This window comes from Allobosea rubneri, from assembly GCF_032464875.1.
In the GTDB taxonomy this organism is placed as follows: domain Bacteria; phylum Pseudomonadota; class Alphaproteobacteria; order Rhizobiales; family Beijerinckiaceae; genus Allobosea; species Allobosea rubneri.
Genome location: NZ_JAWDID010000013.1, coordinates 54638 through 112308, shown reverse-complemented (window position 1 = coordinate 112308; position 57671 = coordinate 54638). Strand labels below are relative to the sequence as shown.

Below are 57671 nucleotides of genomic sequence, written 5' to 3'. Positions count from 1 at the left end.
TTGGCGTTGTGGGCGATGTCGTCGAGGAACTGGTGCGAGGTGCGGACAGGGCCGAGACCGCCATTGATGCTGGCGAGCACGACCGGGTTGCCCGGCGAGGCGCTGACGGTCAGGTCGTCGGCCGTGTTCGGGATCAGATCCGGACCGATATTGTAGACGACCTGCGGGAACCCGTCCGGCCCGCGGATGAACTCGCCATAGGGGTCGGTGCGCAGCAGCGGCACGCCGAGGACGTCGATGTCGCTCAGCACGATGCCGAGCTTCTCCAGCGCCTGCGTTTTGACGTCCCCCCAGGTGGCAAGGCCGCCATTGGCGCCGTCGAGCAGATGGCCTGTCGCCACGGGCTTGCCGTCGACCATTTGATACTCGCGCAGGAACACCTGGTGCGAGGGATGCGAGGTGTAGGTCTGGTTCTGGTCGACGAAGGGCGTGGTCTTGTTCCGCGCCTCCTGGGTGATGACGTCGTCGGGCGTGCCGAGAATGCCGTCGGCGCCCGGCTCCTTCACCGGGGTGAGGCGCGTGATCGCCATGAAGGCGCGGCTCGCCGGCACCTCGTCGCCGCTGCCCGCGATCCCATCGGGCCCATGGGTCCTGAGCGGGTCGTCAGCGGCGAGCGGCACCCAGACGGTGCCGTTGTCGCCCTTGTGGATGAGGTCGAGCCCGTGGTCGAAGAACTGGCCGAAGAAGGTCATCCAACCGTTGAACGGCGCCGACAAGCCTTCATCGGGCGCGACGTTTGGTACGACCAGGTTGTCGCCGTCCATCTCGATGCCGTAGTCGGCGAGCAGCGTGTTGTGCAGCGTGGTCTTGAGCGGCTCGATGGCGCCGGCCACCGCCGCCTTCTTTTCCGCAGCCGTCGCATTCGCGGGAAGCCCTCCGAGCGCGGTTGCGGTGGCAGTTGCGGCGTCGGTCAGATAGGTCTGGTAGAGGGCCTTAATCACGGTTAGGGCGCCCGGCACCGTTGGCGTGTCGAGCAGCGCCCCGTCATATTCGGCGAAGCGAAGCGCCGCCACGATCGCTGCGGGGTTGTTCAGGGTCTGGTTGACGACGAGATTGCTGATGGTGCGGGGATCGCTGTCGACCACATGGCCGGGCGCCTCGTAGTCGGTGTTCGTAACGCTACCACCCGGAGCGGGCCCGTTGATGTCGATGCCGGTCTCGTCGTTCTCGTTCGACCAGCGCGGGTCGAACATCCTCGGCATGGGTTGATCTGAGGCGCCCCAGGTCTCGCGGCCCGGTATCAGGTTGTTGTAGGTGCCATCGACCGTCCGCAGTCCATAGGGCAGGTGCGGCTGGTCGATCAGTTGCGTCAACGGCGTCCCCGCAACATGGGCCTCAGCGATCTTGATCTGCTTGAGGATGAATTCCAGGTCATGCTGATTGAGTTTGACAGCCATTTTCCTCTCCCCAAGACTCCTGAGCGACCAGGGCGTCGCTCGGCACCGTTTCAGATCGACGTATTGTGCCGACCGCGTTGGGGCGTTGTCAGTGTGAGGAAGTCAGGCAATCTTCGTGACGTTGGTCGAATTCGATTTCGGGACTTTCGGCACCCTCGATAGCGGACCTAATGTCTTATGAGCTGGCGAGATCGGTATAGCCTATCGACGCAGTTTCTTGCCGCTGCGGCCGTTGTTCTTTGCGTTTCGATGGCTGTGCTGGGGACATGGGTCACCCATAGGATCACCCGCAGCGTGCTGGCGACGTCCGGCCAGGGCGGATCCGACTTGATGGTCAGCTTTCTCGAGGCGGAAGTGCAGAACCTTCTGCCCGACGGCACCATGCCCATCGAAACGCAGCAGCGTCTGGACCGCCTGTTTGGGGGCGAAACCGTCGCGAAGCGGATCGTCTCGGTGAAGATATGGCGACCGGACGCCACCGTGATCTACACAAACATGGCGAAGAATATCATCGGGCAGCACTTCGTCTCGACGGACGTCGCCAAGGCGGCGAGCGGCCAGATCGTCGCCGAGTTCAAGGACATGATCAGCGCAGAAAGCGCATACGAGCAGAGTCTCGGCAAGGCTCTGATCGAAATATACTCGCCGCTCTACAAGACAGGGACAAAATCTGTCATCGCGGTCGGCGAGATCTATGAAGATGCGAGCGACCTCGATGCTCAGCTGCGATCCAGCCGGAGAGAGACCTGGATCGTCGTTTGCTTGACGACCTTGCTGATGCTCGCATTCCTCTATCTGATCGTTCGACGCGGCAGCTTCACGATCGCGGTGCAGCGCGCCGAGTTGAGAGAGCGCATCGCCGATGCGCAGCATATGGCCTCCCAGAACGAGCGGCTCCGGCTCGAAGCGAACGAGGCCAACGAGGAACTGCTCGGGCGCATCGGCTCCGACATCCATGACGGGCCGATCCAGGCCCTGACGTTGACGCGTCTCCGGATCGACGAAATCGCGGAGATCTGGAGCGACAAGCGGGGGAGCATGGGCTCGGTCTCGCTATATCTCGATGAGGCCAGATCTGCGCTGGGCGATTCCATCGACGAGTTGCGGCATCTCTCGACCGGCCTCGTCTTGCCGGAGCTCGACGAGTTGTCGCCGCGTGAACTGGTCGAACTGGCGCGCGATAGGCACGAGGGCGCGACGGCGACTCGGGTCGAGCTCGATTTCGGAGAACTTCCCCAGACCTTGCCGTCAGCCATGAAGATCTGCGTCTATCGGATCATCCAGGAATCGCTGACGAACGCGTTTCGGCATGCCGGCGGCGTCGGCCAACAGGTATCAGCGACCGTGCGGGACAACGCCCTCGATCTGCGGATCAGCGATCAGGGCGCACAAGCGACCGTGCAGCCGGGAGGGCTGACGTCCCATACCAAGCTCGGCCATCGCGGCATTCGCAACCGTGTTCAGGCCTTCGGAGGAACACTGCGCATCGTCAGGACGGAGAAGGGGACCGAGGTGTGCGTGCTCCTCCCGCTCGACCAAGGCGGGGCGTGAGCCTGATGCGGCCACTCGAGATCCGTGACCACGCTGATGTTCGGCCGCGCAATTAGCATTTCGTCATCTCGCGGAGGCAGGGAAAGGTGGCGCTATGTCTCGTTTAGCATATCGAGAAGCAGACAGGAGCGGTTGAAGACATCGTTCGTCTTTGGCTGCTCTAGGGCGAGATCGTTAAGATTGCAGGCGCAATCCCCTGATTAACCAAGCATTTACGATGCTGTTTGTATTCGCCGGCAAATAGGTTAAGCTCACGCTCTAGGCTGGGGGTTGCGTGATGCTCAGCGTTTCGGTCGCCTTTGTCGACGATCACCCGACCTTGCTGGAAGGGATTCGGGCGATATTTTCGCGCCGTCCCGGGTACAAAGTCATTGCCACTGGTAGTTGTTGTGCCGAGGCGCTCGGGATTGCGCTCGAGCACAAGCCGAATGTACTGATGATCGACCTGAATATGCCCGGTAACGCCTTTGATTGCATAGCGCAAATCCGGATAGCTTCTCCGGAAACGAAGGTCATTGCCTTTACAGCCTCGTCCGGCATTAACCATGCCATCGATGCGCTGCAGGCCGGAGCTAGTGGTTACGTGCTGAAGGGTAGCCCGCTCGGAAGTTTGACGGAAGCAATTGATGCCGTCATGGCAGGAGATACTTACATATCAAAAGGTTTTTCTACGAAAGTCATCACAGCACTCGCTAACCCTAAGGCATCAGGGATAAAACTAAGCGTCCGCGAAGAGCAGATCGTTTCATTATTGCTAGAGAGCCGAACCAATCGCGAGATCGCAAAACATATGAATCTCAGCGAGAAGACGATCAAGAACTACATGACCCTGCTAATGCAGAAATTGCGGGTCCGCAACCGCGTCGGTTTGGTAGTGGCGGCAAGAAGCTTGCCACTCGCCGACGCCAGGGGACGCGATGTCGACCGGATCGGCCTTCTGAACTGAGGCGCCTTCCAACTGGTGTTGCGGCCAGCGCGGCGATGGGGCTGATCAACTCAGCTGGCTTCGGCCGACGTCTCCTCGCTGCCATCGCCGCAGTCGACAATATGTCAAAGCTTCGGCGACATTTGATTCTTCGCTAGAAGCTGCGTCTCTTCTGCGCCTATCGAATTTTGGCGTGGCGTTCTCCGCCTGACGCAAGGCAAAGGCGATCAGCTCACTCGTGCAATACGACACGGGATTTCCGAAAAGCGGCACGACAACTGTGCCGCTTTCCAAAGTTAGGACCACCAGGCCAGCGTCGCATACTCCACAACCTCGAAGGATCACCACGGCTCGTGACCTTTGGACTGCCCGGAAGCAGACGTTCCAGACGTCGGCTAGGGGCCAGGTGCGGACATAACCGAGTTGAGAAGCCGTCTCTTGCCGGCTTAGGGGAGGTTTGCGTCATGATGGCTTGATTGCCACATGCTTGATGCAAGCGGGGCGCTGCTCGCCCCTCTTGCCATTGTGCATCTGTTCTCAAAGGGGGACGGTGTGACGATCGCCCTTATGCTCGCCAGGCGCGGCGCGGCTGTGCTTGGCACCGCCGACGCTGGCTACGTTTACGGGGTGCGGGCGCGTTGGAGTCTCGCGGCGCCGTTCACGCTGAGCCCGCCATGCGCCCTAACCCGAATCACCTCAAACTGGCTGACTGGGTCATTCTGCTCGCGTTCCTAGTTCTTGCTAGCGATGTCCTGATCGAGTGGAGAAAGACTACGCCTCTCTTCGCGGACGGCATCAGCTTTCGGGACTTCGGCTACCTCACTGACTCTTTTGGCACCTGGGTACCCGGTGGGTACCTGGCTGCCGGTTGGCCTTGCCCGTAAGCTTTTCCCGACGCTTTTCAGCCGCAGGATCCTTGCCGTCGCGCAGCAGCCCTTTCGCTTCCTCTCGCCGGGCTCGCGCTACGCGAAGATCAATTGCAGGGTAGGCACCGATCGAAAGTTTCTTCTGCTTCCCGTCAAAGCGATAAGGGAGACACCATAGTTTTGCCCCGGCCGGCTTGATTCAGAGTTGGAGGCCTCCGCCATCGAGGAGCAGGAGCACTTACCCTTCTGCGGGCCGGGCTCCCCTTATTGCGACGTCGGTCAATGGCATGATGGCCCTAGCTTCTCAAGGTGATGGCCTTACGGCCTCATGAGGCCATCCGTTTCTCCGGCAGTCAATGAATGCGGGCGAATACCGGTGAACGCTATGTCGCTGATTTTCAGGCGGCTTCACAAGCATCTGAAGGCGCCGAAGGCCGACGAACGATGTTATGGTGCCCCTGGCCGGGATCGAACCAGCACTCCTTGCGGAACTCGATTTTGAGTCGAGCGCGTCTACCAATTCCGCCACAGGGGCCCCTTGCGGGCGGCGCGGACTATAGCTGTCGATCCCGTCCGGTCAATCTCGCGTGAGCGGCTTTTTCGCACAGGCATCCGGCATGGACGCGGCGCGCCGGGGCGGATAGCTAGGAGCGCGTCCATTCCGATGGATTTCCCGCCGCGCAGAACCCCCGCTATCGACGAAAAGGCTGGAGCATGGCTACCGCGAATACGCCTCCCGCTCCCGCCAGCCCGCTGGAAAGGCCGGGAACCTTCAAGCGCCTCTATCTCTGGACCCTGTCGCTCGCCGCGCGACCCGCCGCCCAGCTCTGGCTTGCGGTCGTCGCCTTCGTCGAGAGCTCCTTCTTCCTGATCCCGGCGGATGTGCTGTTCGTGCCGATGGCGCTGGCCAATCCGCGGAGGGCCTATCGTTACGCTCTCATCGCCACAGCCTTCTCGACGTTCGGCGGCATCGCCGGCTATGCGCTGGGCTATTTCGCCTTCGATGCGCTGGCCCGCCCCGTCCTCGCCTTCTATGGCAAACTTGCCGCCTTCGAGGCGCTGCGCGCCTGCGCCGGCCCCGATACCACCCTGCTGCTGCTGACCACCTCCGGCCTCGCCCATCTGCCGCCGATCAAGGTGGTGACCATACTCGCCGGCGCCGTCCATGTCGGCCTCGGTTTCTTCGTCATCTCCTGCATTCTCGCCCGCGGCGCCCGCTTCTTCGCCCTCGCCTTCCTGCTGCGCAGCTACGGCCCGGCGATCCGCCATTTCATCGAGCGGCGCCTCAAGTTGATCGCCTTCGGCGGCGCCTCGCTGGTGATCCTGCTCTATTTCGGCCTCAAGCTCCTGACAGGCTCCGGCCAACTCCTTTCCTGCTGAGCGACCCATGACCCCCACCCCTCTCGCAGACGCCTTCGCAAATCCGCGCCGTGTCCTCGCCCTGATCGGCCTCGCCAGCCTCGCGCTGATCGCCGGCGCCTGGTTTTTCGAACTCGTCGTGCTGCTGCGGCCCTGCAAGCTCTGCCTCGAGCAGCGGGTTCCGCACTACGCCGCGATCGGGCTTGCGGCCGTCGCGCTGCTGCTTGCCCACTCGCGCGGGGCCCAGTTGGTCGCCCTCGCCGCCCTCGCCCTGCTGATGGCCTGGAGCACCGGGCTCGGCATCTACCATTCCGGCGTCGAATGGGGCTGGTTCGCCGGCCCGAACGATTGCGGCGGCGCCCCCGCCCCGCTTGCTGCCGGCATGCAGGATTTCATGAAGCAGCTGCAGACGACCCGCGTCGTCTCCTGCACCGAAGCCGCTTGGCGCTTCCTCGGCCTCTCGCTCGCCGGCTGGAACGCGCTTGCGTCGGCAGGGCTGCTGATCGCAGCGCTGCTCGGGCTCAGAAGCGGCGTGAGGCGGTCCGAAAATTCGCTGGCGTGAGTCGGCTGGCGTGACTTTCGAGAACCCGAGCGCAGCGGACAGATGTCCGTGAGCACCGGAAGCGCAGAAAGTCGCGTCAGGCGGCCGCGCCAGTAGGATTTGCGGTCTGGCTCAGGGTTCGAGCTCGGAATCCCAGTAGAGATAGTCGAGCCAGCTCTCGTGCAGATAGTTCGGCGGGAAAAGCTTGCCGTTGCGGTGCAGGTCGTTGATCGACGGCGCGAAGGGCTTCTGCATCGGGATCATGCCGACGGCGGTCGGCATCTTGTCGCCCTTGCGCAGATTGCAGGGCGAGCAGGCGGCGACGACATTCTCCCAGGTCGTCAGCCCGCCCTTCGAGCGCGGAATGACGTGGTCGAAGGTCAGCTCCTCGCGCCCCAGGCAGTACTGGCAGGCGAAACGGTCGCGCAGGAAGACGTTGAAGCGGGTGAAGGCGGGCGTGCGGGAAGGCTTGATATAGGTCTTGAGCGAGACCACCGAGGGCAGCTTCATGTTGAAGCTCGGACTGCGCACCACGGTATCGTATTCGGAGACGATGTTGACCCGGTCCATGAAGACCGCCTTGATCGCGTCCTGCCAGCTCCACAACGACAGGGGGTAGTAGCTCAGCGGCCTGAAATCCGCGTTGAGCACCAAAGCCGGACAGCCATCCGGCGAAGCCATCGGATGCATTACATGCGCCGTCACCCGTATCGCGCCTCCGCTTAATCGAGCCGGACGAATCCCGTAGCCCGACAATGTAAGCGCGAGACGACAGGATTGTGAAGCGTCCGTTAAGAGGCAGGCGCCCAAGCGCCGTCATTCCCGCGGCGAGCCTGGCGCGCTGGCGGAAACGACGGCGTCAAATAGGTGATGTCGAGAGGTCCGCCCGGGGAATGCCCCCGGAGCAGCGCGCGAATCAGCGCGTCGGGACCGGCTTCTCGCCGCGGTAGTCGTAGAAACCGCGCTTGGTCTTGCGACCGAGCCAGCCGGCCTCGACATATTTCACCAGCAGCGGGCAGGGCCGGTACTTGGAATCCGCCAGCCCGTCATGGAGCACCTGCATCACCGAGAGGCAGGTGTCGAGACCGATGAAGTCGGCGAGCTGGAGCGGGCCCATCGGATGGTTCGCGCCGAGCCGCATCGCGGTGTCGATCGCCTCGACCGAGCCGACGCCCTCATAGAGCGTGTAGACGGCCTCGTTGATCATCGGCAGCAGGATGCGGTTGACGATGAAGGCCGGGAAATCCTCCGAGACCGAAGCGGTCTTGTGCAGCTTGGCGACGAAGTCCTTGGCGAGCTCGAAGGTGTGGTCGTCGGTCGCGATGCCGCGGATCAGCTCGACGAGCTGCATCAGCGGCACCGGGTTCATGAAGTGGATGCCGATGAAGCGCTCGGGACGATCGGTCGCCGCGGCAAGCCGGGTGATCGAGATCGAGGAGGTGTTCGAGGCGAGCAGCGCGTCGGGCCGCAGATAAGGGCAGACCGCGGTGAAGATCTTGCGCTTGACCTCCTCGCTCTCGGTCGCGGCTTCGATCACCAGATCGCAGGAGCCCAGGCCCTCGAGCGACGGCGCAGCCGCAATCCGCGACATGGCGTCGCGGCGGATCTCGTCGGCGATCGCGCCCTTCGAGACCTGCCTTGCCATGTTGCCGTCGATCGTCGCCAGAGCCGCCTTGATGCGGTCCTCGGCAATGTCGTGCAGCTTGACCTCGAATCCGGCGACCGACGCCACATGGGCGATGCCGTTGCCCATCTGCCCGGCACCGATGATGCCGATCGTCCTGATCTCTTGGTCCATGTTACGCTTCTGTTTCCCGGTGGCTGGAGCCAAATGCCCTTTCAGAGGAAGCGCGCCGCTTTCCGCCTCGAGGCCAGTTCCGTCTCCCAACATGAATTTAGGGCAGGATGCGAAAAACCGGCTCCCGCTTTTTCGCATCCTGCCCTGGCGCGGGCCGCAGCGCTGCGGCCCGCCTTGGTGAGCTTACTTGCCGATCTTGGCGAGCTCGGCCTCGAGCTCGGGCATGATCGTGAAGAGATCGCCGACCAGGCCGTAATCGGCGACCTGGAAGATCGGCGCCTCCTCGTCCTTGTTGATCGCGACGATGACCTTGGAGTCCTTCATGCCGGCGAGATGCTGGATCGCGCCGGAAATGCCGACCGCGACATAAAGATCCGGCGCCACGACCTTGCCGGTCTGTCCGACCTGCCAGTCGTTGGGGGCATAGCCGGCGTCGACCGCGGCGCGCGAGGCACCCATCGCAGCGCCGAGCCTGTCGGCGACCGGCTCGATCACCTTGCCGAAATTCTCAGCCGAGGCGAGCGCGCGCCCGCCGGAGACGATGATCTTGGCCGAGGCGAGCTCCGGACGATCGGACTTGGCGACCTCCTCGCCCTTGAAGCTCGAAATGCCGGTATCGGCCACGGCAGCGACGCTCTCGATCGGCGCGGTCGCAGAGCCGTCGCCGGCCGCCTGGAAGGAGGCGCCGCGCACGGTGATGACCTTCTTGGCATCGCCGCTCTGCACGGTCTGGATGGCGTTGCCGGCATAGATCGGGCGCTCGAAGGTGTCGGCCGAAACGACCTTGGTCACTTCCGAGATCTGCATCACGTCGAGCAGGGCGGCGACGCGCGGCATCACGTTCTTGCCGGTCGTGGTGCCCGGCGCGACCAGCGCGTCATAGGAACCGGCGAGCGAGACGATCAGCGCGGCGAGCGGCTCGGCGAGACGGTGCTCGTAGGATGCGTCCTCGGCATGCAGCACCTTCTCGACGCCGTCGAGCTTGGCGGCGGCTTCGGCGACGGCCTTGGCGTTGTGCCCGGCGACCAGGACATGCACCGGCGCACCGAGCGCCTTGGCGGCGGTCAGGGCCTTGCGGGTGGCTTCGTTGAGGGTCTTGTTGTCGTGCTTGGCGAGCAGCAGCGTCGTCATGGTTCAGAGCACTCCCGCTTCGTTCTTCAGCTTGGAGACAAGTTCGGCGGCGGAGGAGACCTTGACGCCGGCCGAGCGGCTCGGCGGCTCGGCGGTCTTCAGCACGGTCAGGCGCGGCGCGACATCGACGCCCAGCGCCTCCGCCGTGGTCTCGTCGAGCGGCTTCTTCTTCGCCTTCATGATGTTCGGCAGCGAGGCATAGCGCGGCTCGTTCAGGCGCAGATCGGTGGTCACGATCGCGGGCAGCTTCAGCCCGACGGTCTGCAGACCGCCATCGACCTCGCGGGTGACGTCGATCGAACCGTCGCCGACCACGACCTTCGAGGCGAAGGTGCCCTGCGGCCAGCCGAGCAGCGCCGCCAGCATCTGGCCGGTCTGGTTGGCGTCATCGTCGATCGCCTGCTTGCCGAGGATGACGAGTTCCGGCGTCTCCTGCTCGACGACCTTCTTCAGGATCTTGGCGACGGCGAGCGGCTCGACCGTGCCGTCGACCTTGACCAGGATGCCGCGATCGGCGCCCATGGCGAGCCCGGTGCGGATCGTCTCCGCCGCCTGCGCCGGGCCGATCGAGACCACGACGACCTCGGTCGCCTTGCCGGCTTCCTTCAGGCGCAGCGCCTCTTCGACCGCGATCTCGTCGAAGGGGTTCATCGACATCTTGACATTGGCCAGCTCGACACCCGAGCCGTCCGCCTTCACGCGGATCTTCACGTTGTAGTCGACAACCCGCTTGACAGGCACGAGGATCTTCATGGGCGCTTCACCGTTCGGGAGAGAAGGACCGTGAACCGGTGCCGAACGAAATCGCGGCAGTTCGGCATCGCGGCCCGCGACTGGAATGCGCGGGGACCGTAACGACGGGCATTTGCCGTTGTCAACGGCGTGAAGGTCGCGCCGGGCTCATGCCGGGCGCCCGAACAGGGGCTGGCCGCGCCGGACGAGGAGCGGCGTCAGCACTGCGCCGGCGCCCAGCCCGCCGAGATGCGCCCACCAGCCGACCGCACCCTGCTGGTCGAACAGCGCCGAAACCAGCTGGAACAGGATCCAGGCGCCGAGCGCATACATCGCCGGGATGTGGATCGGTATCCATTTGAAGGCGAGCCCCCAGACGCGCACGCGCGGGTAGAGCATCAGATAGGACGCGATCACGCCCGAGATCGCGCCGGAAGCACCGATCAGCGGCTGCTCCGATTCGGGATTCATCAGCGCGTGCAGCAGCGCCCCGGCCGTGCCGCAGAGCATGAAGAAGACGAGGAAGCGCAGATGGCCCATCGCGTCCTCGACATTGTCGCCGAAGACCCAGAGGAACAGCATGTTGCCGACTAGATGGGCGAAGCTGGCATGCAGCAGGATGCCGGTGACGAGCGTCAGCCAGGGCGGCGCCTTGAGCAGCTCCGGCGGCAACTGCGCCTCGCCGAACAGCACGGCTGGGATCGTGCCGAAGCCGGCGAGAACCGCGATCTCGCTCGCCTCGCTGGTCCAGTGCATCAGCATGAGCCGCAGCAGGACGCAGATCGCGATCAGCGCATAGGTGACGTAGGCGACGCGGATGAAGCGCATCGGCACGCCGTCATGCAGCGGCACGAACATCGGTTCAGCGGTTCTGGCCGGGCGTCCAGAGCACGTCGCCCCCCGCCCTGGCGTTGAGATAGCGGGAGGCGACGAAGAGGAAGTCGGAAAGCCGGTTGATGAACTTCAGCGCCGGCTTCGCCACGCTCTCGCCCGGAATGCCGGCGAGCTCGACCATCAGCCGCTCCGCCCGCCGGCTGACGGTGCGGGCGAGATGCAGATGGGCGGCGGCCGGCGTGCCACCGGGCAGGACGAAGGAACGCAGCGTGCCGAGCCCCTTGTTCAGCGTGTCGATCTCGGCCTCGAGCCGGTCGACCTGTGCCTGGACGATGCGCAGCGGCTCCCATTCCAGCTTCTCGCCGGTATCGGGCGAGGCGAGCTCGGCGCCGAGGTCGAAGAGATCGTTCTGGATGCGCCCCAGCATCGCGTCGACCGTCGCGTCCTCGGAGGCGCAGTGCAGCCGCGCCATGCCGATGCAGGCATTGGTCTCGTCGGTGGTGCCGTAGGCGGCGATGCGCAGGTCGAATTTCGGCCGGCGCGCCCCGGTGGCGAGCGCCGTGGTGCCGTCGTCGCCCGTGCGCGTGTAGATGCGATTGAGAATGACCATGGAAGCTTTATAGCGCGCCGCCGCGCCGGCGGAAGGGGCGGTTTCGCCGCGCGCTCAGCCAAGCCGCAGCGGCAGCAGCCCAGGCTCCTTCAGCGTCTCCAGCGCGATCTCGGAGCGCACCCGGGCGACGCTCTCATGCGGCAGCAGGACCTCGTTCACCAGCCGCGACAATTCCTTGAGATCCCCGACGGCGACCTTCAGCATGTAGTCGGCCTCGCCGGTCAGGGCATGCGCCTCGAGCACGGCCGGCGTGAGCTTCACGAGGTCACGGAAGCGCCGGGCATTGTCGCGCGAATGGGTGTTCAGCGCGACATGGATGAACACGGTGACGGCAAGCCCGATCGCCTCGGGATCGATCAGGGCGCGATAGCCGCGCACCACGCCCTCCTGCTCGAGCCGCTGGCGCCGGCGCGAGACCTGGCTTGCCGACAGGCCGATCTTCTCCGCCAGCGCGCCATTGGTCAGCGAGGCGTCCTGCTGCAGCGCTTCGAGCAGGCGCCAGTCGAATGCGTCGAAGGCGGGCATTTCGTGAGCGTTTCCGTTCCATGATGCACGTTTCGTGCAAATGAAGCGCTCGCTCGGCCGATTTTGCAAGATCATCGCCGCAGCGATGCGCGACCATGCTCCATCCAGATAGACCCAGGAGGAGGACGCCATGGGCCCGTTTCCGCACGACACCGCCCCGCCCGCCATTTCCGACGCCAATCCGATGGGCACGGACGGCTTCGAGTTCGTCGAATACGCCCACCCGGAGCCGGAGAAGCTCGGCGCGTTGTTCGAGACGATGGGCTTCACCAAGGTCGCGAAGCACCGCTCCAAGAAGGTGACGCTCTATCGCCAGGGCGACGTCAATTTCGTCGTCAACGCCGAGCCCGATTCCTTCGCCCAGGGTTTTGCCGCCGCGCACGGCCCCTGCGCCTGCGCCATGGCCTTCCGGGTCGTCGACGCCAGGCACGCCTTCGAGCGCGCGGTATCGCTCGGCGCCGAACCCTACGAGACTAGGGTCGGCCCCGGCGAACTGCAGATTCCGGCGGTCAAGGGCATCGGCGGCTCGCTGCTCTATTTCGTCGAGCGCTATGGCGAGAAGGGCTCGATCTGGGATGTCGACTTCGAATGGCTCGGCGAGCGCGACCCGCACCCCGAGCAGGCCGGCATGTATTATCTCGACCACCTCACCCACAACGTCATGCGCGGCCGCATGGATCACTGGGCCGACTGGTACGGCAAGCTCTTCAATTTCCGCGAGATTCGCTTCTTCAACATCGAGGGCAAGCTCACCGGCCTGATCTCGCGGGCGCTGACCTCGCCCTGCGGCAAGATCCGCATCCCGATCAACGAATCCCTCGACGACAAGAGCCAGATCGAGGAGTACCTGCGCCAGTACAAGGGCGAGGGCATCCAGCATGTCGCGCTCGGCGCCCGTGACATCTACGCCAGCGTCGAGCAATTGCGCGCCAACGGCCTGCCCTTCATGCCCTCGCCGCCGGCGACCTATTACGAGAAGGTCGATGGCCGCGTGCCGAACCATGGCGAGCCGGTCGAGCGCCTGAAGGCCAACGGCATCCTGATCGACGGCGAGGGCGCGGTCGCGCTCGGCGAGAAGGCCGGCCGGATGAGCAAGGTGCTCCTCCAGATCTTCTCCGCCACCGTGGTCGGGCCGATCTTCTTCGAGTTTATCCAGCGCAAGGGCGATGACGGCTTCGGCGAGGGCAATTTCCGCGCTCTGTTCGAGTCGATCGAGGAAGACCAGATTCGCCGCGGCGTGCTGAAGCCGCAGGCGGCGGAATAGGCCGCGCTCCCGTCATGGTCGGGCTTGTCCCGACCATCCACGTCGTCGCGTCGCCAACCCAATGGGACGTTCAAGACATGGCTGCTCGCCACAAGGGCGAGCATGACGGTAGAGGCAGCCAGTCAGGCCGCGAGCTTCGGCGCCGTCATCGCCTCGCGCAGCGCCTGCGCGAAATGCCGCGCCGCGAGCCCCGCTCCCGGCGCGATCACCAGTCCGACCGACAGTTCGAACAGCACCGGCAGCCCGTCGGCCGGGGCGAGCCGCCGTAGCCCGGCCGGCACGGCGCTTTCGGTGATGGCGGTGACGCAGAGCCCCGCCTCCACCGCCGAGAGCAGCCCGGCCATATGCGATGAGGAGAACACCAGCCGGTGCGGCCGCTCGGCCGCCTCGAGCGCCGCCAGGATGCGCGGTCGCGCCCGGCAGCCCTCGTTGAACAGGCCCAGCGGCAAGGTTTCCTCCAGCTCCGGCCGGTGGCCGCGACCGGCAACCCAGACCAGCGGCTCGCGCCTGAGGCGCTCGCCCTTGGGCCGACCGGGATCCTGGGTGATCACCGCCAGATCGAGCTCGCCGGCCGCGACCGCCGGCTCGATCCGCTTCGAGAGCTCGCAATGCACTTCAAGCTCGACGCGCGGATGCTCGGCCGAGAATCGCATGATCAGCGGCCGCAGATAAGCGTCGACATAGTCGTCGGGCACGCCGATGCGCAGCCGCCCCGAGGCCTTGTCGCCGGCGAGCTCGGCCCGCGCCTCGCATTCGACTGCGAGCAGGCGGCGCGCATGGGCGAGCAGCCGCTCGCCCGCCTCGGTCGGGGTGACGCCGCGGCGCGAGCGCTCCAGTAGCTGCCGGCCGAGCGTCGCCTCGAGATCCTGGATGCGCCCGGAGATCGCTGATTGCGTCCTGCCGAGCCGCTGCCCGGCGGCAGTGAAACCACCGGTTTCAGCGACCGCGACCAGCATGGCGAGCGCGTCGAGATCGAGATGGGTGGACATGTTCGCGCTCCATCGGAAACGCCAATAGATGAATCAGAATAATCCGTTTTTCCGATTGCCGGAAGCGGCCTATAGCGGCAGGCACCAAGACAGCCCTCATCCTGAGGAGTCGCGCGCCGGCTCCTCAGGATCAGGGCTCGCATGTAGCGACCGAAAGCTGCCCGATGTCCGCCCCCGGCCTCAGCCTTTCCGACCGCCCGGCCTCGCCGGCGTTCGGCATGTTCCTCATCCTGATGCTGGGCGCCACCTGCATCGGCTTCTCCGGCATCTTCGTGCGCTTCGCCGATGTCGGCCCCGCCGCCGCCGGCTTCTGGCGCATGCTGTTCGCGCTGCCGGTGCTCGGCGCCTGGATGGCGCTGGAGGGGCGTCGCAGCGGGACGGCGGGCGTCAGGTCCGGCGCGCTCTTCCCGATCACGCTCGCCGGCATCGCCTTCGGCGTCGACGTCATCCTCTACAACGGCTCGCTGCTGCACACGACGATTGCCAACGCCTCGCTGCTCGGCAATCTCTCGCCGGTCGGCGTCATCCTCGGCGGCTGGCTGATCTTCGGCGAGCGCCCGACGCGGCGCATCCTCGGCGCCCTGCTGCTGGCGCTGGGCGGCGCCGGCATGCTGGTGCTGCCCAAGTTCACCGGCGCACCCGCCGCCGGCTCCCTGCTCGGCGACACGCTCGCCGTCGGCGCGGCCTTCTCCTACGCCGCCTATATCCTCGCCGTCCGCCGCGCCCGCAACCGCGCCGATGCCGGCCGCATCGGCCTGATCTCGACCGCGATCTGCGCCGTCTTCTGCCTCGCCGCAGCTCTTGCCCTCGGCGAGACCATCCTGCCGCAGAGCCTGACCGGCTGGCTCGCCGTCGCAGCGCTCGGCCTGATCTCCCATGCCATGGGCCAGGGGCTGATCACGCTGGCGCTCGGCCATTACGGCGCCAACGCGACCTCGCTGGTCATGGTCTGGCCCTCGCTGGTCTCGGTTCTCGCCGCCTGGGCGATCTTCGCCGAGCAGCCGAGCCCCGCCCAGGCCTTCGGCGGCGTCGCTATTCTGGCCGCCGTACTGATGGTCAGGAAGGGCTGAGGCTGACTCCAGGGCCGGCGGCTCACTTCACGATTTCAGCCTTCGGCCGATCAAAACCGCTCCTCCGACGTTTAGCCGGCAGGAGGAGCAGTCATGAAACAATATCCGATGGCGATAGCCTGCGCCGTGGCCGCCCTGCTGCTGGCGGGCACCTGCGCCGCCCAAACCGAGCCCGGCAACGGCGAAGCAAGCTTCCTCAACGCGCTCGAAGGGCGCTTCAGCGGCGATGGCACGCTTCAGAACGCCGGTGGAAGCAGCCGCTCCCTCAAATGCCAGTTCAACGGCGACCAGCAGGGCCCGCGGCTCAGCCTCGACGGCAGCTGCCGCACCGCCGCGATCTTCAGCGCGACGATCCGGATCGAGCTCCGGCACGATCCCAGCACCGGGCGCTACGCCGGCACATTCCGGGAAAGTACCGGAACGGTGGCCGATCTCGGCGGCCGGCGGCAGGGCCAGCGGCTGACTCTCGCCTTCAACGAGACCGCCGAGAGCGTGCGCCCGAACCCGCCGGCGACCTTGACGATCACCCGCCAGGAAGGCGGCATCGCTTTGACATTGCGCGGCAGCCAGCCGGGCAAGGGCCAGAACCTCGATCTCGCCTTGCGCGAGGATTGAGCCACCAACGAAGAGGGCCTGCCCGGAGGCAGGCCCTTGGCTCTCTCACTCCGCCGCCAGTCGCGGCGGGGCGAGCTTTCCGGTCATCGCCTTGGCGCTGGCCTCGCCCGGCGTCTGCTCGGGATCGTGGATCGGCTCCCAGGTCGACTCGTCCTCGGCCTTGCTGAAGAAGCGGCCGAAGGCCCAGGCCAGCAGGCGCCCGAGATCGTCCATCACCGTGTAGAAGGACGGCACGAAGACGAGACTGAGCACCGTCGAGACGATCAGGCCGCCGATCACCGCGATCGCCATCGGCGAGCGGAACTCGCCGCCATCGCCGACGCCATAGGCGGAGGGCAGCATGCCGGCCGCCATGGCGATCGTCGTCATCACGATCGGCCGCGCGCGCTTGCGGCCGGCCTCGATCAGCGCCGTCATCCTGTCCTTGCCGCGCCCGACTTCCTCGACAGCGAAATCGACCAGCATGATCGCGTTCTTGGTGACGATGCCCATCAGCATCAGCAGGCCGATATAGACCGGCATCGAGACCGGGTTGTTGGTCGCGAGCAGCGCGATCACCACGCCACCGAAGGAGAGCGGCAGCGAGAGCAGGATGGTGATCGGCTGGAAGACCGAGCCGAACAGCAGGATCAGCACGGCGAGCACCAGCATCAGCCCGGTGGTCATCGCCGTGATGAAGCCCTGCACGACCTCGCCCTGGATCTCGGCATCGCCGGTCGCGGCGATCCGCACACCCTCGGGCAGGCCGACCTCCTCGACGATCTTGTTGAAAGTCTCCTGCGCCGTGCCGAGCTCGAAGCCGCGCTTCAGGTCGGCGCCGATCGCGGCCCGGCGGACGCGGTCATAGCGGTCGATCGAGGAGGGGCCTTCGCCGAAGCCGATCTCGGCCACCGCGGTCAAGGGCACCGAGACGCCGTTGACATTGGTGACGCGCAGCGCCGCGATGTTGCGGATGTCGGTGCGCGCCTGCTCGTCGAGCTGGACGCGGATCGGCACCAGCCGGTCGCCGGCGTTGAACTTGGCAAGATTGGCGCCGATGTCACCGATGGTCGCGACGCGGATCGCCTCCGAGATCGCCTCCGGCGTGACGCCGAGATTGGCGGCCTGTTCGAGCTTCGGCGTGACCCGCATCTCCGGCCGGCTCAGCGAGCCGGCGGTCGCAACGTTGAGATAGCCGTCGACCTTGCGCATGCGCGCCTCGATCCGGGCCACCGCCTCGTCGAGCGCGTCGCCGTCCTTGGAGAGGATCGAGAACGCCATCTCGCGCTCGCCGCGCTCGTTGACATACCAGGCACGGACATCCGGCACCGAGGCGAGCTTCTCGGCGATCGTGACCTTGAGCTCCTTTTGCGGGATCGAGCGCTCGGCCTTCGGCTGCAGCATGATGAAGACCGCGGCGCGGCGGACCTCGCGCTGGCCGGTCGGCGACGCCCCGCCGAGCACGAAGACCCTGGTCACCTCGGGGATCTCGCGCAGCTTGTCGACGATCTTGTCGCTGGTGATGCGGGTGTCCTCGAGCGTCGAGCCGGGCGGCAGTTCGACTGATGCGACGACGCGCGCGGTATCCTCCTCCGGGATGAAGCCCGTGGGCAGCAGCGCGGTCGCCTGGATCGAGCCCCACAGGAAGACGAAGCCGATCACCAGCGTGAGGTAGCGGATCTTCAGCGTCGCCTTGAGCAGCCCGACATAGCCGCGCATCACGAAGCCGTCCTTGGGCTCCTGATGGTCCACCGGCCGCATCAGATAGGCCGCCATCATCGGCGTGATCAGCCGCGCCACCAAGAGCGAGAACAGCACCGCGACCGCGACCGTGAGCCCGAACTGCCTGAAATACTGTCCGGCGACCCCGCCCATGAACGAGACCGGCGCGAAGATCGCGACGATGGTCAGCGTGATCGCGATGACGGCGAGGCCGATCTCGTCGGCCGCCTCCATCGCGGCGCGATAGGGCGATTTGCCCATCCGCATGTGCCGGACGATGTTCTCGATCTCGACGATGGCGTCGTCGACCAGGATGCCAGTCACCAGCGTGATGCCGAGCAGGCTGACGAGGTTGAGCGAGAAGCCCATCATCTCCATCGCCCAGAAGGTCGGGATCGCCGAGAGCGGCAGCGCGACCGCGGTGATCAGCGTCGCGCGCCAGTTGCGCAGGAACAGGAAGACGACCAGCACGGCGAGCGCCGCACCCTCCAGGAGCGTCTCCATCGCCGCCTTGTAGTTGCCATGGGTGTAGGCGACCGCATCGTCGATCGGCTTCAGCGCGATGTCGGGATAGCGCTTGTTGAGTTCGTCGACCTTGGCCGCGACGACGTCCTTGACCGAGAGCTCGCTCGATCCCTTCGAGCGGAACACCGCGAAGGAGACCACCGGCTGCTTGTCGAGCCGGCCGAAGGCACGCGGTTCGGAGTTCGAATCCTCGACGCGGCCGAGCTCCTTCAGGCGGACCTCGCGCCCGCCGGTGAGCTGGATCTTGCTCTCCGCGAGTTCCGCAACGGTGCGCGCGCCGGCGAGCGTGCGGATCGCCTGCTCCTGGCCGCCGACCTCGCCGCGGCCGCCCGCGAGGTCGACATTGGTCGCGCGGATCTGGCGGTTGACCTCGCCCGCCGTGGTGCCGAGCGCCAGCAGCCGGTCGGGATCGAGCGAGATCCTGATCTCGCGGTCGACGCCGCCATAGCGCTCCACCCGGCCGACGCCCTTCAGCCCCTGCAGTTCGCGCGCGACGACATCGTCGACATGCCAGGACAGCTGCTCCAGCGTCATCCCAGCGGAAGCCGCGCCATAGGTCAGGATCGACTGGCCCTCGACGTCGATGCGCTGGATCACCGGCTCGTCGATCTGCCGCGGCAGATCGGCCCTGATCTTGGCGATCGCATCCTTGACGTCGTTGACCGCCCGGTCGGTATTGGTCTCCAGGCGGAACTCGATGACCGTCGCCGAAGACCCGTCGGTCAGCGTCGACATCACATGCTTGACGCCGGTGATGTTGGCGACCGCGTCCTCGACGCGCTTGCTGACCTGACTTTCGAGTTCAGCCGGCGCGGCGCCGGACTGCGTCACCGTTACCGAGACGAGCGGCACGTCGATGTTCGGGAAGCGCGTCACCGGCAGCTTCGAGAACGAGAGCAGGCCGAGCACGCACAGCACGACGAAGAGCAGGATCGAGGGAACCGGCTTGCGGATCGACCAGGCTGAGAAGTTGATGTTCATTCGCGGCCCCGTCAGTTCGTCGTGACGGGGGTGATCACGTCACCGTCGCGCACGAAGGTGCCGGCGCGTGCGACCACGCTCTCGCCCTCGGCGAGGCCGGAGACGATCTCGGCGCGCCCGTCGCCGATCAGGCCGAGCTCGACCTTCTTGGTCGCGACCTTGCTGTCCTTGACCGTCTGCACGGTCGCGCCGGCGCGCGTATAGGTGATCGCCGAAAGCGGCAGGACCACATTGTTCTTACGGCCGGTCTCGATGACGCCGCGGGCGAAGGAGCCGATCGCCACCGGCGGATTGCCCTTGAGCGCGATGCGCACCCGTCCGAGCCGCGACGCCTTGTCGACCTCCGGCGCGATCAGGCGGATCTCGCCTTCCAGCGCCTGTGTCGCCCCGGCCGGCGTCACCGCCACTTTCTGGCCGTGCTTCAGGCTGGGAATCTCGACCTCGGCGACCTCCGCCTCGAGCTCGACGGCACCGTCCGCGATGACCTTGAACAGCGGCTCGGCCGCGGCCATCGTCGCCATCGCCCCGAGACGGGCATTGCGGCGGCTGACGATACCGGCCTTCGGCGTCTTGATCTCGGTGCGCGCCAGCTTGACGTCGATGTCCTTGCCCTGGGCTTTCGCCAAAGCGAGGTCAGCGGTCATGATCGCGAGGTTCTGCTTGGCCGAGTTCAACCGCGCCTGTGCCGCCCGGGCGGCCGTGGCGCGCAGATCATAGGTCTCGACGCTGGCATTGCCGGTGTCGCGCAGCGACTTCGTCCGGTCGAAGGCGTTGTTGGCCTGCACCAGATTGGCCTCGGCCTCGACGATCTGCGCCTTGGCCTGGTCGACGCCGGCCTCGGCGCGCTGGATCTGCGCGTCGTTCTGGCTGCGCTGCACGTCGAGCGTGGTGCGGGACAGTCGCGCCAGCACCTGGCCGGCGACCACGCGCTCGCCCTCCTCCGCCAGCAGTTCGGTGATCACGAAGCCATCGATCTCGGGCGCGACCATGATCTCGTCGCGGGCGATCATCGAGCCGGAGACGACGACGCTCTGGACGATCTCGCCGCGCTTGGCCGAGGTGACGGTGATCGCCGGGCCGGCGCTGGGCTGCTGAACGGCGGCGGCCGCCGTTCCCTGGGCCATACCAGCCGTGGGCAGGCCGGCGAGAGCGAGGAACGACAGGACGACGAGGCTCTTATGGGTGACAGGCATGGGTGCGGCTCTTTGCGCGTTCATGGTTGATCGTCCGCGGCCGGCGGCAGCAGCATCACCGCTGCCAGCCCGCGCATCGCGGCGAAAAGGGTCTCGGCACCGGCGGCGGCGTCGAATTCGGGATCGACGGCACGCCGGCAGAAGAAGCCGTCGGCCATCATGAATATCGCCTGCAGGAAGCGCGCTTGATCGAGATTGGCAGGCAGCTCGCCATTCTCGCGGGCGACCGCGACTGCCTCAGTCAGCCCCTGCTCGACCGTGCCGTCGATGCCGGCGCACATCTGCGCCATCTGCGGATTGCGGGCAGCCTCCGCCCAGATCTGCAGGGCGATGATCGCCTTCTCGCGCGGCTTGCGCACGAGATGGAAACGACCAAGTTCTTCCAACTGGTCGAGCAAGCCGCCCTTCTGTGGATCGAGCCCGGCGAAATCGGCGGCGATCTCGCTGCGGTCGCGCTCGGCGATGCCCGCGACGATCGCGTCCTTCGAGGGGAAATAGCGATAGAGATTGCCGGGGCTCATCCCGGCCTCGAGAGCGACGTCGTTCATCGTCGCGGCATGGAATCCGGAGCGCGCGAAGACCTGCTCCGCCGCATCGAGAATGCGGATATGGCGATCGGAGAGGCCGCGCTCGGCCTGATGCTGGTCTGCTGCGTGCGACAAGGTTCGGCCAAACAATGAGAATGAACGTTCATTCTCATTGCCTGAAGCCGGCTCGGCTGTCAATGCGGAATACGGCCACCGGTTGCATTTCTGGTAAATGCGTTCACCAGATTGCATGAAGTATGCACGATGCGGGGCGCCGCCATACCTGCCGAGCCCGACAATCCGCTTGCCGATGGCGGCCCCTGCCCGCATCATCTGTCGCCAGCAGGCATGCCGAGAGTTCCGGGGGCGCAACCGACCGCCGCGATGAACGACCAGTCCTTTCGTTTTCCATACCGGCGCCGGCTTCGCACGCGCCTCGACCGTCTGCCTCCGCCGCGGAAACCTGTGCTGATCGTGTTGCATCAGGAGCATTCCACGGCCGGCCGCGTCGGCCGCCTCCTGGCGGAGCGCGGATATGCGCTGGACATCCGCAAGCCGCGCTTCGGCGACCCGCTGCCCCAGACCATGCGTGAGCATGCCGGAGCGGTGATTTTCGGCGGCCCGATGAGCGCCAACGACCCCGACGATTTCGTCAAGGCCGAGATCGACTGGATCGGGGTCTGCCTCAAGGAACAGGCACCCTTTCTCGGCATTTGCCTGGGAGCCCAGATGCTGACCCGGCATCTCGGCGGCACGGTCTACACCCATCCGCAGGGCCGCGCCGAGGTCGGATACTACCGGCTCGACCAGACCGAAGCTGGCAGGAGCCACGCAGAAGCGGCCGGCTTCGCCTGGCCGGACACCGTCTATCAATGGCACCGCGAGGGCTTCGACTGCCCGGCCGGCGCCGAATGCCTCGCCACTGGCGGCGACTTCCCGGTGCAGGCGATCCGCGCCGGCGAGCAAGCCTATGGCATCCAGTTTCACCCCGAGGTGACGCCGGCGATGATGTGCCGCTGGTCGGTCCGCGGTCATGAGCGCACGCTGATGCCCGGCGCGCAGCTGCGCCAGCAGCATCTCGACGGCTGGTACCAGTACGACCCGGCCGTCCGCAGCTGGCTCGACGCCTTCCTCGATCACTGGCTGAAGCAGCCGGCAACCAGCACAGGCCCGACCGCGTGAGCCGCACCATCCTCGTCCTCGGCGCCGGCATCGTCGGCGTCTCCTGCGCGCTCGCGCTGCAGCAGCGCGGCTTCGCCGTCACCCTGCTCGACCGGAAGGAGCCCGGCCGCGAAACCTCCTATGGCAATGCCGGCGTGATCGGCCGCTCCTCGCTGGTGCCGCTCAACAATCCCGGGCTCTACGCCAAGCTTCCGGGCTATCTCGGCAACCGCCATCCGGCCCTACATCTCGACTGGCGGCGCGCGCTCACCAGTCCGGGCTGGATGCTGCGCTTCCTCTGGGAAGGGCGTGCGTCGCAGGCCGCAGCCCGGATCGCGGCGATGGACGGGTTGACCGCGACGGCGGTGACGCGGCACCGCGCCCTGATGCAGCAGGCCGGCATCTCCCATCGCCTGCGCGAGACCGGCACGCTCAAGCTCTGGCGCAGCGAGGCCGGCCTCGCGTCGGCCCGCGCCGAGCAGGAGCTGCTGAAGGCGCATGGCATCGAATCCGAGATCCTCGACCGGCAAGGCATCTCGGCGCTCGAACCCTCGCTCAACCCGATCTTTCCGACCGGCCTCTTCATTGCCGCCAATGGTTCGTTTGACTCGCCCGGCGCCGTCACCGCCGGCTACGCCGCCCTGTTCGTCGCCCGCGGCGGCACCCTCATTCGGGAGGAGGTCGGCTCTCTGCGCCGGGAAGGCGCGCTCTGGCGGATCCAGACCGCGCAACGCATGTACGAAGCCAGCGACGTCGTGATCGCGCTCGGCCCCTGGAGCGCCGACCTGCTGCGCCCGCTCGGCCTAGATCCGAAGCTCGATGTCGAGCGCGGCTACCACCGCCATTTCGCGGCGGGCGACGGCGCCCGCCTGAGCCGGCCGGTCTATGATGTCGATGCAGCCTATTTCATGACTCCGATGGAGGAAGGCTACCGCGTCACCAGCGGCGTCGATCTCAGCCTCCGCGACGCGCCTGACCAGTTGCGCCAGATCGAGAGCGTCACGCAAAGCGCGCGCGAGGCCTTCCCGCTCGGCGGCATGCTCGGCAAGACCTGGCGCGGGGCCCGGCCGACCCTGCCGGATTCGCTGCCGATGATCGGCGCCGCGCCCGGGCATCAGGGGCTCTGGCTCGCCTTCGGCAACCAGCATCTCGGCTTCTCGACCGGACCGATGACCGGCGAATTGCTCGCCGCGCTCCTCAATGGCGAGGCGCCGCCGATCGACCCGAAGCCCTACGCACCGGGGCGGTACATCCGCTAAGGGCCCCGATCATCGGAAGAGGCGCGGGTACAGCGCCAACGAAAAACGCCAGCCCGGAGGCTGGCGTCGATCGAGCCCTGCAAGCGCAGGCCGTCGCGTCGGATGGCCGCGCCGGTAGCGTTCGCGCCGTCTCAGACCTGGCGGGCCACCATCATCTTCTTGACCTCGGCGATCGCCTTGGCCGGGTTCAGCCCCTTCGGGCAGGCATTGGCGCAGTTCATGATGGTGTGGCAGCGATAGAGCCGGAACGGGTCCTCGAGATCGTCGAGGCGCTCGCCGGTGGCCTCGTCGCGCGAGTCGATCAGCCAACGATAGGCCTGCAGCAGCGCGGCCGGGCCGAGATAGCGGTCGCCATTCCACCAGTAGCTCGGGCACGAGGTCGAGCAGCAGGCGCAGAGGATGCACTCATAGAGCCCGTCGAGCTTCTCGCGGTCGTCCTTGGCCTGCGACCATTCCTTCTCCGGCGCCGGCGTCGTCGTCTTGAGCCAGGGCTCGATCGAGGCGTGCTGGGCGTAGAAGCGGGTGAGGTCGGGGACCAGGTCCTTGACCACCGGCATGTGCGGCAGCGGGTAGATCGCGACCTTGCCCTTGGAGCCGCACTCATCGATGCCGGTGGTGCAGGCGAGCCCGTTCTTGCCGTCCATGTTCATGGCGCAGGAACCGCAGATGCCCTCGCGGCAGGAGCGCCGGAAGGTCAGCGTCGGGTCGACCTTGTTCTTGATCCAGATCAGCGCGTCGAGGACCATCGGCCCGCAATCCTCGCGGTCGACATAATAGGTGTCGGTACGCGGATTGGCGGTGTCGTCGGGGTTCCAGCGATAGACCTTGAACTCGGTGACCTTCTTGGCGCCGGCCGGCTTCGGCCAGGCCTTGCCCTCGGTCAGGCGGGAGTTCTGAGGAAGATTGAATTCGGCCATCGTTCAGATCGTCCTCAATACACCCGCGCCTTGGGCTTGATGTACTCGATGTCGTTCGAGAGCGTGTAGGTGTGCACCGGACGGTCGTCGAGCGTGACGGTGCGCTTCTCGTCGTCGATCCAGGCGAGCGTGTGCTTCATCCAGTCCTTGTCGTCGCGGTTCGGATAGTCCTCGCGGGCATGGGCGCCGCGGCTTTCCGGACGGTTCAGGGCCGAATCCATGGTCACCACGGCCTGGGTGATCAGGTTCTCGAACTCCAGCGTCTCGATCAGGTCCGAGTTCCAGATCAGCGAGCGGTCGGTCACGGCGATGTCGGTGATGCCGCCCCAGACCTCGTGGATCAGCTTGTGGCCCTCTTCCAGCGTCTCGCCGGTGCGGTAGACCGCGCAGTTGTTCTGCATGGTCCGCTGCATGCGGTCGCGCAGATCGGCGGTCGAGGTCCCACCCTTGGCGTTGCGGTACTTGTCGAGGCGCGACAGCGAGAGGTCGGCCGAGTTCTTCTGCAGCTCCGGCTGCTTCTCGCCGGCCTTGACCGTCTCGGCGCAGCGCAGCCCGGCCGCGCGGCCGAAGACGACGAGGTCGATCAGCGAGTTCGAGCCGAGGCGGTTGGCACCGTGCACGGAGACGCAGGCCGCCTCGCCGATCGCCATCAGGCCCGGCACCACCGCATCGGGATCGCCGCCGACCTTGGTCAGGACCTCGCCGTGGAAGTTCGTCGGGATGCCGCCCATGTTGTAGTGCACCGTCGGCAGCACCGGGATCGGCTCGCGAGTCACGTCGACGCCGGCGAAGATCTTGGCGCTTTCCGAGATGCCGGGCAGGCGCTCGTGCAGGATCTTCGGGTCGAGATGGTCGAGATGCAGGTAGATGTGGTCCTTGTTCTTGCCGACGCCGCGCCCGCCACGGATCTCCATGGTCATCGAGCGTGAGACGACGTCGCGCGAGGCGAGGTCCTTGGCCGAGGGGGCATAGCGCTCCATGAAGCGCTCGCCCTCGGAATTGGTGAGGTAGCCGCCCTCGCCGCGCGCGCCCTCGGTGATCAGGCAGCCCGAGCCGTAGATGCCGGTCGGGTGGAACTGCACGAACTCCATGTCCTGCAGCGGCAGGCCGGCGCGCAGCACCATGCCGCCGCCATCGCCGGTGCAGGTATGGGCCGAGGTCGCCGAGAAATAGGCGCGGCCATAGCCGCCGGTCGCCAGGATGGTCTGCTGCGAGCGGAAGCGGTGCAGCGTGCCGTCATCGAGCTTGAGCGCGATCACGCCGCGGCAATGGCCGTCATCGTCCATGATCAGGTCGATGGCGAAGTACTCGATGAAGAACTCGGTGTTGTAGCGCAGCGCCTGGCCATAGAGCGTGTGCAGCATGGCGTGGCCGGTGCGATCGGCGGCGGCGCAGGTGCGCTGGGCCGGCGGGCCCTCGCCGAACTCGGTGGTCATGCCGCCGAAGGGGCGCTGGTAGATCTTGCCGCTCTCGGTGCGCGAGAAGGGCACGCCCCAGTGCTCGAGCTCGTAGACGGCAGCCGGCGCGTTGCGGACGAGATACTCGATCGCATCCTGGTCGCCGAGCCAGTCCGACCCCTTGACGGTGTCGTACATGTGCCACTGCCAGGTGTCTTTGCCCATGTTGCCGAGCGAGGCGGCGACGCCGCCCTGGGCCGCGACGGTGTGCGAGCGCGTCGGGAAGACCTTGCTGATGCAGGCGGTGCGCAGGCCGGCCTGCGAGCAGCCGACGGTGGCACGCAGGCCCGCGCCGCCGGCGCCGACGACGACGACGTCGAAGCTATGGTCGGTGATGGGGTAGGCCTGGCCGGTATAGGCCGGCCGCGAGGGGCCACGGGTGAGCGCCATGGTTCAGCCTCCGAAAGAGAGCTTGAGCAATGCGAAGGCGCAGGCGGCGCCGACCGCGATCGCGAAGAAGGTGTTGGCCATCACGGCCAGGATCTTCAGGCCCTCGCTGTGGATGTAGTCCTCGATGATGACCTGCATGCCGAGGCGCATATGCACCGCGCCCGAGACCACGAAGAGCAGCATCAGGATCGCCACCAGCGGGTTCGCCAGCGTCGCCACGGCGGCCGGATAGGGCTTGCCGATCAGCGAGATCACGACGAGCAGGAAGGCGATCGTCAGGAGAACGTTGGCGACGGCGGTGACGCGCTGCAGCCAGAAGTGCCCGGTGCCGGACTTGGCCGAGCCGAGGCCGCGGACGCGGGCGAGCGGGGTGCGCATCGACGATTTGGAGAGCATCGGCGTTTCCTCAGCGCACGGCGTAGGCGACGATCCAGACCAGCAGGGTCAGGATGCCGGAGACCAGGCCGCTGAACTTGGCGAGGTTCATCCGGGTCTGCGGATCGTAGCCATGACCCATGTCCCAGATGAAATGGCGCAGGCCACCGACCATGTGGTGGAGCAGCACGAAGGTGTAGCCGAACAGCACGAGCCGGCCGAGCACCGAGCCGGCGATCGCTTGCGCTGTATCATAGGCGCCGGGGCCGGAAGCGGCCGCAATGAGCCAGAGCGCGACCAGCAGCGTGCCGCCATAGAGCGCCGCCCCGGTGGCGCGATGAGCGACGGACATCGCCATCGTCCAGGACCAGCGATAGATCTGCAGATGCGGCGAAAGCGGCCGCGCCGCCGGTTTGACCTCGGCCAAGTTGATGACTCCCGAACCTTCGAGCTCGCAGGCGAACGATCTCTTGGTATCGTTCTAGAGTGTATGGCTCTCTAACGAAACCCGATCTCTGCTGCAATGCGATAGCGTCAAGGCCAGGTTACAGAAATGCATTTGTGTAACTTCGGCCTGCGGACCCGGCGCCTGCACGCTGCCAGGCCTCAACGCGGCAGCAGCGCCCAGTAGTCGAAATCGAGAATAACGCCCTCGGCATACTGGTCGCCCTGTTTCAACGGAAGCTCGTTGCAGGGCAGGTTCTTGGTCGCGACGAGACGCAGGCGCAGCGCACCGACATCCTCGCGTCCCGGCAGTTCGGCCGCCTCCAGCACCTCGCTCCAGGCATAGACCGTGTCGCCCGAAAACAGCGGTGCGACATGCCGGCCGGCATTGATCGCGGCAATATGGAAGGCGTTGCCGAGCCCGTTGAAGGAGAGCGCCCGCGCCAGGCTGATGACATGACCGCCATAGATCAGGCGCTTGCCGAAACGGGTCTCGCGCGCGCCATAGCCGTCGAAATGAACTTTTGCGGTGTTCTGATAGAGCCGCGTCGCGATCTGGTGCTCAGCCTCCTCGACGGTCATGCCGTCGACATGGTCGATGCGCTCGCCCGCCTGGTAGTCGCCCCATCGAAAAGGCGAGCCGGCGAGCCCGTCGTCATAGCCGGCGAGCGCCAGCGCCGGGCAACTCTCGCCCAACGCTTCCGGTAGCACCGCCTTGGGCAGCTCTGGAACGAGCTCGAACGCCGCCGGCGTGCCGGGGCTGCGCTTGCGCACGAGCACCCAGCGGGCATAGCTCAGCACGATCTCGCCATGCTGGTTGCGGCCGATCGAGCGGACATAGACGATGCCGGAATCGCCGCCCGAGGTCTGCTTCAGCCCAATGACCTCCGAGGTCGCAGACAACGTGTCGCCGGGATAGACCGACTTCAGAAAACGCCCATCGGCATAGCCGAGATTGGCGACCGCATTGATCGAGATGTCCGGCACCGTCTTGCCGAAGACGATGTGGAAAACGAGGAGATCGTCGACCGGCGCCCCGGGATAGCCGATCGCCTTGGCGAAGGCGTCCGACGACTGCACCGCGAAACGCGGGCCGTAAAGCGCGGTATAGAGCGTGACATCGCCGCTCGTGACGGTACGCGGCGTCGCATGGACGATCGTCTCGCCCAGCCGGAAATCCTCGAAGAAACGGCCGGGGCTGGTCTTGGCCACAGTGCTTCTGCCGGCATCGGCCGTCGACATATCCGCCATGAATTCCTCCCGGAACGGTTGGAACCGATTGTGCAACGCAGCAGATGGCGCCGTCCAGCCTGCCGCGGCCGCTCAGGCCGTCAGCTCGGCGAGCTTCATCAGGTCGACATTGGCGCCGCAGACCAAGACGCCGAGCCGCTCGCCGGGCATGGGCTTGTAGGCGCCGCTGATAAGGGCACCGAGCGCCGCCGCTCCCCCGGGCTCGACCGCGAGACGGAAATCGCGCCAGAGCACGCGCTGCGCCTCGGTAATCGCCGCATCCGGCACCAGGGCGACATGGTCGACCGTGTCCTTGCTGACATCGTAGACGAGCTGGCCGACATTGCGCGCGCCGAGCGAGTCCGCCGCCACGGAGGCGACCGTCACTGTCACCGGCGCCTTGGCCTCCAGCGCGGCCTGCAGTGCCCGCGAACCTTCCGGCTCGACGCCGACGACCTTGACGTTGGTGCCAGCGAACCAGGCGGCGATGCCCGAGATCAGCCCGCCGCCGCCGACCGCGACCAGCACAGTGTCGAGATCGGGCTCCTGCCTGTGCCATTCGCGGCCGAGCGTGCCCTGGCCGGCAATGGTCTCCTTGGCCGAGAAGGGATGGATCTTGAGCGCGCCGGTCTCGGCCACGAACTTGTCGCAGGCCGCCTGGGCGTCGTCATATTGCGCGCCGCCGATGCGGACATCGGCGCCGAAGCGTCGGATCGCCTCGATCTTCGCCGCCGGCGAGATCTCCGGCACGAAGATCGTCGCCTTGACCCCGCGCTTGCCGGCGGCATAGGCCACCGCCGCGCCGTGATTGCCGCCCGAGGCGGCTGCCACCCCGGCGGCCGGCACATCGAGCGAAAGCAGGTTGTTGAAGGCGCCGCGCGTCTTGAACGAACCGGCATGCTGCAGGCATTCGAGCTTCAGCGAGACATCGGCGCGCGAGCCGAAGGCGCCGGTGCCGAGCCGCATCACCGGGGTGGTGCGGGCATGGCCGGCGATGCGCTCTGCCGCGGCTTCGATCATCTGGCGGGGCACGGGCTGGTCAGACATGGCGGGTTCCTGCGAGGCGGGCCGATCCGGCACGAAACTCCAGATCGCGATGGGAAGACCGTGGCTATCGCGTCCCGGCGGATCGGGGAAGGGCTTTCCGCGCCCGGCGGCGATGTGCCCGGCGACGACCAGCGCCGCCAGCGCATCGAGCGCGTCGTCCGCCGCAGCGCCGCGTGGCGGCAATGCGGTCAGGCAGGTCTCGGGCAGGCCGGCCGCCAGCAGCAGGGCGCGCCGCTCAGTCATTCCCGCGGGATTGATCGTCCCCCTGATCTTCTTGGGGTGCAGGAGCGGCGCGCCGCGTATCGTCGCGAAGGCAAGTTCAGGATGCGTCTCGAAGGTGCACTCGCGCCATTCCGGCTCCGCCCGCAGGAAGGCGTCGATCTCGCGGATCTTCGGGAACAGGTGGAAGCCCTGCTGCGAGACCTTGCGTGGCGGGCTCGAGGTCGCGAGCGCGGTGCGGCAGGCATCGGCGTAGTCGGCCGCATGGACCGCACCGCGCGACGGGATCGAGAACACCGAGGACTGCCGTTCGCCCAGCCGGCTGCGCACTGCCTGCTCCGGGCCGCGCCCGGAGCCTTCGATCCGGTCCGGCAGGCCGATCGGCATGTCGACGGCGACGAGGCTACCCGGCGGCAGATTGCGGATCAGCTCGATCCAGCTGCGCTCGACCCGCAGGATCGGCGGCTCAGTGATCGAAACGTCACATAAGGCTGCGATCCAACCGCCCTTGCAGCCGTCAACGCCCACGATGCAGCTCATTCTCGAATCCTCGCCCGCGGGGGTGACGTACCGGCGCCACAGCGTTTAGTGTGCGCTGCAACAGGAACCGTCAGGAGTGTCGTCATGACCGCTATCCGACCGCGCCGCAGCGTACTCTACATGCCCGGTTCCAATGCGCGCGCCCTGGAAAAGGCCCGCGAGATAGCGGCCGACGCCCTGATCCTTGATCTCGAGGACGCCGTCGCTCCGGATGCCAAGGACCTCGCCCGCAACCAGGTCTGCGACGCCGTAAAGGCCGGCGGCTATGGCAGGCGCGAGCTGGTGATCCGCACCAACGGTCTCGACACCCCCTGGTTCGATGCCGATCTCGCCGCAGCGGCCGAGGCCGGCCCGGACGCGATCCTGATTCCGAAGGTCTCCTCGCCCGAGACCTTGGCCGAGATCGGCCACCGGCTCGCCGGCCTCTGGGCCAAGCCCGAGACCCGTGTCTGGGCGATGATCGAGACGCCGCTCGCCATTCTCGACTGCGAGCGCATCGCCCGTGCCGCCCATGAGGCCAGCACCCGGCTTGCCTGTTTCGTCCTCGGCACCAACGACCTCGCCAAGGAGACCCGCGCCCGCTTCGTGCCCGGCCGGGCGCCGATGCTGCCCTGGCTGACCACCGCGATCCTAGCGGCCCGCGCCCACGGCCTCGACGTGATCGACGGCGTCTACAACGACCTCAAGGACGAGGCCGGCTTTAGGGCCGAATGCGAGCAGGGCCGCGATCTCGGCTTCGACGGCAAGACGCTGATCCATCCCGGCCAGGTCGCGACCGCCAACGCCATCTTCGCGCCGGAGGAAGCCGAACTCGTACGGGCCCGCGCGGTGATCGCCGCCTTCGAGCAGCCCGAGAACGCCGACAAGGGCGCGATCCAGCTCGATGGCCGCATGGTCGAGCGCCTGCACGCCGAGATGGCGCGCCGGGTCGTCGCACTCGCCGAAGCGATCTGAACGCGCCTGCGCCGGCCCTAGGGCCTGCACGGTCGACCTGTGCAGGGCCGGCGCCAACTTTACCTACAGTTATACGCCGTTAAAATTTAAACTGCGGCCGGTCTGGCATGTAATCCATGTTGGAAACCCCGGCTTTAATTGGCGTTTAACCAATCTATCATAGCCCTAGCCGGCAAAACATAAGCCGGACCATGGGGGGAATATCTTGCTTGGATTGAGAACGTCTCGTTTCGGCGCCAGCCTTGGAGCCGACGAGGCCGCGGCCATTCGCCGGTCGCAGGCTGTCATCGAGTTCGATCTGGACGGCAGCATCCTCACCGCAAACGAGAATTTCCTGCGCGTCGTCGGCTATGGCCTCGACGAGATCAAGGGCCGGCATCACGCGATCTTCGTCGAGCCCGGCTATGGCGGCACGGAAGCATACCGCGCCTTCTGGGCAAGGCTCCGCCAGGGCGAGGCGATCGACGCCCAGTTCCTGCGCCTTGGCAAGGGTGGAAGGCAGGTCTGGCTGCAGGCGACCTACACGCCGATCCTCGACCGCGCCGGCAGGCCGCGGAAAGTGATCAAATTCGCCACCGACATCTCCGCGACCAAGGGCCTGATCGCCAATTTCGAAGGCCAGGTCGCGGCGATCCGCAAATCCCAGGCGGTGATCGAGTTCGACCTCACGGGAACTATCCTCGACGCCAACGAGAATTTCCTGAGGGCTCTGGGCTACGGGCTGGACGAGATCAAGGGACGGCACCACGGCATCTTCGTCGATGCCACGACGCGTGCCGGCGACGACTATCGGCGCTTCTGGCAGAAGCTCGGCCGCGGCGAGTACGATGACGGCCAGTATCTGCGCCTCGGCAAGGACGGCCGGCAGGTCTGGATCCAGGCGAGCTACAATCCGATCCTCGATGCGCTCGGCCAGCCCTACAAGGTGGTCAAATACGCGACCGACATCACGGAAAGCCGCATGGCGCAGGAGGCACTGCGCAAGGCCGTCGACGAGACCCGCGAGGTGGTCGAGGCGGCCATGGCCCGGAACCTGACGCAGCGCGTCGCGCTGGCGGGCAAGCAGGGCGATGTCGCCCTGCTTTGCAGCGGCGTCAACGATCTCGTTGGCTCCGTCTCCGCGGTCATCCAGGCGGTGTCCGAAATCTCGGGCAAGGTCAGCCTCGGCTCGCACCGCATCAGCCACGACAGCCGCGATCTCGCCCAGCGGACCGAGGAGCAGGCAGCCAGTCTGGAGGAAACCGCCGCGACCACCGAAGAACTCGCCGCCTCGGTGAAGCAGAGCGCCCAGCGCGCCCGCGAGGCGACCGAACTCGGCGCCTGCGCGACCGACGTCGCCGAGCGCGGCGGCGCCATCGTCGCCGATGCCGTGACCGCGATGGAGCGGATCGAGAAAGCCTCGAACGACATCTTCGAGATCATCACGGTGATCGACACCATCGCTTTCCAGACCAATCTTCTGGCTCTCAACGCCGCGGTCGAGGCGGCCCGCGCCGGTGATGCCGGCAAGGGCTTCGCGGTCGTCGCCTCGGAGGTGCGTGCCCTCGCGCAACGCTCGGGCGCCGCCGCCAACGACATCAAGAAGCTGATCACCAATTCGAGCGAGCAGGTCTCCGGCGGAGTGAGGCTGGTCAGGGAAACCGGAGGCGCTCTGGCGGAAATCGTCGTCGCCTCGAAGAGCGTGGCCGCGGCCCTCGCCGACATTTCGAGTGCCTCGCAGGAGCAGGCCAACGGCATCGACGAGGTCGCCCGGGTCGTCGCCCATATGGACGATGTCACCCAGCGCAATTCGGCGATGGCCGAGCAGAGCGCCGCCATCGCCGGTGAACTCGAACAGGCGACCGAGACGCTCAGGCAGATGGTTGCCTCGTTCCAGCTAGCCGCTGGTGGCGACACGCCGGCCGGAGGGCGGCAGTGGAACGAGCTTGGCCGCCTCGCGGGCAGGGCGGAGGCGCGCGCTGCCTGAAGCCGCCCTTGCAGGCCTAGCCCCGCACGAAAAAGGCCGCAGGCCCTCTTTCGAGGATGCCTGCGGCCTTTTGCTATGAACGCTCTGTGGCGATAGCCCGCGTCAGGCGGCCTTCCGGTCCTCGAAGACGCCGCGGAACTCGCGCAGCTGCACAAGCTGGTCGGCGAGGCGCTTCTGCTCGGCCTCGTCCTGCGAACCGGCGAGACGAGTCTCGGCGGTCAGGATTTCCTTGTCGAGCACCTCGAGGTTCACGTCCTCGATGAAACGGGCCTGCTCGGCCAGGATCGTCAGGCTCTCGGCATTGACCTCGGCGATGCCGCCGGAGACGTAGAATTCCTTGCCGTTGTTGGCATCGGTCTGGAGCATCACGATGCCGGGCTTCAGCACCGCGACCAGCGGCGCGTGGCCGGCGAGCACCGTCATCTCGCCCTCTACCGAGGGAACGATGACGCTGACGACATCGCCCGAGAACAGGATGCGCTCCGGCGAGACGAGTTCGAACTTGAAGGTGGCCATCGTAAAATCTCTCCAGGCTCGTCATGGTCGGGCCTGAGCCCGCCATCTCTGAAACCAGTGTCTTCTCGTCCAGAGCTTCCCGGGCCGGGCCTGGGAATGACGCGCGTCAGGTCTACCGGCCGGCAAAGCCGGCCGGGCTGGCCGTGAACCTTACGCCGCTTCGGCGGCCAGGCGCTGCGCCTTCTCGATCGCCTCGTCGATCGAGCCGACCATGTAGAAGGCCGCTTCCGGCAGGTGGTCGTACTTGCCCTCGACCAGGCCCTTGAAGCCCTTGATCGTGTCCTCGAGCGCGACGAGCTTGCCCGGCGAGCCGGTGAAGACTTCGGCGACGAAGAAGGGCTGTGACAGGAAGCGCTCGATCTTGCGGGCGCGGGCCACGGCGAGCTTGTCCTCTTCCGAGAGCTCGTCCATGCCCAGGATCGCGATGATGTCCTGCAGGGCCTTGTAGCGCTGGAGGATCTGCTGGACCTGGCGGGCGATGTTGTAGTGCTCGTCGCCGACGATCGCCGCGGAGAGCATGCGCGAGGTCGAGTCGAGCGGGTCGACCGCCGGATAGATGCCCTTTTCCGCGATCGAGCGCGAGAGCACGGTCGTGGCGTCGAGGTGGGCGAAGGAGGTCGCCGGGGCCGGGTCGGTCAGGTCGTCCGCCGGGACGTAGATCGCCTGCACCGAGGTGATCGAGCCCTTGTTGGTGGTGGTGATGCGCTCCTGCAGGTTGCCCATGTCGGTCGCCAGCGTCGGCTGGTAGCCCACCGCCGACGGGATGCGGCCGAGCAGAGCCGACACCTCGGAGCCCGCCTGCGTGAAGCGGAAGATGTTGTCGACGAAGAACAGCACGTCCTGGCCACGGTCGCGGAAGTCCTCGGCGACGGTCAGGCCCGAGAGCGCGACGCGCATGCGGGCGCCCGGGGGCTCGTTCATCTGGCCGTAGACCAGGGCGCACTTCGAGCCCTCGCCGCCGCCCTTCTTGTTCACGCCCGACTCGATCATCTCGTGATAGAGGTCGTTGCCCTCGCGGGTGCGCTCGCCGACGCCGGCGAACACCGAATAGCCGCCATGAGCCTTCGCGACGTTGTTGATGAGCTCCATGATCAGCACGGTCTTGCCGACGCCGGCGCCGCCGAACAGGCCGATCTTGCCGCCCTTGGCGTAGGGAGCCAGCAGGTCGACGACCTTGATGCCGGTGACCAGGATCTGGGCGTCCGTGGCCTGGTCGGCATAGGACGGAGCCGGCTGGTGGATGCCGCGGGTCGAGGAGGTCATGATCGGGCCGGCCTCGTCGACCGGCTCGCCGATGACGTTCATGATGCGGCCGAGGCACTCGTCGCCGACCGGGACGGCGATCGGCGCGCCGGTGTCGGTGACCGACTGGCCGCGGACCAGGCCTTCGGTCGAGTCCATCGCGATGGTGCGAACCGTGTTCTCGCCGAGATGCTGGGCGACTTCGAGAACCAGACGGTTGCCGAGATTGTCGGTCTCGAGCGCGTTCAGGATCTCGGGCAGGGCGCCGTCGAACTGCACGTCGACGACGGCGCCGATGACCTGCGCTACGCGGCCGGTACCGGTGTTGGCGGGCTTCTCGGCGGTCTTGGTCTTGGTTGCGGCTTTGGCCATGGTTTAAAACCTCGGATTCGCGTTCAGCGTGTCGGAAGGCCGGCGAACCGGCTTGATTCAGGCGGTTACAGCGCTTCCGCGCCGGAGATGATCTCGATGAGTTCCTTGGTGATCATGGCCTGACGCGAACGGTTGTAGATCTGCGTCTGCTTCTTGATCATCTCGCCCGCATTGCGGGTGGCGGAGTCCATCGCGGACATGCGGGCGCCCTGTTCGGAGGCCGCGTTCTCGAGCAGCGCCCGCAGGACCTGGACCGTCAGGCTGCGCGGCAGCAGCGTCTCGAGGATCTCGCCCTCTTCCGGCTCGTAGTCGTAGACCGCTTCGGTGGTCGCGGTGCCGGCCGGGATCTCGGCCGGGATGATGCGCTGGGCGGTCGGGATCTGCGCGATCACCGACTTGAACTTCGAGAAGAAGATCGTCGCGACGTCGAACTCGCCCGCAGCGAAGCGGGTCAGGATGTTCTGGGCGATGACCTCGGCATTGACGAAGCCGACCTGCTTGAACTCGCGCAGGTCGATGACCTCGATGATGTCGTTCTCGAACAGACGCTTCAGGGCGTCGTAGCCCTTCTTGCCGACGCAGAGGATCTTGACCGTCTTGCCCTCGGCCTTGAGCGCCTGCGCTTTCTCGCGCGCCAGACGGGCGATCGAGGAGTTGAAGGCGCCGCACAGGCCGCGCTCGGCGGTGAAGACGACGAGCAGGTGGACCTTGTCCGAGCCCGTGCCGGAGATCAGGCGCGGCGCGCTGTCGCCGGAGATGCCGCCGGCGAGATTGGCCAGCACCTTCTCCATGCGCTCGGCATAGGGACGAGCCGCCTCGGCCGCCATCTGGGCGCGGCGCAGCTTCGCCGCCGCGACCATCTGCATGGCCTTGGTGATCTTCTGCGTCGCCTTCACGGAGGCGATGCGGTTTCTAAGGTCCTTTAGCGAGGGCATGTCTTGCTCTCTCCGTCGTGCCCGGCCCGCTGCCGGGCATCCACGTCTTCAACCCCGTTCGTCGCCCACCGCCCGGCATTTCCGGGCAAGACGTGGCTGGTCGGCACGAGGCCGACCATGACGCCGTGGATCAGGCGAACGTCTTGGCGTAGCCCGAGACGATGTCCTTCAGCTTCGCGGCGTTCGCATCCGAAAGATCCTTCGTCGAGCCGATCTCGCTCAGCAGGTCGGCGTGCTTGCCGCGGACCAGCGAGAGCAGGCCGTCCTCGAAGGCACGGACCTTGTTGACCGGCAGCGGGTCGAGATAGCCGTTCACGCCGGCATAGATCACGACCGTCTGCTCTTCCATCTTGAGCGGCGAGAACTGGCCCTGCTTCAGGAGCTCCGTCAGGCGGGCGCCGCGGTTGAGCAGGCGCTGCGTGACGGCGTCGAGGTCCGAGCCGAACTGGGCGAAGGCCGCCATCTCGCGATACTGGGCGAGCTCGCCCTTGATCTTGCCCGCGACCTTCTTGGTCGCCTTGGTCTGCGCGGCCGAGCCGACGCGCGACACCGAGAGGCCGACGTTCACCGCCGGGCGGATGCCCTGGTAGAACAGATCGGTCTCGAGGAAGATCTGGCCGTCGGTGATCGAGATCACGTTGGTCGGGATGTAGGCCGAGACGTCGTTCGCCTGAGTCTCGATGACCGGCAGAGCGGTCAGCGAGCCGAGACCGGCCTCCTCACCCATCTTGGCGGCGCGCTCGAGCAGGCGGGAGTGGAGATAAAACACGTCGCCGGGATAGGCCTCGCGGCCCGGCGGGCGGCGCAGCAGCAGCGACATCTGGCGATAGGCGACGGCCTGCTTGGACAGGTCGTCATAGATGATCACGGCGTGCATGCCGTTGTCGCGGAAGTACTCGCCCATGGCGCAGCCGGCGAAGGGCGCCAGGAACTGCATCGGCGCGGCGTCCGAGGCGGTGGCGGCGATGACGATCGAGTACTCCAGCGCGCCGCGCTCCTCGAGCACCTTCACGAGCTGAGCGACGGTCGAGCGCTTCTGGCCGACGGCGACGTAGACGCAGTAGAGCTTCTGGCTCTCCGGCGCGCCTTCGACGTTGAGCGGCTTCTGGTTCAGGATCGTGTCGAGCGCCACGGCGGTCTTGCCGGTCTGGCGGTCGCCGATGATCAGCTCGCGCTGGCCGCGGCCGATCGGGATCAGGGCGTCGATCGCCTTGAGGCCGGTCGCCATCGGCTCGTGCACCGACTTGCGCGGGATGATGCCGGGGGCCTTGACGTCGACGCGGGCGCGCTGGGTGGCCTTGATCGGGCCCTTGCCGTCGATCGGGTTGCCGAGCGCGTCGACGACGCGGCCGAGCAGCTCCTTGCCGACCGGCACGTCGACGATGGCGCCGGTGCGCTTGACGGTCTGGCCTTCCTTGATCTCGCGGTCGGAGCCGAAGATCACGACGCCGACATTGTCGCTCTCGAGGTTGAGCGCCATGCCGCGCACGCCGGACTCGAACTCGACCATCTCACCGGCCTGGACCTTGTCGAGGCCGTAGACGCGGGCGATGCCGTCGCCGACGGAGAGAACCTGACCGACTTCGGTGACGGACGCCTCGGACCCGAAATTGCTGATCTGGGTCTTCAGGATCGCGGAGATTTCAGCGGCGCGGATGTCCATCAGCCGACCTCTTTCATGGCAAGACGAATTGAATTGAGTTTGGTTTTCAGGGACGCATCGACCATGCGCGAGCCCATCTTGACGACGAGTCCGCCGATGATGGCCGGGTCGATCTTCACGGAAAGCGCGACATCCTGGCCGGCGACCTCCTTGAGGGTCGCGGTGATGTCCTTGAGCTGGGCGGCGGAGGGCTCCTCGGCCAGCGTCACTTCGGCGCTGACGATGCCCTTGGCCTCGGCGACCTTGGCGCGATAGGCGCGGATCATGCCCGGCAGCGCGAACAGGCGGCGCTTGCTGGCGACGAGCCCGATGAAATTGGCGGCGAGGCCCGAGATCCCGGCCTTGGCGAGCAGCGCGTTGACGGCGGCGACCTGGTCCTGGGCGGTGAAGGCGGGGCTCTCGATCAGCCGCTGCAGATCGGCGCTCTCGGCGATCATCGCGCTAAACGAATCGAGATCGGTGGCGACGGCATCGACCGCCTTGGCCTCGGTGGCCAGCTCGAACAGAGCCGTGGCATAGCGCCCGGCAACACCCGAGACAGGGGACTGTTCCTGCGATCCGCCCTGGGCCACGCTTCGCTCTCTCTTCCAAGGGACCGCCCCGGCGACCTTCTGACGAAGGTGGAGTGCATGGTCCCGACGCTGCGATGATCAAGCGCACGCCCGCCCGTTGCCAGGGCGCGCCGCGCTTGGATTGCGGCGGTGCACTAGCATGGGGATCGGGGGGCCGCAACCCGATGGGACGGGGTAGCGCACGCTTTGGATGCGGTCAAAGGAAGCGCCCCATGCATCGACCGCGCGACGAAGCTGGCGACACGGCCCGTAGGAGCGCCTCGCACAGGCAGCACCGATCGAAAGCGCGCGGCAGCCGAGCCGCTGGCCGGAGCACCGACCCTCCGCCTCGCGCGGGACGAGAATGGCGGCTCCTAAGCCGGCCGCGAACCATGATCTCCGCGCCCTCCACCAAATGCCCCGCTTGACCAGGCTCGTGGCTGCGATCGAGTGTTGGGCTGCGAACGGAGCAGGCCGCGATGCTGCGAGCATTGGTCTTGGGAACTGCCTTTCTGCTGGCGAGCGCTGGAAGCGCGCTTGCCCAACTGCAGAAAGTCAACTGCCAGACGCAGGGACCACAGCTCTATCTGGATCAAAACAATAGAAACGACTATCAGAGTTCGATGGATAGTAATGGCTGTAGATACAGTTTTTATTCTATCGGCAACAACGGCAGAATCAGCTTGGTTCTTGAAAAAGCGGTCGTGATGAAACAGCCCGAAAATGGCGAATTACGACGGGACGCGGAGTTTTCTTTCTTCTACAAGCCAAAGCCGGGTTTTAAAGGAGACGACAGTTTCGTGATTTATGTTTGCGGAAATGATCGAAACCACGCCGGATGTGCGAGACTGAGTTACCAGGCCACCATAAGGTAGCGCCACGCTCGCGCTCGAATTTGCAGAGCGTTATCGACCAATCCCGCGCCGAGACATCAATTACCATACTTCGTCCTAAGCCGTTTCAAATGCCACCCGCCCGCTGACAGCGCCGGTTTCACATGGGTAAGCCGCAGCATGCTGAGATCGCCTCCCCTCGCTCTGGCGCTGTTGCTCGCCAGCCCAACCATGTCGCTGGCGACCGCGAACTGCCAGACCCAGGGGCAGGTCTTCCGTGTCGAGCAGAGCGACAGGGTCGCCTTTCGATCGACCATGGACGGCGAGGGCTGCCGCTATGTGTATGCGCGGTTCCAGAAGGCCGTGATCATGAAGCCGCCCGAGAACGGGATCCTGTCCCAGGTCGGCGAGTTCTCGTTCCTCTACAAGCCGAGGCCAGGATTCACCGGGCAGGACAGCTATGTGATCTATATCTGCGCCATCAACTACCGCGGCTCGGGTTGTTCTCGGCTGACCTACGAGGCGACCGTCCGTTAGCGAGCGCAAGGGCTCCGAGCAGGAGAAGGTCGCCGTTTGCGCCGAAGCGGCGATGACGGGGATAGACCAGGGAAACTGACGCGGGCGAAGGAAATTGGACCGCCATGCTGCGAGTTTTGTCTCTCGGAACATGCCTTTCCCTGGCGACCATGAGCCTGGCGTTCGCGCAACTGCAGAAGGTCAATTGCCAGACGCAAGGCGAACCATTTTACCTCCATCAGAACAGCAAAGTTACCCATGAAAGCGTGATGGACGAAAACGGCTGCCGATACAGCTATATTTCGGCTCAGTCCGACGGCAGGCCCAGAGTATTCGAGAAGGCGGTCATCGCTCAGGCGCCCAAGAAGGGACAACTTTCACAACCAGGCGAATTTTCGTTCTTCTACAAACCGGGAAGCGGCTTCAAGGGAAAGGACACGTTCGCGGTCTACATCTGCGGCACGACGATGCATGGCTCCGGCTGCTCGCGGATCACCTACAACGTCACCGTTCGATAAGTACGCCGACGCTCGCTGGAAACTCTCCGGGGTCGACGGCGCCCCCGGGCCTATGCGGGCCTTGCGACCGCTTCTGCCCGCCACAAAGCGTGAACGCTCGGGGATGCAACTCGCCGCGACACGGGCAATTACGGGTACACGCCAAGCGCCCGCTTGACTCAGCATTCGATCGAGATCCGGGTATCCGCAGAAATCGGAACTGTGACGATGCCAAGAATTCTGATTTTCAGCGTCGGATTTTGCCTTGTGGGCGCCGCGGCGCCGGCTCAAATGCTGCGAGTGAATTGTCAGACTGTCGGCCCTCAATATCATATTGTCGAAAATACAAAGCTCGATTACGACAGCTTGATGGATAAAAATGGCTGTCGATACAGCTACACGACATCTGGCATAACACTTGAGAAATCTGTCATCGCCAAAGCGCCTGCTAATGGTACATTGACGCAGACAGGAATTGCGTCATTCTTCTATACACCAAAAGAGAACTTCATCGGGAAAGATAATTTCGCTGTCTATGTCTGTGGGACCGGCAGGAGGGGTAAAGGTTCCGGCTGCGCGCGGTTCAACTACAACGTCACCGTTCACTAGCACCGCAGCGCTCATGCCCTGCGGATCGGCATTGAGCACCAGCACAACCTATCGCGCAGCGGTCCCGGCTCGTCCACGCCGCTTCGTTGCTTGCGGATGGCGCTCGATTACTGAGCGACGTAGGATGGACTGATACGCACGGACGCCGACATGTCACGAGTGTCCACCTATCTGACGGCCTTGCTCCTGGTGCCCGCAAGCGCCTCGCTGGCGGAGGCGGCCTGCCGGATACGAGGTTACGGCTTCCACGTCGAGCAGAATGACAGGGCCACATATGAGGCGACCATGGACAGCAATGGCTGCCGCCATGTCTACGGGGTCAGCGGATTTCTTACGATCCAGAAGACCGTGATCATGATCCGGCCCGCGAACGGCACCCTGTCGCAAACCGGAGAATTTTCGTTCCTCTACAAGCCGAAATCGGGATTTTCCGGCAAGGACACCTATGTAATCTATGTTTGCGGGACCAGTCGTCGCGGCACGGGCTGTTCCAGGCTCACCTACAACGCCATCGTCCAATAGGCTTCGCCGTGCTCACAAAAAGCTCTGCGGATCGACATCGACAGCAACCCTAACCGAGCCTTTCGGCCGCGGCGCCCGCTTCAGCCAGGCGCGCAGATAACCCTGCAGATCGATCTCCCGCGTCGTGCGCACGATCAGGCGCATGCGATGGCGGCCGCGCAGGATGGCGAGCGGCGCCTCGGCCGGGCCCAGAACCGCGACGCCGGCCGGGGCCTCGGCGCAGCGGGCAAGCGCCCGCGCATGCGTCTCGGCCTCGGCCTGCGAATTGGCCGAGACGATCAGTGCCGCCAGGCGCCCGAAGGGTGGCAGCCCGGCGGCTTCGCGAGCCGCCGTCTCGGCCGCATAGAACCGCTCGGGATCGCCCGAAATCAGCGCCTTCAGCACGGGATGGTTGGGGTCATGGGTCTGCAGCAGCGCCCTGCCCGGCTTCTCGCCGCGCCCGGCCCGGCCGGTGACCTGCCGCAGCACCTGGAAGGTACGCTCGGCGGCGCGCGGATCGCCCGAAGTCAGGCCGAGATCCGCATCGATCACGCCGACCAGCGTCATCCCCGGGAAGTTGTGCCCCTTCGCGACCAGCTGGGTGCCGATGACGATGTCGAACTCGCCTTCGGCGACCGCCATCAGCTCCTGCTTCAAGCGCTCGGTGCCGCCCGGAAAGTCGCTCGACAGCACGATCGCGCGCGCCTGCGGAAACAACGTCGCGACCTCTTCGGCCAACCGCTCGACGCCCGGGCCGCAGGCGGTCAGCGTCTCCGGCTTGTGACAGGCCGGGCATTCGTGCGGCCGGCGCTCGACATGGCCGCAGTGATGGCAGACCAGCGCGCGGCGAAAACGGTGGTCGACCAGCCACGCCGAGCAGTTCTTGCACTGGAAGCGATGGCCACAGTCGCGGCAGAGCGTCAGCGGCGCATAGCCGCGCCGGTTGAGGAAGAGCAGCGACTGCTCCTTGGCCTCGAGATTGGCCTCGACCGCCTTGATCAGCGCGCCGGAGATCCAGCGCCCGCGCTCGGGCTTGTCCCGGCGCAGATCGACCAGGCCGAGCGCCGGCAATTGCCGTCCGCCGAAGCGCTCCGGCAGCTTGAGGTGGAGGTAGCGCCCGCGCTCGGCATTGACGCGGGTCTCCAGCGAGGGCGTCGCCGAGGCCAGCACGACCGGCGCGCTCTCGATCTTGCCCCGCACCACCGCCATGTCGCGGGCGTGATAGGCGACACCGTCCTCCTGCTTGTAGGCGGCCTCGTGTTCTTCGTCGACGACGATCAGCCCGAGATCGCGATAGGGCAGGAACAGCGCCGAGCGCGCCCCCGCCACGACCAGCGCCTCACCCTTGGCGATCGCCGCCTGCAGCCGCTCGCGGCGCCGCCCGCTCACCGCTGAATGCCAGAGACCCGGCCGGACGCCGAAGCGTGCCTCGAAACGGTCGATGAACTGCGCGGTCAGCGCGATTTCGGGCATGAGGATCAGGCTCTGGCGTCCGAGCCGGATCGCCTCCGCCACGGCCTCGAAATAGACCTCGGTCTTGCCCGAGCCGGTAACGCCTTCGAGCAACGCGACATTGTAGGATTTGGAGCTGACCAGGGCGGCGAGCTTCTGCGCCACCTCCTGCTGCCCCTCCGAAAGCACCGGCCTGGCATGTTCGGGATCGGGCCTGGCCGCGATCGCCTCCTGCGGCAGCGCTTCGACCGAGAAGGTGCCGGCATCGACCAGCGAATCGATCACCGCCGCGCTGACCGAGGCCGCCTCGGCCAGCGCCGACTTGCCGATCAGGAGGCCGCCCTCGGCGGCAGCGATGGCCCGCGCCCGCGCCGGCGTCATCCGGGCCGGCGGCGCGCCGACCAGCCGGACGCCGAGCTTCGGCCGCTCGGGCTTGTCGTCCGGAGGGCGGCGCAAGGCGAGCGCCAACACCGAGCCCTTGGCGGCGAGCGTGTACCAGGAGACCCAGTCAACCAGCTTCATCAGCGCCGGATCGAGCGGCGGCGTGTCGAGCTTGCCGGCGACCTTCTTGAGGTTGCCGCCGCGCCCCGAGCCGCGCTCCCAGACCACGCCCACCGTCTCGCGCGGGCCGAGCGGCACCTGCACGACGTCGCCGGGCGCGAGGCTGAGCCCGGCCGGGACCGCATAGCTATAGGCCTGATCGAGTCCGAGCGGGATCAGCACGTCGACCGTGCCGCCTTCCCGCCCGTCCTCCTGCGCGTCGCTCATGCGCCCGTCTGTAGAGCGATTCCGCCGCAGTCGGAAGGCGGCTCGCTGTCGGCAAAGGGCAGGAGCGGTCGCCCGCAGGCCTTGCGCGAGGCCATGGCGAACAACTCTCGTCCGGCGCAACGTACCTCAACGGAAAAGGCCGGATCAGGGTGCTTTCTCCCTGATCCGGCCCGCTATCACATGCCCCGGCCCGCTGGCCGGAGCGACCAGCGTCAGCTCCGCCTCATGCCGGCACTGGCTGGGATTTCATGCCCACCAGCCCTTTGCGGATCATCAGCCCCCAGAGCAGCAGCGTCATCACCCCCAGCGTGCCGGCGATCGGCCGATCGAAGAAGCCGAGGATCGAACCGTCCGACTTGATCATCGAGGTCATGAAGTTCTGCTCGAGCATCTCGCCGAGCACGAGGCCGAGGATCAGCGGCGCGACCGGGATGCCATGTTCCTCGAGGAACCAGCCGAACACCCCCATCGTCACCATCAGCACGACGCCGTAGAGCGAGTTGGTCATGGCGAAGGAGCCGACGGCGCAGAAGATCAAGATCACCGGCAGCAGGATGTTACGCGGCACGCGCAGGATCTGCTTGGCCGACTTGATCGCCGCCCAGCCGAGCGGGAACATCAGCAGGTTGGCGAGGATGAAGATGATGAAGACGGCGTAGATCAGCTCCGGCGTCTGCAGGAAGACGCTGGGACCGGGATTCATGCCCTTCATGTAGAGCACGCCGATGACGATCGCGGTGATCGAGTCGCCGGGGATGCCGAAGACCAGCGCCGGGATCCAGGCGCCGCCGAGCGCCGAATTGTTGGCCGAGGTGGAGTCGACGATACCCTCGATATGCCCAGTGCCGAATTTCTCCGGCTCCTTGGAGAGCTTCTTGGAGACCGCATAGGAGACCCAGGCGGCGATGTCGGCGCCCGCGCCCGGCAGCGCGCCGATCACGGTTCCGAGGACCGAGCCGCGGATGAAATTCTTCCAGTATTTGCGGAAGACCGCGCCGACTCCGACGAACATGTTGCCGACCGCCTGCTGGATCTTGGCCGTTCCGCCTTCGATCGTCACGGCGCCGCGCAGCAGCTCCGAGACCGCGAACATGCCGATCAGCGTCGGGATGAAGTTGATGCCGGAGAGCAGGTCGACATTGCCGAAGGTGAAGCGCGGCTGGCCCGCCGCCGGGTCGATGCCGACGCAGGCGATGGCGAGGCCGATGAACAGCGAAAGCAGGCCCTTCACCGTATCGCCCGTGCCGATGAAGATGGCGCAGGTCAGGCCGAGGCAGGCGAGCCAGAAATACTCGAAGGACGAGAAGTTGATCGCCACTTCCGCGAGGATCGGCGCCAGCAGGATCAGGATGACCACGCCGAAGATGCCGCCGAGCACCGAAAAGACGAGATTGACGCCCATGCAGAGGTCGAGCTGACCCTTCTTGGTCATCTCGTAGCTCTCGTCGGCATAGGCCGCCGAGGCCGGCGTGCCCGGCATGCGCAGCATTGCCGCCGGGATGTCGCCGGCGAAGATCGCCATGGCGGTCGCGGTGACGATGGCGCCGAGCGCCGGCACCGGCGCCATGAAGAAGGTCACCGGCACGAGCAGCGCCGTCGCCATGGTCGCAGTCAGTCCCGGCATCGCGCCGACGAACATGCCGAAGATCGCCGAGCCCATTATCACGAGCAGGACGTTGAAATCGAAGACGAGCCCGAAGGCGGTGCTGATCGCAGCCATGTCAGCCCCTCAGAGCACGTTGTCGAGAATGCCGCGCGGCAGCGGCACGCGCATCATCCCGGAGAAGAACCAATGCACGATCAGGGTCATCACGACCGCTACGATCGCCGCCGTCACCGGCCGCACGCCGAACCAGAGGAAGAGACCGAACTGCAGCACGAGCGCGGTCGGAATGAAGCCCAGCGGTTCGGAAGCGACCAGATAGAAGCCCATCGCCAGCAGCATGATCACGAAGGAGGCGACGCGCCGCGGCTCGCTCGTCCAGCTGTCCAGCGTCAGCCAGCGCCCTCCTGCCGTGCGCTCGCGCAGACCGCGCAGGATCAGCAGCACGCCGGTTCCGGCAATGCCGACACCGATGATGCGCGGAAACAGGTTCGGCCCGTATTTCTGGCCGGGAAAGGCGGGGAACGAAAAGGTCATTGCGATCATCGCGGCGGCCAGAAGGATGAAGGCCGCGCCGATCACGGCGTCATTGAAGCGCATAAGTTCTTCTCTCCAGGGCCCGGCGCTCTGGTACCGGTGCTAAAAAGCGGCCGGCGCCAGGCGCCGGCCGCGTCACTTTTCCGATCAGGACTTCTTCGCGAGGCCGGCGGCAGCCATGGCCGACGCCATCGCCTTGTCGCCTTCGGCCATGAACTTGGTGAATCCGGCCTGGTCGGCGAAGGTCATGCCGAAGCCGCGCGAGTTCATGAAGTCCTGGAATTCCTTGGAGTCGTAGGCCTTCTTTAGCTCGGCCTGGAGGATCGTCTGCACGTCCGCCGGCAACCCCTTCGGCCCCGCGATGCCGCGCCAGGCACCGACCGAGTAGTTGATGCCGAGTGTCTCGTTCAGGGTCGGCACGTCCTTGAACTGCGGGTTGCGCTCCTTGGCCATGATCGCCAGCGACTTGGCCTTGCCGGCATCGATCATCGCACGCGCTTCCGGCACCGAGCAGGTGACGAGGTCGATGCCGCCGGCAGCGAGATCCTGCATGGCCGGAGCCGCACCGTTCGAGGGCGCCCAGGCGACATGGTCCGGCTTCAGGCCCATCGCGACGAGCCAGCCGATCAGGCCGAGATGCCAGATGCCGCCCTGGCCGGTGCCGGACGCCTTGAACTTGCCGGCCGGCGCGGCCTTGATCGCGTCGGCCAGTGCCTTGATGTCTTTGTAGGGGCTCGAGGCCGAGACCTGTACGCCCGGGGGGTCTTCGTTCATCAGCGCCAGCGGCGTGTAGCTCGTGGGGTTGAGATCGGTCAGCCCCTGATGGTGCATCATGCTGATCTCGACCGTCAGCATGCCAATCGTGTAGCCGTCGGGTGCCGCGGTCGCGATCGCCGAATGGCCGACCACGCCCGAGCCGCCGGTGCGGTTCACGACGTTGATTGGCTGTCCGAGGTTCTTTTCCAGGATCGCCGCAATGATGCGCGCGGTCGCGTCGGTGCCGCCGCCGGCGCCCCAGGGGCAGATCAGGGTGACGGGTCGGTTCGGCCATTTCGCCTGGCCGATTGCCGGGCTCGCGACCAGACCGGCGGCGCCGGCAGCGGCGGCGCCCTTCAGAATCGTACGTCTGCTGATGTTGCTCACGGTGGCGTTCCCTCCAGTTCAATCGTTTTAAAAATTGAAAGCTTCTCCGCGACCGCGGGGCTTCCTTGTTCTTCCTGCGTCATCTTGAACCGATTGCGGCGGCAGAGGCAACAGGTTTGCATGCAGTATGCACCGACGGTGCATACAAATTTAGAGAGCGCAAGCGACGGGAACGATGGCCTTTCCGGCCGCCTCGACGATCGCGCCGGTGCTCCGGTCGACATTTTCGCCGCCGGCGGCAGAAAGCTTGGCCTCGGCCCTGGCGAGGAGCGCCTGCAAGGCCGTGGCCCCGGCCATTGCGTGGCTGCCCTGCGGCGCCACCCCGGCGACCAGCGATTTTTCCGATGGACCAGCGGTAATCACTCCAACGAGACGTCCCTGTCTATCGAAGACTGCGCTGCCCGCGCCGCCGGGCTGAAGCGGCGCGAAGACCGCCCCGGCCCTGAATTCTCCGGCGAGCGCGACCCCGGCCCGCGTCGCGCCATTGCCATCGAAGCCGAGCACCACGGCCGCTTCGCCTATCGCCGGCGCCTCATCGCGCAAGCCCGGGCCCGGCTGCGCCCCTAGGCCGGGCACGTCGAGCAGCGCGAGCCGGCTCGCCTGGTCCTGGAGACGCAGTTTCGCCGGGCGCGCACCGACCTTGAGCCCCTTGCAGGCTTCGACCGAGACCTGCGCCGTCAGCACGAGGTCTCGGCCGACCACGAGCCCGACGCCGAAGCGTTCGGTCGCGGCGAGCGCCGGCATGGCGCTGCCGGCGACGGCGGCTACCGCCGCTCCTGCGGAAGGCGCCGCCGGAGCCGGCCCGGTCGGGAACGGCTCGAAACTGTCGGCGATCGCGGTCACGACCTTGTCGAAGGTCCCCGACACCGCCTTGTCGTAACCGACCGAGAAACCGCGCAGACCGGACGGGCCGCTCGCCTGCCGGCGGAAGAACTTGCCGCCGGGCGTCTCGCCGGCGACGACGAAGAAATTCGGCTGCAGCAGCTTGTAGGTGATGCGGCGCTGCACGTTCGGATTGACCGTGATCTGCCGCTCGAACAGGGCCTGCAGCGGCTCACCCGCCGGTGCGGCGCTGACGTCGAGCGTGATCTTGCCATCGGCGCTCTGCCAGCGGCTGCCCCCTGTCGGCAAGGCCTCGCGCTTCGGCAGCAACTTCTGCGGAATGCCGATGCGCACGCCGGTGCGCTCGTCCGTGACCACCGCGAAGCCCGACGCCTCCCGTGCGGTCCGTGCCAGGCGCGCCAGCTCCTGCCGTTCCGCCTGGCTGAGCTGTCCGTCCGGTTCACCGCGCCCGGCCTTGAAGCCGTTGACGGCCCGGAAGGTCAGCGGCCCGAAATTGCCGGTTGCCGCGCTGTTAAGATGCCCGGTCCAGATCAGATCGGCCTGGATCGCCTTGCGCTCGCCCTCCGGCAGCGCCTCGAAGGCACGTGTCGCCTCCGCCAGATGCGGATCGGCCGGGCGCGGCTGCGCCAGAACCGGGCCATGGCAGAGGAACAGCACTGCGGCCAGGCCGGGAAGCGACCGGAAACTGATCAAGACGACCTCCCGTTCAGGCGCGCAGAGAGTGCTGCGGGCCGCTATTCAGCGCGAGCCTCGCTCCCGAGGCAAGGGGGCCGTGGCGCAAGGCAGCGATGACGGAGCCGATATGGACCCGCGCGGCGAAAACCGCTCAAACCCGGCCAAGCGCGCATGTTGGCCCGGCCAGGCGAGTTGCGCTGGCCGGGCCCGGTGATAGCCTCGTTTCGGCCACGGCGCGACGTTACGTCATCGCGTCGACGCCTGCTGCGGCCATCCTCGTGCCGTCTGCTGCCTTCCCGGAGACCGAGTCATGTCCCTCCTCGCCCGTCTCGCCCTCATCCTCGGTCTTGCCGTCGCCGCGGCCCCGGCCTTCGCCCAGAAGGCCTATGTCCGGCCGGATCTCGCCAGTGACGGCCAGCGGCTGGAGGAGCGCCTGAAGCGCGAGGTCGGCGCCAGCCAGCGGCCCTTCGCGACCCTGCTGCGTGACGGCAATGCAGCGCTCTCCCGCGGCGATGCCCGCGGCGCCCTGCCCCTCGCCAACGCCGCGGCCATGGCCGAGCCAGCCAACCCCGCCGGCTGGCGCCTGATGGCTCAGGCCGCGATCGGCATCGAGCCGCGCGATTATCGCGAGCGCTACGAACTGCGCGAGCGCGCCATCAGCGCCGCCTATCTCGCCTATCAGCGCTCGAACGCGCGCGCCGACGAGGCGACCTCGCTCGGCGTCCTCGCCCGCGTCTTCGAGAAGAACGAGCTCTGGCGCCCGGCCCTCACCAGCTACCGCCTCAGCCTCGACATCGCCGACAATGCCGTGCTGCGCAGCGACTATGAGGCGCTGCGCGCCCAGCGCGGTTTCCGCCTCACCGGCAACAAGGTCGATTCGGATGCGGCGAGCCCGCGTGCCTGCTTCGAGTTCTCGGAACCGCTGGCCCGCGGCCGCGTCGATTTCGCGCCTTACGTCGCGATCACCGGCAAGGGCGATTTCGCCGTCACCGGCGAGGAGCGCCAGCTCTGCGTCGACGGCCTGCGCCATGGCGAGCGCTATGGTTTCGTCATCCGCCAGGGCGTGCCCTCGGCGCTGCCCGACGAGAAGCTGCTGAAATCCGCCGATTACGAGGTCTATGTCCGCGACCGCGCGCCCTCCGTGCGCTTCACCGGCAAGAATTACGTGCTGCCGCGCACCGGCCAGCAGGGCGTACCGGTCGTCTCGGTCAATGCCGACAAGCTCGACCTCGAGGTCATGCGCATCGGCGACCGCAACCTGATCAACTCGGTCCATTCCGAGGACTTCCTCAGCCAGCTCGGCAGCTACAGCGCCGGGCAGATCGCCGCCGACAAGGGCGCCAAGGTCTGGTCCGGCCAGATGGACGTGAAGTCCGAGCTCAACAAGGACGTCACCACCGCCTTCCCGGTGCTCGAGGCCGTCGGCCAGCTCCAGCCCGGCGTCTATGTGATGTTCGCCCGGCCGAGCGGCACCAAGGCGGCCAGCAACTCGGATGGCGACTATGATTATGACGGCTCGACCCGGGCGACGCAGTGGTTCGTCGTCTCCGATCTCGGCCTGACCTCCTTCTCCGGCCCCGATGGCGTGCATGTCCTGGTGCGCTCGCTCGCCGACGCCTCGCCGGTCGCCAATGCCGAACTGCGCCTGGTCGCCCGCAACAACGAAGTGCTGGCCACGGTGCGCTCCGACCGCAACGGTTATGCCCGTTTCGACGCCGCCCTCGGCAAGGGCCAGGGTGGCAATGCACCCGGCCTCGTCACCGCCACGCTCGCGGAGGATTACGGCTTCCTCGACCTCAAGCAGACGGCGTTCGATCTCTCCGACCGCGGCGTGAAGGGCCGCGTCGCGCCGGTCGGCCTCGATGCCTTCCTCTACACCGAGCGCGGCGTCTATCGCTCCGGCGAGACGGTCTACCTGACTTCGCTGCTGCGCGATGCCAAGGGCGCCGCCGTCACCGGCCTGCCGCTGACGCTGGTGGTCAAGCGGCCGGACGGCGTCGAGTACCGGCGCCGCCAGGTCGAGGATCAGGGCGCCGGCGGCCGCGCCCATTCGATCCCGCTGATCTCAGGCGCACAGACCGGCACCTGGCGCGTCCAGGCCTATTCGGACCCGAAAGGTGCCGCCATCGGTGAGGTTTCCTTCCTCGTCGAGGACTATGTCCCCGAACGGCTGGAGCTGACGCTCGCGCCGAAGAAGCCGGTTCTTCAGGCCGGCGAACCGGCCGAGATCGACGTCACCGCCCGCTATCTCTACGGCGCCCCCGGCTCCGATCTCGACGTCACCGGCTCGATGACGGTGCGCGCCGCCGGCCAGAGCGCGATCCCGGGTTTCGCCGGCTACGAGGTCGGCCTCACCGACGAGGCCTTCGAGCCGCAGCAGAGCGAGTTCGAGGACGCGACCAAGACCGATGCCAGCGGCAAGGTCACCACGGTCAACCCGGTCGCCGAGCCGGAGGCCAACCGTCCGCTCGAAGTCGAACTGACGGTGCGCGTCGGCGAGCCCGGCGGGCGCGCCATCGCTCGTTCGGTAACGCTGCCGATCGTGCCAAAGGGCGCCGCCATCGGCGTGCGCAAGGCCTTCAAGGATGGCGAGCTCGGCAACGGCCAGACCGCCAATTTCGACGTGATCATGGCCAATGGCGACGGCCGCCGGATCGGCCGGCAGGGCGTCAAGTGGACCCTCTCCAAGGTCACCCGCAACTATCAGTGGTTCTATCAGGACGGCCGCTGGAACTATGAGGGCGTGAAGTCGACGCGCCGCGTCTCGGACGGCGAGATCGCGGTCGCCGAGAACGCCCCCGCGCGCATCGCCGCCCCGGTCGAATGGGGCAATTATCGCCTCGACGTCAGCGCCGACGGCGCCGATGCCACCGAGACCAGCGTCTCCTTCAGCGTCGGCTACGAGACCGACAAGACCGCCGACACGCCGGACGTGCTCGACGTCGCGCTCGACAAGGCAGCCTATGCCGATGGCGAGTCGATGCAGGTCCGCCTCACCGGGCGCTTCACCGGCAAGGCGACGCTCGCCGTGCTCGGCGACGGCGTCAACGAGATCCGCACCGTCGACGTCTCGCCTTCCGGCACCACGATCAACCTGCCGGCCAAGGCGGGCTGGGGCGCCAGCGCCTATCTCGTCGCCCTCGCTCATCGCCCAATGGACACCGCCGCTCAGCGCATGCCCGGCCGCGCCATCGGCCTTGCCTGGTTCAGCGTCGGCAAGGACCAGCGCAATCTCGCCATCGATCTCGGCGCGCCCAATCTGGTGCGGCCGCTCTCGACGCTGTCGCTGCCGGTCAAGGTCACCGGCGCCAAGCCGGGCGAGGAAGCTTTCGTCACGGTCGCTGCCGTCGATGTCGGCATCCTCAACCTGACCCGCTTCGAGAGCCCCGATCCGAGCAAGTACTTCTTCGGCCAGCGCCAGCTCGGCCATGAACTGCGCGATCTCTACGGCTATCTGATCGACGGCATGCAGGGCGTGCGCGGCGCGATCCGCTCCGGCGGTGACGCCGCGCCGCAGCTCAATGGCGAAGCGCCGACCCAGGAGCCGCTGGCCCGCTATTCCGGCGTGGTCAAGCTCGGGGCCGACGGCACCGCCAAGGTCGATTTCGAGATGCCGGCCTTCAATGGCTCGGTCCGCGTCATGGCCGTCGCCTGGTCGGCCGGCAGGACCGGCCAGGCCAGCGCCGACGTCTTCGTCCGCGACCAGATCGTGGCGCAGGCGACGCTGCCGCGCTTCCTGGCGCTCGGCGACCAGTCGCGCTTCCATCTGCAGATCGACAATGTCGAGGGGCCGGCCGGCTCCTATCTGGTCGATCTCGACGTCAGGGGCCCGGTCGTCGTCGCCGCCGACGCGACCCGAAGCAGCATGACCCTGACGGCCGGGGCGAAGGGCTCGCTGACCATCCCGGTCACCGCCGCCGGCCTCGGCCGGGCGAGCTTCGACGTCAAGGTCACCGGCCCGAACGGCATCGGCACGGTGCAGAACCTCGCCGTGCGCGTGCAGCCTTCGACCCAGACGATCGCGCGGCGCATCGTCCGGCCGATCCCCGGCGGCGGCTCGCTGACCGTCTCCTCCGACCTGCTCGCCGATCTCGTGCCCGATTCCGGCGCCGTCTCGGTCTCGGTCTCGCCGGTCGCGGCGCTCGACGTCTCGGCGATCCTCAAGGCGCTCGACCGCTACCCCTATGGCTGCACCGAGCAGACGATCAGCCGGGCCTTGCCGCTGCTCGTCGTCAACCGGCTGGCCTCGATGGAGCAGCTCGCGCTCGACGGCAATGCCGACGAGCGGGTCAATGCCGCGATCGAGCGCGTCCTCGCCCGCCAGGGCGGTAACGGCTCCTTTGGCCTCTGGAGCGTCGGCGGCGAGGATCTCTGGCTCGACGCCTTCGTCACCGACTTCCTGACGCGTGCCCGCGAGCGCCAGTTCGCGGTGCCGCAGATCGCCTTCAATCTGGCGCTCGACCGGCTGCGCAACCAGGTCGTCAACACCAGCGAGATCAACAAGGAGGAGGCGGCCGGCATCGCCTATGCGCTCTATGTGCTCGCCCGCAACGGCCGGCCGGTGATGGGCGATCTGCGCTATCTCGCCGACAACAAGCTCGCCGATTTCGCCTCGCCTCTGGCGCGCGGCCAGATCGGCGCGGCCCTCGCTCTGCTCGGCGACCGCACCCGTGGCGCCGCCGCCTTCGCCAGCGCGCTCGGCCGCCTGCAGCAGACCAGCGACGACGGGCTTTCGCGTGCCGATTACGGCTCGCGCCTGCGCGACGGGGCGGCGCTGCTCGCCCTGATCGCCGAGAGCAATGGCAACCGGGCCGAGCTGAACCGCGCCGCCGATGTCGTGCAGAGCGCCCGCCAGAGCGCGCGCTACACCTCGACCCAGGAGAACATGTGGATGGCCATGGCCGCCGCTGCGATGGCGAAGGAGGCGGAAGGCATGGCGCTGACCGTCGACGGCGCCGAGCGCAAGGGCGCCTTCTACCGCACGGTTCCGGCCGCCGCGCTGGAAGGCAAGCCGCTGGTGATCGGCAATCCCGGCACCGCCTCGGCCAATGCGGTCCTGACCGTCTCCGGCATCCCGACCACGCCGGAGCCGGCCCTGAACCAGGGTTTTGCGCTGGAACGCACGCTCTTCAGCATGAAGGGCGAGCGGGTCGACCCGTCGCGCCTGCGCCAGAACGAGCGCTATGTCGTCGCGCTCAAGGTCACCGAGCCGGCGGCCCGCTATGGCCGGCTGCTGCTGGTCGATCCCGTCCCCGCCGGGCTCGAGATCGAGAACGCCAACCTGACCGAGGGCGCCTCGGTCGAGGGGCTCAACTGGCTGAAGCAGGAGGTCGCGCCCGTCCACACCGAGGCGCGCGACGACCGCTATGTCGCCGCCTTCGAGCGCAGCGGCAGCAGCAACCAGCCGCTGAGCTACACCGTCGCCTATATCGCGCGGGCCGTCTCGCCTGGCCGCTATGTCCAGCCGGCAGCGGTGATCGAGGACATGTACCGCCCCGATCGCTTCGGCAGGACGGCGTTCGGCACGGTCGACATCACCTCGGCGAGGTAGGACTGACGTGAGCGCGCCGCACGATAGGCAAAGCGCGACAGAATCCCCTCTTCGTTCGGGGGGGGAAGGAAAGCGCGCTCGGCCGCGTCGGCTCGCTTATGCCGGCGCAGGCGCCCTCGCCCTGGTCGCCGCCACCGCCGGCGCCCTCTCCTGGTACGCTTCCACACTCCCCCCGCTCGACCTCGCTGCCGCCAGCGACCGCTCGACCGTGGTGCTCGACCGCGAGGGCAAGCTGCTGCGCCCCTTCGTCACCGGAGATGGCCGCTGGAAGCTGCCGGTCGGCGCCACAGATGTCGATCCGCGCTATCTCGCCATGCTCAAGGCCTATGAGGACAAGCGCTTCGACGATCATCTCGGCGTCGACCCGCAGGGCATCATCCGCGCCGCCGGCCAGATGCTGGGCAATGGCCGCATCGTCTCCGGCGGCTCGACCCTGACCATGCAGGTCGCCCGCCTGCTCGAACCGCGCCAGGAACGCTCACTCTCGGCCAAGCTCAGGCAGGCGGTGCGCGCGCTCGAACTGGAGCGGCGCTTCGGCAAGACCGAGATCCTCGACCTCTACCTGACGCTCGCTCCGTTCGGCGGCAATCTCGAAGGGGTGCGCGCCGCGAGCTTCGCCTATTTCGGCAAGGAGCCAAAGCGGCTTTCGACCGCCGAGGCGGCGCTGCTGGTCGCGCTGCCGCAATCGCCGGAGACCCGCCGGCCCGACCGCTTCCCGGAAGCGGCGCTCAAGGCCCGCGAGCGCGTGCTCGCGAGGGTCGAGGCCGCGGGCCTCGTCACCCCGGGCGAAGTCGCCGCTGCCCGCGACGAGCCGATACCGACAGCGCGAAAGCCCTTCCCGGCGCTGGCGCCGCATACCGCCGAACAGGTCGTGGCCGGGTATCCCGAGCAGAAGCGGCACAGCCTCAGCCTCGATGCGCGCTGGCAGGCGAGCCTGGAACAGCTCGCCCGCGAGCGCGCCATCGGCCAGGGCCCGCAGCTCTCGATCGCCATTCTCGTCGCCGACAACGAGACCGGCGAGATCCGCGCCTCGGTCGGCGGCGTCGACTATTTCGACGCCGGGCGCGCCGGCTCGCTCGACCTGACGCAGGCCCTGCGCTCACCCGGCTCGGCGCTGAAACCCTTCATCTACGCGCTCGCCTTCGACAACGGTCTCGCCCATCCCGAGACGATGCTGGAGGACCGGCCGACCCGCTACGGCCTCTATGTCCCCGAAAATTTCGACCTCGGCTTCCAGGGCATGGTCAGCGCCCGCAAGGCGCTGCAGCTCTCGCTCAACCTGCCGGCGGTCGAATTGCTCTCGGCGCTCGGCCCTCAACGCTTCCTGTCGCGATTGAAGGATGCCGGCGCCGCCATCGCCATGCCCAAGGAGGGCGGCGCTCCCGGCCTCGCCATCGGCCTCGGCGGCCTCGGGATCACGCTCTCCGACCTGACGCGGCTTTATGTCGGTCTCGCCCGCGGCGGCGAGGTCGTGCCGCTGAAGGTCACGGCAACGACAGATCCCGGCACCGTCCCGCTGCGCCTCGTCGAGCCGGTCGCCGCCTTCTATGTCGCCGACACGCTGCTCGGCGCCCCGCCACCGCTCAACGCGGCGCCCGGACGGATCGCCTACAAGACCGGCACCTCCTATGGCTACCGCGATGCCTGGGCCGTCGGCTTCGACCGCCGGCACACCATCGGCGTCTGGGTCGGCCGCGCCGACAACGGTGCCGTGCCCGGTCTGGTCGGTCGCGCGGTCGCGGCGCCGATCCTGTTCGACGCCTTCGCCCGCATCGGCCACGATCCGCGCCCCTTCCTCCAGCCGCCCGGCGTGATCGCCGCGACCAGCGCGACCCTGCCGCCGCCGCTGCGCCATCTGCGCCAGGACGTGCCGAAGACCGTGGCGGCGCTGGCAACCCCGGGCCTGAAGCTCGCCTTCCCGCCCGAGGGCGCGCGCATCGATCTCGCCGCCTCGAGCCCCGAGGGCGGGCGCCCGCAGCTCGGCCTCAAGGTCGCCGGCGGCGTCGCGCCCTTCACCTGGCTGGTCGACGGCGCACCGATCACCGGCCCGGTCCGGCGCCGCGAGACGGAATGGCAGCCGCCCGGCAAGGGTTTCGTGCGGATTTCGGTGGTCGATGCCGCCGGCGCCAGCGAAAGCGTCTCGGTCCGGCTTCAATAAAAGAAGACGCGTCAGGTCCGACGCGCCTCCGGAAACGCAGCAAAAAAGGCCGGGGCAAACCCCGGCCTTGCGAACGCTTCACTCCGCCGGCTGCGGATGGGCCTTCGGGTGCTCCGGCGCCTCGCCGTGCACCGGGCGCTGCGCCCGCGACAGATAGCTGTAGGCGACCGGCACGACATAGAGCGTGAGCAGCGTGCCGAAGGTCATGCCGCCGACGATGACCCAACCGATCTGCGAGCGGCTCTCGGCGCCGGCGCCGGAGGCGAGCGCCAGCGGCACCGCGCCCAGCACCATGGCGCCGGTGGTCATCAGGATCGGGCGCAGACGCAGCTCCGCCGCCTCGACCAGCGCCTCCAGCATCTCCTTGCCTTCCTCGCGCAGCTGGTTGGTGAATTCGAGGATCAGGATGCCGTGCTTGGTGATCAGGCCGACCAGCGTGATCAGGCCGATCTGGCTGTAGACGTTCATCGTGCCGCCGGTGAAGTACAGCGCCGCCAACGCGCCCGTCATCGACAGCGGCACCGAGACCATGATCACCACGGGGTCGATGAAGCTCTCGAACTGTGCCGCCAGCACGAGATAGATGAAGCCGAGCGCCAGCAGGAAGACCAGCAGGATCGACGAGCCCGACTGCTTGAACTCGCGGCTCTGGCCGGAATAGTCGTTCTGGTAGCTGGCCGGCAGGATCCGCGCCGCCGCCTGCTCCAGCACGGTCAGCGCATCGCCCAGCGAATAGCCCGGACCCGGCACGGCGGTGATCGTCGCCGAGCGCAGCTGGTTGAAGCGGATCAGCTCCTTGGGCGCGACGTTCTCCTCGATCTGCACAAGGCTGGAGAGCTGCACCGCCTGGCCGCCCCGACCCATCAGATAGATCGAATGCAGCGCCTGCGGCGTGTTGCGGTCCTGGCCCGCAACCTGCAGCATCACGTCGTACTGCTCGCCGTTCATGTTGAAGCGTGTCACCTGGCGGCCGCCGAGCAGCGTCTCCATGGTGCGGCCGATGACGTCGACGCCGACGCCGAGATCGGCGGCGCGCTGGCGGTCGATCGAGACCTTGATCTGCGGCTTGTCGAGAATGAGGTTGGTCTCGATGTTGGTCAGGGCCGGATTGCCCTGGACCTCCGCGATCAGCCGATCGACGTTCTGCTTGATCTCGGCATAGGAATCCGAGGAGCGCAGCACGAACTCGACCGGCTTGCTGTTGGCGCCGCCCTGGCCGAGCGAAGGCGGATTGGTGGCGAAGAGCCGGATGCCGGGAATCTGCGACAGGCCCTTGTTGATCTCTGCCACCAGGTCCTGTTGCTTGCGGTGCCGCTGTTCCCAGGGCTTCAGCCGGGCGAAGGCGATGGCGCGCGTCACGTCCGGGAAGCCGACGATGACGAGATAGGTCTCCACCTCCTGGATCTTGCTGAAATAGTCCTCGACGCGCCGCGCATAATCGGCGGTGAAGGACATGGTCGCCCCCTCCGGCGCGACGCCGATCGAGGTGATCGTGCCGCGATCCTCGACCGGGGCCAGCTCAGAGCGCAGATTGGTGAAGAAGTAATAGCTGCCGCCGGCGACGCCGAGCGCGAGCAGCACGATCACCGGCCGCATCGACAAGGCAAACCGCA

General features: G+C 66.8%; 48 protein-coding genes and 1 tRNA gene (2 of these 49 running past the window's edge). 18 read left to right on the top strand and 31 right to left on the bottom strand.

Features of this window, described 5'->3' with window-relative positions; all coding sequences use genetic code 11:
- Window positions 1-1397 carry the 5' portion of a peroxidase family protein gene (locus RKE40_RS11305; protein ID WP_316018341.1) on the bottom strand. It extends 7483 nt beyond the left edge of the window, so 1397 of the gene's 8880 nt are visible here — the first part of the coding sequence; it begins with the start codon at window positions 1395-1397; its stop codon lies off the left edge, out of view.
- Window positions 1398-1691: 294 nt separating this feature from the next.
- On the opposite strand from RKE40_RS11305, the gene RKE40_RS11300 reads away from it, so the two are divergent.
- Both RKE40_RS11300 and RKE40_RS11295 read left to right on the top strand, forming a co-directional pair.
- On the top strand, window positions 1692-2948 hold the full coding sequence (locus RKE40_RS11300; protein ID WP_316018340.1) for a sensor histidine kinase: 1257 nt from the start codon (window positions 1692-1694) through the stop codon (window positions 2946-2948).
- A 277-nt stretch (window positions 2949-3225) separates the two neighbouring features.
- Window positions 3226-3894 (top strand): response regulator, encoded by a 669-nt coding sequence (locus RKE40_RS11295; RefSeq protein ID WP_316018339.1) that lies wholly within the window; start codon window positions 3226-3228, stop codon window positions 3892-3894.
- A gap of 798 nt (window positions 3895-4692) precedes the next feature.
- Here RKE40_RS11295 and RKE40_RS29755 read toward each other — a convergent pair.
- Window positions 4693-4938: an Arm DNA-binding domain-containing protein gene (locus RKE40_RS29755; protein WP_390893331.1), complete on the bottom strand. Its 246-nt coding sequence runs from the start codon at window positions 4936-4938 to the stop codon at window positions 4693-4695.
- Between the two features lie 251 nt (window positions 4939-5189).
- A tRNA-Leu gene (locus RKE40_RS11290) sits at window positions 5190-5274 on the bottom strand.
- 179 nt (window positions 5275-5453) lie between these two features.
- Here RKE40_RS11290 and RKE40_RS11285 point away from each other — a divergent pair.
- The gene (locus RKE40_RS11285; RefSeq protein ID WP_316018338.1) at window positions 5454-6119 is read left to right on the top strand and encodes a YqaA family protein; all 666 of its coding nucleotides are present in this window, start codon (window positions 5454-5456) and stop codon (window positions 6117-6119) included.
- A 7-nt stretch (window positions 6120-6126) separates the two neighbouring features.
- On the top strand, window positions 6127-6660 hold the full coding sequence (locus RKE40_RS11280) for a disulfide bond formation protein B (protein WP_316018337.1): 534 nt from the start codon (window positions 6127-6129) through the stop codon (window positions 6658-6660).
- 111 nt (window positions 6661-6771) lie between these two features.
- On the opposite strand, the gene RKE40_RS11275 is transcribed toward RKE40_RS11280, so the two are convergent.
- From RKE40_RS11275 to RKE40_RS11245, 7 genes are all read right to left on the bottom strand, one after another.
- A complete protein-coding gene (locus RKE40_RS11275) occupies window positions 6772-7329 on the bottom strand; it encodes an HNH endonuclease (RefSeq protein ID WP_291641352.1) in 558 nt (185 codons plus the stop codon).
- 226 nt (window positions 7330-7555) lie between these two features.
- Window positions 7556-8437, bottom strand: a complete 882-nt coding sequence (locus RKE40_RS11270) for a 3-hydroxybutyryl-CoA dehydrogenase (protein WP_316018336.1) — start codon at window positions 8435-8437, stop codon at window positions 7556-7558.
- A 183-nt stretch (window positions 8438-8620) separates the two neighbouring features.
- Window positions 8621-9568 carry an electron transfer flavoprotein subunit alpha/FixB family protein gene (locus RKE40_RS11265; protein ID WP_316018335.1) on the bottom strand — a complete coding sequence of 316 codons (948 nt, stop codon included), beginning with the start codon at window positions 9566-9568 and terminating at the stop codon, window positions 8621-8623.
- Window positions 9569-9571: 3 nt separating this feature from the next.
- Entirely contained in the window at window positions 9572-10321 is a 750-nt protein-coding gene (locus RKE40_RS11260) for an electron transfer flavoprotein subunit beta/FixA family protein (RefSeq protein ID WP_316018334.1), read from the bottom strand.
- Window positions 10322-10468: 147 nt separating this feature from the next.
- Window positions 10469-11158 carry a rhomboid family intramembrane serine protease gene (locus tag RKE40_RS11255; RefSeq protein ID WP_316018333.1) on the bottom strand — a complete coding sequence of 230 codons (690 nt, stop codon included), beginning with the start codon at window positions 11156-11158 and terminating at the stop codon, window positions 10469-10471.
- A gap of 4 nt (window positions 11159-11162) precedes the next feature.
- Window positions 11163-11744, bottom strand: a complete 582-nt coding sequence (locus RKE40_RS11250; RefSeq protein WP_316018332.1) for a cob(I)yrinic acid a,c-diamide adenosyltransferase — start codon at window positions 11742-11744, stop codon at window positions 11163-11165.
- Between the two features lie 54 nt (window positions 11745-11798).
- Window positions 11799-12269, bottom strand: coding sequence for an Lrp/AsnC family transcriptional regulator (locus RKE40_RS11245; protein WP_316018331.1), 471 nt, complete (start codon window positions 12267-12269; stop codon window positions 11799-11801).
- Between the two features lie 130 nt (window positions 12270-12399).
- Between RKE40_RS11245 and hppD the strand changes: the two genes are divergently transcribed.
- Window positions 12400-13533 (top strand): 4-hydroxyphenylpyruvate dioxygenase, encoded by a 1134-nt coding sequence (hppD, locus tag RKE40_RS11240; RefSeq protein ID WP_316018330.1) that lies wholly within the window; start codon window positions 12400-12402, stop codon window positions 13531-13533.
- A 122-nt stretch (window positions 13534-13655) separates the two neighbouring features.
- Here hppD and RKE40_RS11235 read toward each other — a convergent pair whose 3' ends face one another.
- A complete protein-coding gene (locus RKE40_RS11235; protein ID WP_316018329.1) occupies window positions 13656-14522 on the bottom strand; it encodes a LysR family transcriptional regulator in 867 nt (288 codons plus the stop codon).
- A 164-nt stretch (window positions 14523-14686) separates the two neighbouring features.
- On the opposite strand from RKE40_RS11235, the gene RKE40_RS11230 reads away from it, so the two are divergent.
- Window positions 14687-15592 carry a DMT family transporter gene (locus RKE40_RS11230; protein WP_316018328.1) on the top strand — a complete coding sequence of 302 codons (906 nt, stop codon included), beginning with the start codon at window positions 14687-14689 and terminating at the stop codon, window positions 15590-15592.
- Window positions 15593-15685: 93 nt separating this feature from the next.
- On the top strand, window positions 15686-16207 hold the full coding sequence (locus RKE40_RS11225; RefSeq protein ID WP_316018327.1) for a hypothetical protein: 522 nt from the start codon (window positions 15686-15688) through the stop codon (window positions 16205-16207).
- Between the two features lie 45 nt (window positions 16208-16252).
- On the opposite strand, the gene RKE40_RS11220 is transcribed toward RKE40_RS11225, so the two are convergent.
- From RKE40_RS11220 to RKE40_RS11210, 3 genes are read right to left on the bottom strand one after another with little or no spacing between them, the layout of a single operon-like run.
- Window positions 16253-19414, bottom strand: a complete 3162-nt coding sequence (locus tag RKE40_RS11220; RefSeq protein ID WP_316018326.1) for an efflux RND transporter permease subunit — start codon at window positions 19412-19414, stop codon at window positions 16253-16255.
- Window positions 19415-19425: 11 nt separating this feature from the next.
- Window positions 19426-20607, bottom strand: coding sequence for an efflux RND transporter periplasmic adaptor subunit (locus tag RKE40_RS11215; protein WP_316018325.1), 1182 nt, complete (start codon window positions 20605-20607; stop codon window positions 19426-19428).
- Window positions 20608-20627: 20 nt separating this feature from the next.
- Window positions 20628-21269, bottom strand: a complete 642-nt coding sequence (locus tag RKE40_RS11210) for a TetR/AcrR family transcriptional regulator (RefSeq protein WP_316018324.1) — start codon at window positions 21267-21269, stop codon at window positions 20628-20630.
- Between the two features lie 330 nt (window positions 21270-21599).
- On the opposite strand from RKE40_RS11210, the gene RKE40_RS11205 reads away from it, so the two are divergent.
- On the top strand, window positions 21600-22316 hold the full coding sequence (locus RKE40_RS11205) for a glutamine amidotransferase (RefSeq protein ID WP_390893325.1): 717 nt from the start codon (window positions 21600-21602) through the stop codon (window positions 22314-22316).
- Window positions 22313-23554: an NAD(P)/FAD-dependent oxidoreductase gene (locus RKE40_RS11200; RefSeq protein ID WP_316018323.1), complete on the top strand. Its 1242-nt coding sequence runs from the start codon at window positions 22313-22315 to the stop codon at window positions 23552-23554. The genes RKE40_RS11205 and RKE40_RS11200 overlap by 4 nt, the downstream gene beginning before the upstream one ends.
- Window positions 23555-23685: 131 nt before the next feature.
- Here the strand turns inward: RKE40_RS11200 and RKE40_RS11195 are convergent, their stop codons facing one another.
- The 6 genes from RKE40_RS11195 to RKE40_RS11170 form a co-directional block, all read right to left on the bottom strand.
- Window positions 23686-24471: a succinate dehydrogenase iron-sulfur subunit gene (locus RKE40_RS11195; RefSeq protein WP_066479300.1), complete on the bottom strand. Its 786-nt coding sequence runs from the start codon at window positions 24469-24471 to the stop codon at window positions 23686-23688.
- 14 nt (window positions 24472-24485) lie between these two features.
- On the bottom strand, window positions 24486-26318 hold the full coding sequence (sdhA, locus tag RKE40_RS11190) for a succinate dehydrogenase flavoprotein subunit (RefSeq protein ID WP_316018322.1): 1833 nt from the start codon (window positions 26316-26318) through the stop codon (window positions 24486-24488).
- Between the two features lie 3 nt (window positions 26319-26321).
- Complete coding sequence (gene sdhD, locus RKE40_RS11185) at window positions 26322-26714, bottom strand: succinate dehydrogenase, hydrophobic membrane anchor protein (protein ID WP_316018321.1); 393 nt, start codon at window positions 26712-26714, stop codon at window positions 26322-26324.
- A gap of 10 nt (window positions 26715-26724) precedes the next feature.
- Window positions 26725-27126, bottom strand: coding sequence for a succinate dehydrogenase, cytochrome b556 subunit (gene sdhC / locus RKE40_RS11180; protein WP_390893330.1), 402 nt, complete (start codon window positions 27124-27126; stop codon window positions 26725-26727).
- A 173-nt stretch (window positions 27127-27299) separates the two neighbouring features.
- Window positions 27300-28388, bottom strand: a complete 1089-nt coding sequence (locus RKE40_RS11175; protein WP_316018319.1) for a MaoC family dehydratase — start codon at window positions 28386-28388, stop codon at window positions 27300-27302.
- A 72-nt stretch (window positions 28389-28460) separates the two neighbouring features.
- The gene (locus RKE40_RS11170; protein WP_316018318.1) at window positions 28461-30173 is read right to left on the bottom strand and encodes a serine/threonine dehydratase; all 1713 of its coding nucleotides are present in this window, start codon (window positions 30171-30173) and stop codon (window positions 28461-28463) included.
- An 84-nt stretch (window positions 30174-30257) separates the two neighbouring features.
- Here RKE40_RS11170 and RKE40_RS11165 point away from each other — a divergent pair, with 84 nt between their 5' ends.
- Both RKE40_RS11165 and RKE40_RS11160 read left to right on the top strand, forming a co-directional pair.
- Window positions 30258-31127, top strand: a complete 870-nt coding sequence (locus RKE40_RS11165; protein ID WP_316018317.1) for an HpcH/HpaI aldolase/citrate lyase family protein — start codon at window positions 30258-30260, stop codon at window positions 31125-31127.
- 214 nt (window positions 31128-31341) lie between these two features.
- The gene (locus RKE40_RS11160; RefSeq protein ID WP_316018316.1) at window positions 31342-33093 is read left to right on the top strand and encodes a methyl-accepting chemotaxis protein; all 1752 of its coding nucleotides are present in this window, start codon (window positions 31342-31344) and stop codon (window positions 33091-33093) included.
- 102 nt (window positions 33094-33195) lie between these two features.
- Here RKE40_RS11160 and RKE40_RS11155 read toward each other — a convergent pair whose 3' ends face one another.
- The 5 genes from RKE40_RS11155 to RKE40_RS11135 all read right to left on the bottom strand — a co-directional run bounded on the left by RKE40_RS11155 (window position 33196) and on the right by RKE40_RS11135 (window position 38393).
- Window positions 33196-33609, bottom strand: a complete 414-nt coding sequence (locus tag RKE40_RS11155; RefSeq protein ID WP_316018315.1) for a F0F1 ATP synthase subunit epsilon — start codon at window positions 33607-33609, stop codon at window positions 33196-33198.
- 150 nt (window positions 33610-33759) lie between these two features.
- Window positions 33760-35223, bottom strand: coding sequence for a F0F1 ATP synthase subunit beta (gene atpD / locus RKE40_RS11150; RefSeq protein WP_316018314.1), 1464 nt, complete (start codon window positions 35221-35223; stop codon window positions 33760-33762).
- Window positions 35224-35288: 65 nt separating this feature from the next.
- A complete protein-coding gene (locus RKE40_RS11145) occupies window positions 35289-36158 on the bottom strand; it encodes a F0F1 ATP synthase subunit gamma (RefSeq protein WP_316018313.1) in 870 nt (289 codons plus the stop codon).
- A gap of 130 nt (window positions 36159-36288) precedes the next feature.
- Window positions 36289-37821, bottom strand: a complete 1533-nt coding sequence (atpA, locus tag RKE40_RS11140; RefSeq protein WP_316018312.1) for a F0F1 ATP synthase subunit alpha — start codon at window positions 37819-37821, stop codon at window positions 36289-36291.
- The gene (locus RKE40_RS11135) at window positions 37821-38393 is read right to left on the bottom strand and encodes a F0F1 ATP synthase subunit delta (RefSeq protein ID WP_316018311.1); all 573 of its coding nucleotides are present in this window, start codon (window positions 38391-38393) and stop codon (window positions 37821-37823) included. The genes atpA and RKE40_RS11135 overlap by 1 nt, the downstream gene beginning before the upstream one ends.
- 458 nt (window positions 38394-38851) lie before the next feature.
- On the opposite strand from RKE40_RS11135, the gene RKE40_RS11130 reads away from it, so the two are divergent.
- The 5 genes from RKE40_RS11130 (at window position 38852) to RKE40_RS11110 (ending at window position 41349) form a co-directional block, all read left to right on the top strand.
- Entirely contained in the window at window positions 38852-39247 is a 396-nt protein-coding gene (locus tag RKE40_RS11130) for a hypothetical protein (protein ID WP_316018310.1), read from the top strand.
- Between the two features lie 138 nt (window positions 39248-39385).
- Window positions 39386-39742 carry a hypothetical protein gene (locus RKE40_RS11125; protein WP_316018309.1) on the top strand — a complete coding sequence of 119 codons (357 nt, stop codon included), beginning with the start codon at window positions 39386-39388 and terminating at the stop codon, window positions 39740-39742.
- A 104-nt stretch (window positions 39743-39846) separates the two neighbouring features.
- Window positions 39847-40239, top strand: coding sequence for a hypothetical protein (locus RKE40_RS11120; protein WP_316018308.1), 393 nt, complete (start codon window positions 39847-39849; stop codon window positions 40237-40239).
- A gap of 207 nt (window positions 40240-40446) precedes the next feature.
- Complete coding sequence (locus RKE40_RS11115; RefSeq protein ID WP_316018307.1) at window positions 40447-40827, top strand: Ig-like domain-containing protein; 381 nt, start codon at window positions 40447-40449, stop codon at window positions 40825-40827.
- A 159-nt stretch (window positions 40828-40986) separates the two neighbouring features.
- Window positions 40987-41349: a hypothetical protein gene (locus RKE40_RS11110; RefSeq protein WP_316018306.1), complete on the top strand. Its 363-nt coding sequence runs from the start codon at window positions 40987-40989 to the stop codon at window positions 41347-41349.
- A 12-nt stretch (window positions 41350-41361) separates the two neighbouring features.
- Here the strand turns inward: RKE40_RS11110 and RKE40_RS11105 are convergent, their stop codons facing one another.
- From RKE40_RS11105 to RKE40_RS11085, 5 genes are all read right to left on the bottom strand, one after another.
- Window positions 41362-43548 carry a primosomal protein N' gene (locus RKE40_RS11105; protein ID WP_316018305.1) on the bottom strand — a complete coding sequence of 729 codons (2187 nt, stop codon included), beginning with the start codon at window positions 43546-43548 and terminating at the stop codon, window positions 41362-41364.
- A 223-nt stretch (window positions 43549-43771) separates the two neighbouring features.
- Complete coding sequence (locus RKE40_RS11100; RefSeq protein WP_316018304.1) at window positions 43772-45268, bottom strand: tripartite tricarboxylate transporter permease; 1497 nt, start codon at window positions 45266-45268, stop codon at window positions 43772-43774.
- Window positions 45269-45277: 9 nt separating this feature from the next.
- The gene (locus RKE40_RS11095) at window positions 45278-45751 is read right to left on the bottom strand and encodes a tripartite tricarboxylate transporter TctB family protein (protein ID WP_316018303.1); all 474 of its coding nucleotides are present in this window, start codon (window positions 45749-45751) and stop codon (window positions 45278-45280) included.
- A gap of 84 nt (window positions 45752-45835) precedes the next feature.
- Window positions 45836-46831, bottom strand: a complete 996-nt coding sequence (locus tag RKE40_RS11090) for a tripartite tricarboxylate transporter substrate binding protein (protein ID WP_316018302.1) — start codon at window positions 46829-46831, stop codon at window positions 45836-45838.
- A gap of 150 nt (window positions 46832-46981) precedes the next feature.
- A complete protein-coding gene (locus tag RKE40_RS11085) occupies window positions 46982-48367 on the bottom strand; it encodes a trypsin-like peptidase domain-containing protein (protein ID WP_316018301.1) in 1386 nt (461 codons plus the stop codon).
- 292 nt (window positions 48368-48659) lie between these two features.
- Between RKE40_RS11085 and RKE40_RS11080 the strand changes: the two genes are divergently transcribed.
- A complete protein-coding gene (locus tag RKE40_RS11080; protein WP_316018300.1) occupies window positions 48660-53900 on the top strand; it encodes an alpha-2-macroglobulin family protein in 5241 nt (1746 codons plus the stop codon).
- Between the two features lie 7 nt (window positions 53901-53907).
- On the top strand, window positions 53908-56058 hold the full coding sequence (gene pbpC, locus RKE40_RS11075) for a penicillin-binding protein 1C (protein ID WP_390893319.1): 2151 nt from the start codon (window positions 53908-53910) through the stop codon (window positions 56056-56058).
- A 78-nt stretch (window positions 56059-56136) separates the two neighbouring features.
- Here pbpC and RKE40_RS11070 read toward each other — a convergent pair whose 3' ends face one another.
- Window positions 56137-57671, bottom strand: partial view of an efflux RND transporter permease subunit gene (locus RKE40_RS11070; protein ID WP_316018299.1) — the end only. The gene runs 1549 nt beyond the window's last position; 1535 of the gene's 3084 nt are visible here — the last part of the coding sequence; the start codon falls outside the window, past its right edge; the stop codon is at window positions 56137-56139.

Excerpts from the sequence above, each read along its gene's own strand:
- RKE40_RS11295 (WP_316018339.1), top strand. The coding sequence starts at position 3,226 with ATGCTCAGCGTTTCGGTCGCCTTTGTCGACGATCACCCGACCTTGCTG.
- RKE40_RS11285 (WP_316018338.1), top strand. The coding sequence starts at position 5,454 with ATGGCTACCGCGAATACGCCTCCCGCTCCCGCCAGCCCGCTGGAAAGG.
- RKE40_RS11280 (WP_316018337.1), top strand. The coding sequence starts at position 6,127 with ATGACCCCCACCCCTCTCGCAGACGCCTTCGCAAATCCGCGCCGTGTC.
- RKE40_RS11275 (WP_291641352.1), bottom strand. The coding sequence starts at position 7,329 with ATGCATCCGATGGCTTCGCCGGATGGCTGTCCGGCTTTGGTGCTCAAC.
- RKE40_RS11270 (WP_316018336.1), bottom strand. The coding sequence starts at position 8,437 with ATGGACCAAGAGATCAGGACGATCGGCATCATCGGTGCCGGGCAGATG.
- RKE40_RS11265 (WP_316018335.1), bottom strand. The coding sequence starts at position 9,568 with ATGACGACGCTGCTGCTCGCCAAGCACGACAACAAGACCCTCAACGAA.
- RKE40_RS11260 (WP_316018334.1), bottom strand. The coding sequence starts at position 10,321 with ATGAAGATCCTCGTGCCTGTCAAGCGGGTTGTCGACTACAACGTGAAG.
- RKE40_RS11255 (WP_316018333.1), bottom strand. The coding sequence starts at position 11,158 with ATGTTCGTGCCGCTGCATGACGGCGTGCCGATGCGCTTCATCCGCGTC.
- RKE40_RS11250 (WP_316018332.1), bottom strand. The coding sequence starts at position 11,744 with ATGGTCATTCTCAATCGCATCTACACGCGCACGGGCGACGACGGCACC.
- RKE40_RS11245 (WP_316018331.1), bottom strand. The coding sequence starts at position 12,269 with ATGCCCGCCTTCGACGCATTCGACTGGCGCCTGCTCGAAGCGCTGCAG.
- hppD (WP_316018330.1), top strand. The coding sequence starts at position 12,400 with ATGGGCCCGTTTCCGCACGACACCGCCCCGCCCGCCATTTCCGACGCC.
- RKE40_RS11235 (WP_316018329.1), bottom strand. The coding sequence starts at position 14,522 with ATGTCCACCCATCTCGATCTCGACGCGCTCGCCATGCTGGTCGCGGTC.
- RKE40_RS11230 (WP_316018328.1), top strand. The coding sequence starts at position 14,687 with ATGTCCGCCCCCGGCCTCAGCCTTTCCGACCGCCCGGCCTCGCCGGCG.
- RKE40_RS11225 (WP_316018327.1), top strand. The coding sequence starts at position 15,686 with ATGAAACAATATCCGATGGCGATAGCCTGCGCCGTGGCCGCCCTGCTG.
- RKE40_RS11220 (WP_316018326.1), bottom strand. The coding sequence starts at position 19,414 with ATGAACATCAACTTCTCAGCCTGGTCGATCCGCAAGCCGGTTCCCTCG.
- RKE40_RS11215 (WP_316018325.1), bottom strand. The coding sequence starts at position 20,607 with ATGCCTGTCACCCATAAGAGCCTCGTCGTCCTGTCGTTCCTCGCTCTC.
- RKE40_RS11195 (WP_066479300.1), bottom strand. The coding sequence starts at position 24,471 with ATGGCCGAATTCAATCTTCCTCAGAACTCCCGCCTGACCGAGGGCAAG.
- sdhA (WP_316018322.1), bottom strand. The coding sequence starts at position 26,318 with ATGGCGCTCACCCGTGGCCCCTCGCGGCCGGCCTATACCGGCCAGGCC.
- sdhD (WP_316018321.1), bottom strand. The coding sequence starts at position 26,714 with ATGCTCTCCAAATCGTCGATGCGCACCCCGCTCGCCCGCGTCCGCGGC.
- RKE40_RS11175 (WP_316018319.1), bottom strand. The coding sequence starts at position 28,388 with ATGGCGGATATGTCGACGGCCGATGCCGGCAGAAGCACTGTGGCCAAG.
- RKE40_RS11170 (WP_316018318.1), bottom strand. The coding sequence starts at position 30,173 with ATGAGCTGCATCGTGGGCGTTGACGGCTGCAAGGGCGGTTGGATCGCA.
- RKE40_RS11165 (WP_316018317.1), top strand. The coding sequence starts at position 30,258 with ATGACCGCTATCCGACCGCGCCGCAGCGTACTCTACATGCCCGGTTCC.
- RKE40_RS11155 (WP_316018315.1), bottom strand. The coding sequence starts at position 33,609 with ATGGCCACCTTCAAGTTCGAACTCGTCTCGCCGGAGCGCATCCTGTTC.
- atpD (WP_316018314.1), bottom strand. The coding sequence starts at position 35,223 with ATGGCCAAAGCCGCAACCAAGACCAAGACCGCCGAGAAGCCCGCCAAC.
- RKE40_RS11145 (WP_316018313.1), bottom strand. The coding sequence starts at position 36,158 with ATGCCCTCGCTAAAGGACCTTAGAAACCGCATCGCCTCCGTGAAGGCG.
- atpA (WP_316018312.1), bottom strand. The coding sequence starts at position 37,821 with ATGGACATCCGCGCCGCTGAAATCTCCGCGATCCTGAAGACCCAGATC.
- RKE40_RS11130 (WP_316018310.1), top strand. The coding sequence starts at position 38,852 with ATGCTGCGAGCATTGGTCTTGGGAACTGCCTTTCTGCTGGCGAGCGCT.
- RKE40_RS11125 (WP_316018309.1), top strand. The coding sequence starts at position 39,386 with ATGCTGAGATCGCCTCCCCTCGCTCTGGCGCTGTTGCTCGCCAGCCCA.
- RKE40_RS11120 (WP_316018308.1), top strand. The coding sequence starts at position 39,847 with ATGCTGCGAGTTTTGTCTCTCGGAACATGCCTTTCCCTGGCGACCATG.
- RKE40_RS11115 (WP_316018307.1), top strand. The coding sequence starts at position 40,447 with ATGCCAAGAATTCTGATTTTCAGCGTCGGATTTTGCCTTGTGGGCGCC.
- RKE40_RS11105 (WP_316018305.1), bottom strand. The coding sequence starts at position 43,548 with ATGAGCGACGCGCAGGAGGACGGGCGGGAAGGCGGCACGGTCGACGTG.
- RKE40_RS11100 (WP_316018304.1), bottom strand. The coding sequence starts at position 45,268 with ATGGCTGCGATCAGCACCGCCTTCGGGCTCGTCTTCGATTTCAACGTC.
- RKE40_RS11095 (WP_316018303.1), bottom strand. The coding sequence starts at position 45,751 with ATGCGCTTCAATGACGCCGTGATCGGCGCGGCCTTCATCCTTCTGGCC.
- RKE40_RS11080 (WP_316018300.1), top strand. The coding sequence starts at position 48,660 with ATGTCCCTCCTCGCCCGTCTCGCCCTCATCCTCGGTCTTGCCGTCGCC.